The 47,264-nt window shown below is 61.0% G+C and carries 48 protein-coding genes, 1 tRNA gene and 1 pseudogene (1 of these 50 cut by a window edge); 16 read left to right on the plus strand and 34 right to left on the minus strand.

Features of this window, described 5'->3' with window-relative positions; translation table 11 throughout:
• The 3 genes from O0882_RS03870 to O0882_RS03880 all read left to right on the plus strand — a co-directional run.
• Positions 1-10, plus strand: partial view of a TonB-dependent receptor gene (locus O0882_RS03870; RefSeq protein WP_289945481.1) — the 3' portion only. Its footprint begins 2,438 nt before the window's first position; only the last 10 of its 2,448 coding nucleotides appear in the window; the start codon falls outside the window, past its left edge; the stop codon is at positions 8-10.
• Positions 11-153: 143 nt separating this feature from the next.
• Positions 154-765 carry a DUF2185 domain-containing protein gene (locus O0882_RS03875; protein WP_289945482.1) on the plus strand — a complete coding sequence of 204 codons (612 nt, stop codon included), beginning with the start codon at positions 154-156 and terminating at the stop codon, positions 763-765.
• Positions 762-1,115, plus strand: coding sequence for an MmcQ/YjbR family DNA-binding protein (locus O0882_RS03880; protein ID WP_289945483.1), 354 nt, complete (start codon positions 762-764; stop codon positions 1,113-1,115). Before O0882_RS03875 ends, O0882_RS03880 begins: the two co-directional genes overlap by 4 nt.
• On the opposite strand, the gene O0882_RS03885 is transcribed toward O0882_RS03880, so the two are convergent.
• From O0882_RS03885 to O0882_RS03920, 8 genes are all read right to left on the minus strand, one after another.
• Positions 1,112-2,044, minus strand: coding sequence for a CysB family HTH-type transcriptional regulator (locus tag O0882_RS03885; RefSeq protein WP_099762432.1), 933 nt, complete (start codon positions 2,042-2,044; stop codon positions 1,112-1,114). The genes O0882_RS03880 and O0882_RS03885 overlap by 4 nt on opposite strands.
• 13 nt (positions 2,045-2,057) lie before the next feature.
• Complete coding sequence (locus O0882_RS03890) at positions 2,058-3,128, minus strand: sulfate ABC transporter ATP-binding protein (RefSeq protein ID WP_289945486.1); 1,071 nt, start codon at positions 3,126-3,128, stop codon at positions 2,058-2,060.
• 1 nt (position 3,129) lies between these two features.
• The gene (gene cysW / locus O0882_RS03895) at positions 3,130-4,056 is read right to left on the minus strand and encodes a sulfate ABC transporter permease subunit CysW (RefSeq protein WP_257572251.1); all 927 of its coding nucleotides are present in this window, start codon (positions 4,054-4,056) and stop codon (positions 3,130-3,132) included.
• Positions 4,053-4,862 (minus strand): sulfate ABC transporter permease subunit CysT, encoded by an 810-nt coding sequence (gene cysT, locus O0882_RS03900; RefSeq protein ID WP_099408869.1) that lies wholly within the window; start codon positions 4,860-4,862, stop codon positions 4,053-4,055. The genes cysW and cysT overlap by 4 nt, the downstream gene beginning before the upstream one ends.
• A 313-nt stretch (positions 4,863-5,175) precedes the next feature.
• Positions 5,176-5,814 carry a peroxiredoxin gene (locus O0882_RS03905; protein ID WP_219135941.1) on the minus strand — a complete coding sequence of 213 codons (639 nt, stop codon included), beginning with the start codon at positions 5,812-5,814 and terminating at the stop codon, positions 5,176-5,178.
• 42 nt (positions 5,815-5,856) lie between these two features.
• Positions 5,857-6,423, minus strand: coding sequence for an alpha/beta hydrolase (locus O0882_RS03910; RefSeq protein WP_289945492.1), 567 nt, complete (start codon positions 6,421-6,423; stop codon positions 5,857-5,859).
• A gap of 53 nt (positions 6,424-6,476) precedes the next feature.
• Positions 6,477-7,481 (minus strand): sulfate ABC transporter substrate-binding protein, encoded by a 1,005-nt coding sequence (locus tag O0882_RS03915; protein ID WP_289945493.1) that lies wholly within the window; start codon positions 7,479-7,481, stop codon positions 6,477-6,479.
• A 130-nt stretch (positions 7,482-7,611) separates the two neighbouring features.
• The gene (locus O0882_RS03920; RefSeq protein WP_289945494.1) at positions 7,612-7,995 is read right to left on the minus strand and encodes a diacylglycerol kinase; all 384 of its coding nucleotides are present in this window, start codon (positions 7,993-7,995) and stop codon (positions 7,612-7,614) included.
• A 153-nt stretch (positions 7,996-8,148) separates the two neighbouring features.
• Between O0882_RS03920 and O0882_RS03925 the strand changes: the two genes are divergently transcribed.
• Entirely contained in the window at positions 8,149-8,928 is a 780-nt protein-coding gene (locus O0882_RS03925) for an IclR family transcriptional regulator (RefSeq protein ID WP_092795825.1), read from the plus strand.
• A 102-nt stretch (positions 8,929-9,030) separates the two neighbouring features.
• Here O0882_RS03925 and pbpG read toward each other — a convergent pair whose 3' ends face one another.
• The 3 genes from pbpG to O0882_RS03940 all read right to left on the minus strand — a co-directional run bounded on the left by pbpG (position 9,031) and on the right by O0882_RS03940 (position 11,954).
• Positions 9,031-10,104 (minus strand): D-alanyl-D-alanine endopeptidase, encoded by a 1,074-nt coding sequence (gene pbpG / locus O0882_RS03930; RefSeq protein ID WP_289945499.1) that lies wholly within the window; start codon positions 10,102-10,104, stop codon positions 9,031-9,033.
• A gap of 176 nt (positions 10,105-10,280) precedes the next feature.
• On the minus strand, positions 10,281-10,943 hold the full coding sequence (locus O0882_RS03935) for a nitroreductase (protein WP_289946818.1): 663 nt from the start codon (positions 10,941-10,943) through the stop codon (positions 10,281-10,283).
• 84 nt (positions 10,944-11,027) lie between these two features.
• The gene (locus tag O0882_RS03940) at positions 11,028-11,954 is read right to left on the minus strand and encodes a DMT family transporter (protein ID WP_289945501.1); all 927 of its coding nucleotides are present in this window, start codon (positions 11,952-11,954) and stop codon (positions 11,028-11,030) included.
• 349 nt (positions 11,955-12,303) lie between these two features.
• On the opposite strand from O0882_RS03940, the gene O0882_RS03945 reads away from it, so the two are divergent.
• Positions 12,304-12,870, plus strand: a complete 567-nt coding sequence (locus O0882_RS03945; protein ID WP_071075781.1) for a phasin family protein — start codon at positions 12,304-12,306, stop codon at positions 12,868-12,870.
• Positions 12,871-13,016: 146 nt separating this feature from the next.
• Here the strand turns inward: O0882_RS03945 and O0882_RS03950 are convergent, their stop codons facing one another.
• The 6 genes from O0882_RS03950 to O0882_RS03975 all read right to left on the minus strand — a co-directional run bounded on the left by O0882_RS03950 (position 13,017) and on the right by O0882_RS03975 (position 18,415).
• Positions 13,017-13,739, minus strand: coding sequence for an ABC transporter ATP-binding protein (locus O0882_RS03950; RefSeq protein WP_289946819.1), 723 nt, complete (start codon positions 13,737-13,739; stop codon positions 13,017-13,019).
• Positions 13,740-13,750: 11 nt separating this feature from the next.
• A complete protein-coding gene (locus O0882_RS03955) occupies positions 13,751-14,524 on the minus strand; it encodes an ABC transporter ATP-binding protein (protein ID WP_034785170.1) in 774 nt (257 codons plus the stop codon).
• Between the two features lie 12 nt (positions 14,525-14,536).
• Positions 14,537-15,754: an ABC transporter ATP-binding protein gene (locus O0882_RS03960; RefSeq protein WP_289945505.1), complete on the minus strand. Its 1,218-nt coding sequence runs from the start codon at positions 15,752-15,754 to the stop codon at positions 14,537-14,539.
• A gap of 22 nt (positions 15,755-15,776) precedes the next feature.
• Positions 15,777-16,706 (minus strand): branched-chain amino acid ABC transporter permease, encoded by a 930-nt coding sequence (locus tag O0882_RS03965; RefSeq protein ID WP_034785168.1) that lies wholly within the window; start codon positions 16,704-16,706, stop codon positions 15,777-15,779.
• A gap of 295 nt (positions 16,707-17,001) precedes the next feature.
• A complete protein-coding gene (ispH, locus tag O0882_RS03970) occupies positions 17,002-17,949 on the minus strand; it encodes a 4-hydroxy-3-methylbut-2-enyl diphosphate reductase (RefSeq protein ID WP_096237572.1) in 948 nt (315 codons plus the stop codon).
• Between the two features lie 10 nt (positions 17,950-17,959).
• Complete coding sequence (locus O0882_RS03975) at positions 17,960-18,415, minus strand: FKBP-type peptidyl-prolyl cis-trans isomerase (protein WP_070224501.1); 456 nt, start codon at positions 18,413-18,415, stop codon at positions 17,960-17,962.
• A gap of 121 nt (positions 18,416-18,536) precedes the next feature.
• Between O0882_RS03975 and radC the strand changes: the two genes are divergently transcribed.
• The 3 genes from radC to rpmG all read left to right on the plus strand — a co-directional run bounded on the left by radC (position 18,537) and on the right by rpmG (position 19,886).
• On the plus strand, positions 18,537-19,211 hold the full coding sequence (gene radC / locus O0882_RS03980; RefSeq protein WP_219135935.1) for a DNA repair protein RadC: 675 nt from the start codon (positions 18,537-18,539) through the stop codon (positions 19,209-19,211).
• Between the two features lie 248 nt (positions 19,212-19,459).
• Positions 19,460-19,696, plus strand: a complete 237-nt coding sequence (gene rpmB / locus O0882_RS03985; protein WP_010400928.1) for a 50S ribosomal protein L28 — start codon at positions 19,460-19,462, stop codon at positions 19,694-19,696.
• A 22-nt stretch (positions 19,697-19,718) separates the two neighbouring features.
• Positions 19,719-19,886 (plus strand): 50S ribosomal protein L33, encoded by a 168-nt coding sequence (gene rpmG / locus O0882_RS03990; RefSeq protein WP_010400929.1) that lies wholly within the window; start codon positions 19,719-19,721, stop codon positions 19,884-19,886.
• A gap of 138 nt (positions 19,887-20,024) precedes the next feature.
• On the opposite strand, the gene O0882_RS03995 is transcribed toward rpmG, so the two are convergent.
• From O0882_RS03995 to O0882_RS04015, 5 genes are all read right to left on the minus strand, one after another.
• A complete protein-coding gene (locus tag O0882_RS03995; protein ID WP_141170484.1) occupies positions 20,025-21,233 on the minus strand; it encodes a fatty acid desaturase in 1,209 nt (402 codons plus the stop codon).
• A gap of 133 nt (positions 21,234-21,366) precedes the next feature.
• Entirely contained in the window at positions 21,367-22,806 is a 1,440-nt protein-coding gene (locus O0882_RS04000) for a mechanosensitive ion channel domain-containing protein (protein ID WP_289945514.1), read from the minus strand.
• Between the two features lie 30 nt (positions 22,807-22,836).
• Positions 22,837-24,156, minus strand: coding sequence for an RsmB/NOP family class I SAM-dependent RNA methyltransferase (locus O0882_RS04005; RefSeq protein ID WP_289945516.1), 1,320 nt, complete (start codon positions 24,154-24,156; stop codon positions 22,837-22,839).
• Between the two features lie 21 nt (positions 24,157-24,177).
• Positions 24,178-24,786 (minus strand): phosphoribosylglycinamide formyltransferase, encoded by a 609-nt coding sequence (gene purN / locus O0882_RS04010; RefSeq protein WP_099666788.1) that lies wholly within the window; start codon positions 24,784-24,786, stop codon positions 24,178-24,180.
• A 156-nt stretch (positions 24,787-24,942) separates the two neighbouring features.
• Positions 24,943-25,341 carry a barstar family protein gene (locus tag O0882_RS04015; protein ID WP_071075771.1) on the minus strand — a complete coding sequence of 133 codons (399 nt, stop codon included), beginning with the start codon at positions 25,339-25,341 and terminating at the stop codon, positions 24,943-24,945.
• A gap of 401 nt (positions 25,342-25,742) precedes the next feature.
• Here O0882_RS04015 and O0882_RS04020 point away from each other — a divergent pair, with 401 nt between their 5' ends.
• From O0882_RS04020 to O0882_RS04040, 5 genes are all read left to right on the plus strand, one after another.
• Positions 25,743-26,255 carry a glycine zipper 2TM domain-containing protein gene (locus tag O0882_RS04020; RefSeq protein WP_071075770.1) on the plus strand — a complete coding sequence of 171 codons (513 nt, stop codon included), beginning with the start codon at positions 25,743-25,745 and terminating at the stop codon, positions 26,253-26,255.
• Positions 26,256-26,352: 97 nt separating this feature from the next.
• Entirely contained in the window at positions 26,353-27,141 is a 789-nt protein-coding gene (locus O0882_RS04025; protein WP_289945519.1) for a spermidine synthase, read from the plus strand.
• 49 nt (positions 27,142-27,190) lie between these two features.
• Positions 27,191-28,957, plus strand: coding sequence for a GspE/PulE family protein (locus tag O0882_RS04030; protein ID WP_289945521.1), 1,767 nt, complete (start codon positions 27,191-27,193; stop codon positions 28,955-28,957).
• Positions 28,958-29,025: 68 nt separating this feature from the next.
• Positions 29,026-29,101: transfer RNA gene (locus O0882_RS04035), tRNA-Lys, on the plus strand.
• Positions 29,102-29,205: 104 nt separating this feature from the next.
• Positions 29,206-29,613 (plus strand): hypothetical protein, encoded by a 408-nt coding sequence (locus tag O0882_RS04040; RefSeq protein WP_289945523.1) that lies wholly within the window; start codon positions 29,206-29,208, stop codon positions 29,611-29,613.
• Positions 29,614-29,627: 14 nt separating this feature from the next.
• On the opposite strand, the gene O0882_RS04045 is transcribed toward O0882_RS04040, so the two are convergent.
• Both O0882_RS04045 and O0882_RS04050 read right to left on the minus strand, forming a co-directional pair.
• Positions 29,628-30,131 carry a hypothetical protein gene (locus O0882_RS04045; protein WP_289945526.1) on the minus strand — a complete coding sequence of 168 codons (504 nt, stop codon included), beginning with the start codon at positions 30,129-30,131 and terminating at the stop codon, positions 29,628-29,630.
• Positions 30,132-30,134: 3 nt separating this feature from the next.
• The gene (locus O0882_RS04050; protein WP_289945528.1) at positions 30,135-31,181 is read right to left on the minus strand and encodes a lysozyme inhibitor LprI family protein; all 1,047 of its coding nucleotides are present in this window, start codon (positions 31,179-31,181) and stop codon (positions 30,135-30,137) included.
• A gap of 174 nt (positions 31,182-31,355) precedes the next feature.
• Between O0882_RS04050 and O0882_RS04055 the strand changes: the two genes are divergently transcribed.
• Positions 31,356-33,512: a S9 family peptidase gene (locus O0882_RS04055; RefSeq protein ID WP_289945530.1), complete on the plus strand. Its 2,157-nt coding sequence runs from the start codon at positions 31,356-31,358 to the stop codon at positions 33,510-33,512.
• A 61-nt stretch (positions 33,513-33,573) separates the two neighbouring features.
• On the opposite strand, the gene O0882_RS04060 is transcribed toward O0882_RS04055, so the two are convergent.
• The 5 genes from O0882_RS04060 to O0882_RS04080 form a co-directional block, all read right to left on the minus strand.
• The gene (locus O0882_RS04060) at positions 33,574-34,866 is read right to left on the minus strand and encodes an MFS transporter (RefSeq protein ID WP_289945531.1); all 1,293 of its coding nucleotides are present in this window, start codon (positions 34,864-34,866) and stop codon (positions 33,574-33,576) included.
• 155 nt (positions 34,867-35,021) lie between these two features.
• Positions 35,022-35,753 carry a BON domain-containing protein gene (locus O0882_RS04065; RefSeq protein WP_289945533.1) on the minus strand — a complete coding sequence of 244 codons (732 nt, stop codon included), beginning with the start codon at positions 35,751-35,753 and terminating at the stop codon, positions 35,022-35,024.
• A gap of 104 nt (positions 35,754-35,857) precedes the next feature.
• Positions 35,858-36,583: a hypothetical protein gene (locus O0882_RS04070; RefSeq protein ID WP_289945535.1), complete on the minus strand. Its 726-nt coding sequence runs from the start codon at positions 36,581-36,583 to the stop codon at positions 35,858-35,860.
• A 158-nt stretch (positions 36,584-36,741) separates the two neighbouring features.
• Complete coding sequence (locus tag O0882_RS04075; protein ID WP_289945537.1) at positions 36,742-38,481, minus strand: hypothetical protein; 1,740 nt, start codon at positions 38,479-38,481, stop codon at positions 36,742-36,744.
• Between the two features lie 107 nt (positions 38,482-38,588).
• The gene (locus tag O0882_RS04080; RefSeq protein ID WP_289945539.1) at positions 38,589-39,188 is read right to left on the minus strand and encodes a short chain dehydrogenase; all 600 of its coding nucleotides are present in this window, start codon (positions 39,186-39,188) and stop codon (positions 38,589-38,591) included.
• A gap of 115 nt (positions 39,189-39,303) precedes the next feature.
• On the opposite strand from O0882_RS04080, the gene O0882_RS04085 reads away from it, so the two are divergent.
• Positions 39,304-40,221, plus strand: a complete 918-nt coding sequence (locus tag O0882_RS04085; RefSeq protein ID WP_289945541.1) for a LysR family transcriptional regulator — start codon at positions 39,304-39,306, stop codon at positions 40,219-40,221.
• Between the two features lie 9 nt (positions 40,222-40,230).
• Here the strand turns inward: O0882_RS04085 and O0882_RS04090 are convergent, their stop codons facing one another.
• The 3 genes from O0882_RS04090 to O0882_RS04100 are packed head-to-tail and all read right to left on the minus strand — an operon-like array spanning position 40,231 to position 44,573.
• On the minus strand, positions 40,231-41,709 hold the full coding sequence (locus O0882_RS04090) for an efflux transporter outer membrane subunit (RefSeq protein WP_289945542.1): 1,479 nt from the start codon (positions 41,707-41,709) through the stop codon (positions 40,231-40,233).
• 50 nt (positions 41,710-41,759) lie between these two features.
• A complete protein-coding gene (locus O0882_RS04095; RefSeq protein ID WP_289945544.1) occupies positions 41,760-43,358 on the minus strand; it encodes a DHA2 family efflux MFS transporter permease subunit in 1,599 nt (532 codons plus the stop codon).
• 6 nt (positions 43,359-43,364) lie between these two features.
• On the minus strand, positions 43,365-44,573 hold the full coding sequence (locus tag O0882_RS04100; protein WP_289945545.1) for an HlyD family secretion protein: 1,209 nt from the start codon (positions 44,571-44,573) through the stop codon (positions 43,365-43,367).
• Between the two features lie 144 nt (positions 44,574-44,717).
• Between O0882_RS04100 and O0882_RS04105 the strand changes: the two genes are divergently transcribed.
• On the plus strand, positions 44,718-45,434 hold the full coding sequence (locus O0882_RS04105) for a TetR/AcrR family transcriptional regulator (RefSeq protein WP_289945547.1): 717 nt from the start codon (positions 44,718-44,720) through the stop codon (positions 45,432-45,434).
• A 23-nt stretch (positions 45,435-45,457) separates the two neighbouring features.
• On the opposite strand, the gene O0882_RS04110 is transcribed toward O0882_RS04105, so the two are convergent.
• Positions 45,458-46,627, minus strand: a complete 1,170-nt coding sequence (locus O0882_RS04110; protein ID WP_289945549.1) for a hypothetical protein — start codon at positions 46,625-46,627, stop codon at positions 45,458-45,460.
• A 360-nt stretch (positions 46,628-46,987) separates the two neighbouring features.
• Positions 46,988-47,264, minus strand: a pseudogene (locus O0882_RS04115) (hypothetical protein); the annotation flags it as partial.

A 47,264-nucleotide genomic window follows, 5' to 3' on the forward strand; every position in this document is an offset into this window, starting at 1 on the left:
TAGCTGGTAAGCGCAACCGCAGCACATGAAAAGGGAGGCCGCGCGCCTCCCTTTCTTATTTGTCGCGCAGCATTGATTCAGGGCCGCGCGCGGCGTGCTTTCAGGCCAGCAATCGGCTACCATGGGTTTTACGCTTCCTGATGACGGATCCCCATGCCCAGCTGGCACCTGACCGACGCCGCCGATCTGGCGGCGCGCCACCCCTACACTTTCTACAAATCGCCGCCCGAGGCCATTGCCCAGGTGCGTCCCGGCGAGGTGGTCAAGCTGATCTTCGCCTTCCACAGCGACGATCCGCAAGCACCGGGCGCCGAGCGCATGTGGGTGCTGGTCGAGACGGTGGACGCCAACGGCCACTTCACGGGCAAGCTCGACAACATGCCCGGCTACATCACCGATCTGCACGCCAAGGACGCCATCGCCTTCGAAGCGCGCCACATCATCAATACACAGCACGACGATGACGATAACCTCGTCAACCGCTATGCGGGCCTGTGCTTCGTCACAAAACGCGTGCTGGAAGACGGCGCGCCCGTCGGCTATCTGTACCGCGAGGAGCCGGACAACGACGACGACAGCGGCTGGCGCTTCACGGCCAACGACGAGAGCGACGACTACATCAACGACGGCGCCAACGTGGCCCTCGTCTCGCTCGGTGCCGTGCTCAGCGTGGACGACCGCTTCATCCGCCTGCTGGACTCGCCGGCCGGGTCAGCCTATGCTTTCGACCACAACACGCAACAATTCAAGGCGGTTGAGGAATGACAAGCGATGAACTGAAGGAATTTTGTGCGGTCCTGCCCGGCGCGCAAGCCGTGCTGTACGGTGCGCCGTCGAACATCCTCGTGCTTGAAGTGAGCGGCAAGAAATTTGCCTACTTTAAGACCAGCGCACCGGAGCAGTGGCGCTTCAGCCTGAGGGTCAGCGCGGAGCGCTTTATCGAGCTGACGGACATGCCGGGCGTGAAACCGGCCCGCTACATGGGCCGCTTTCACTGGGTCACCATCGTCGATGTGACACGCTTCCCGGCCGATTACCTGGCGGAACTGGTGCAGGATAGCTACGCGCGCGCCGTGGCCAGCCTGACGCGCGCGCAAAGGGCGGCCATCGCCTAGAGCGCTTCCTCGCCCGCCATGGCGCGGTCGATGTCTGCGCGCGTCAGGTCCGGCGCCAGTTGCAGGATGAACTCGTAGGCGTAGGCGCGCAGGTAGGCGCCGCGGCGCACGGCCAGGCGCGTCGTGTTGCTGGCGAACAGATGCGACGCTTCCACCGCCCGTAGTCCCTTGTCGCGGCCATGGTCGAAGGCCATCGAGGCAACGATGCCCACGCCCAGGCCCAGCGCCACGTATTGCTTGATGACGTCGGAATCCATGGCCGTCAAAATAATATCGGTGGCCACGCCCGCCTTGGCGAACGCATCGTCGATATGACCGCGTCCCGTGAAACCCTTGTCGTAGGTAATCAAGGGATACTTGGCCAGGTCTTCCAGGCGGATGGGCGAGTGTTCGAGCAGCGGGTGGCCGTCCGGCACGACGATCAGATGGCTCCAGCGGTAGCACGGGAACGATACGAGGTCGGGGAACTGGCTCAGGCCTTCCGTGGCGATGCCGATATCGGTCTTGCCCGATAGCACCCATTCCGCGATGTGCTCGGGCGCGCTTTGTTGTAGCGCAATGCGCACGTCGGGATAGGCGGCGCGGAAGCCCTGCACCACTTTCGGCAGCGCATAGCGCGCCTGCGTGTGGGTGGCCGCCACGGATAAGGTTCCGCTGGTCTGGCCGCTGTATTCCAGGCTGGCCTGTTGCAGGTTTTCCGCCTCGATCAAGAGGCGGTCGACGATTTTCAAAATGCCCTTGCCCGGTTCCGTCAAGCCCGTCAAGCGCTTGCCGTTGCGCTCGAAAATCACCACGCCCAGCTCGTCCTCGAGTTCGCGGATTTGCCGGCTCACGCCCGGCTGCGACGTGAACAGGGCGTTCGCCACTTCCGTCAGGTTATAGCCGCGGCGGGCCGCTTCGCGGATCGAGCGCAGTTGTTGAAAGTTCATATATGTCCAGCCTTTAGGTTCTTGTTGGTTCGACGAACACGTGCAGGCGTTTCGGGCGGACAACCAGCGTCTCGCCCTCCTTCAACTGCAGATGCGTGAAGCGCTCGTTCGACATCACCGCTTCGATCAGTTCGCTGTTATCGATGCGCTGCAAGTCCAGCTGGGCCAGCGGGCCGATCGCATGCGCGCGGCTCAGTTTCACGACGATGCCTTCGGCACCCTGCGTGTAGCGGTCGATTTCCAGGTCGTGCGGACGCACATAGGCCGTGCCCTTGCTGTCGCTCACGCCCGCATAGTCGGGCACGTCGAAGCTGGCGTCACCGGTAGCCATCACGCCGTCATGCACGCGGCCATGGAACAGGTTGACGTTGCCGAGGAAGCCGTACACAAACGGCGAAGCCGGGTGGTTGTAGACTTGCTCCGGAGAACCCAGTTGCTCGACCGTGCCCTTGTTCATCAGCACCACCTGGTCGGCCACTTCCAGCGCCTCTTCCTGGTCATGCGTGACAAAAATGCTGGTTACGTGCAAGTCGTCATGCAGGCGGCGCAGCCAGCGGCGCAATTCCTTGCGCACCTTGGCATCGAGCGCGCCGAACGGCTCGTCGAGCAGCAACACGCGCGGTTCGACAGCCAAGGCGCGCGCCAGGGCGATGCGCTGGCGTTGTCCGCCCGACAGTTGCGGCGGATAGCGGTCGGCCAGCCAGTCCAGCTGCACCAGCTCCAGCAAATCTTTGACTTTACGGCGGATCTGGTCTTCCGACGGGCGCTCGCTGCGCGACTTCACGCGCAAGCCGAAGGCCACGTTCTCGAATACCGTCATGTGCTTGAACAGCGCATAGTGTTGAAAGACGAAACCCACTTGCCGCTCGCGCACATGGCGGTTCGATGCGTCCTCCGCATCGAGCAGCACCTGGCCGCTGTCCGGGTGTTCCAGACCGGCAATAATGCGCAGCAAGGTCGTCTTGCCGCAACCGGACGGGCCCAGCAAGGCCGTCAATTCACCGGCGGGAAAGTCCAGCGAGATATTGTCGAGGGCGACGAAATCGCCGAAGCGCTTGTGGATGTTTTTAACTGCGATGGTCATATCAGTGCTCCGTAGAACGTAAGGCGGAATCGTCGGCGTCGCTCTCGTTCAAACGCCACTCAATGAAAGCTTTCAAGGCCAGGGTCACCAGCGCCAGCAAGGCCAGCAGGGAGGCGACGGCAAACGCGGCGGCAAAGTTGTACTCGTTGTACAAAATCTCCACCTGCAGCGGCATGGTGTTGGTTTCTCCACGGATATGGCCGGAGACCACGGACACGGCGCCGAACTCGCCCATGGCGCGGGCGTTACACAGGATCACGCCATACAGCAAGCCCCACTTGATGTTGGGCAAAGTCACGCGGCGGAAGGTGTTCCAGCCCGACGCGCCCAGCACGAGTGCCGCCTCTTCCTCTTCGCTACCTTGCGACTGCATCAGCGGGATCAGTTCGCGCGCGACGAAGGGGAAGGTAATGAAGATGGTGGCCAGCACGATGCCGGGCACGGCAAACAGGATCTTGATATCGTGTTCCTGCAGCCACGGACCGAACCAGCCCTGGGCGCCGAACATCAGTACATAGATCAGGCCGGAAATCACGGGCGAAACGGAAAACGGCAAGTCGATCAGGGTCAGCAGGATGCTCTTGCCACGAAACTCGAACTTGGCGATGCACCAGGACGCGGCCACGCCGAACACCAGGTTCAGCGGCACGGCGATGGCGGCCGTGATCAGGGTCAGCTTGATGGCGGAAATCGCGTCCGGATCGATGATGGCGGCGATATACGCTTCCCAGCCCTTCTTGAACGCTTCGGCAAACACGGCCACCAGGGGCACGATCAGGAACGCCGTCAAAAACAGCAGGGCGATAGTGATCAATACCGTGCGCACCCACAATGGTTCCAGCACGACGGGGCCGACATTCGGTTCGAAACGGCGCGCTTTGGGCAGCGCATCTTCCACATTCGCCACGGCAGTGATATTCGTACTCATGATTTCTTCGCCTTTCCGCGCGTCCATGCTTGCAGCAGGTTAATCGTCAACAACAGCAGGAAGGACACCACCAGCATCACCACGGCAATGGCCGTGGCGCCCGCGTAATCGTATTGCTCCAGCTTGGTAATAATGAACAGCGGCGTGATTTCCGATACCATCGGCATGTTGCCGGCGATAAAGATCACGGAACCGTACTCGCCCGTGGCGCGGGCAAAGGCCAGCGCAAAGCCCGTCAGCAAGGATGGCAAAATCGTGGGGAAGATGACGCGGATAAACGTTTGCAGGGAATTGGCGCCCAAGCTGGCGGCCGCTTCTTCCAGTTCCTTTTCCGCGTCTTCCAGCACCGGTTGCACGGTGCGCACGACAAACGGCAAGCCGATGAAGGTCAGCGCCACCACCACGCCCAGCGGCGTGAACGCCACCTTGATGCCCAGCACACCTTCGATGAACTGGCCAAACCAGCCGTTCGACGAGTACAGGGCCGTCAGGGTGATGCCGGCCACGGCCGTTGGCAAGGCGAAAGGCAAGTCGACCAGCGCATCGATGATGCGCTTGCCGGGGAATTTATAGCGCACCAGCACCCAGGCCAGGATGCCACCAAACACCACGTTCAGCAGGGCGGCGATCAGCGAGGCGCCAAATGTCAGCCGGTACGACGCCATCACGCGGTCGGACGTGACGGCACTGAAGAAGGCGTCCCACGTCATGGTGAAGGTTTTCAGGAACACCGACGAGAGCGGGATGAGAACGATCAAGGCCAGGTAAAAGAGCGTGAAGCCCAGTGACAGCTTGAAACCCGGCATGACCCGAAACGGCGCGCCGCGCGCCTTGATCGGTGCTGCTGATGCTGCAGACATAGAAACCCCTTCTTATTACATTTTTGAGTTATAGAGCGCAATAATCACATGCAATCGTTATAAAAAGAACTAACCATTTCTCATTTGCTTAGATGGATTTTGCATACTTGCCAGCAGAATCGGCGGGCGAAAAAAAACGCACCGGCGAGGTGCGTTTTTTAAGTGTCACTTGAGAAACCCCTGCGAAATGCCGGGGTCGGACCCTGAGGGTCCGACCCCAGAACTTGCTTTTGGGGTATATCAGCAACTGACCCCGTTCTTACTTGTTCGGCTGCGGCGTGAGGCGCAAGTACGGCTTGGCAGCCGTAAATCCCTTCGGATACTTCTGCTTGATCACATCCGGGTCTTGCACGGTCAATGGAATGATGACGTCGTCGCCATCTTGCCAGTTGCCGGGCGTGGCCACGGTGTAGCCATCCGTCAGCTGCAGGGCATCGAGGACGCGCAGGATTTCATTGAAGTTGCGGCCGGTACTGAGCGGATACGTGAGGATCAGGCGTACCTTTTTGTTCGGGTCGATGATGAAGACGGAGCGCACGGTGGCCGTCACGGATTGCTCCGGGTGGATCATGTCGTACAGCACCGACACTTTCTTGTCGACGTCGGCGATGATGGGAAAGCCCACCACCGTGTTTTGCGTCTCTTCGATATCCTTGATCCAGCTCTTGTGCGACTCGGCCGCGTCCACCGACAGGGCGATGGCCTTCACGTTGCGCTTGTCGAATTCCGGCTTGAGCTTGGCCGTCAGGCCCAGTTCCGTCGTGCACACGGGGGTAAAATCGGCCGGGTGGGAAAACAGCACCACCCAGGAATTGCCAGCCCACTCGTGGAACTTGAGCGTACCGATCGAGCTGTCTTGTTCAAAATCAGGGGCGACATCGCCCAGGCGTAAAGTCATCGTGATCTCCTTGTGAAGTTGTGTGACGGGATGTTCGTCGAATCAGGCTGCCTGACGGTGGCGTTTGTCGCTTTGCGCCAGATCAAACAGTGTTTGCAGCTGCGCCTGGCCGTAGACCCAGTCACCAAGGCGCGACTCGGCGTTGATATGGCCCAGCGCACCGCCATCAATATACTTGCAATTCCAGCGCCGTGCCCACTGCGCCGCGTGTTCGGCCGTCATCCACGGGTCCGTCTGGCTGGCGATCAGGATGCCGGGGCAAGGCAGGCGCTTTTGCGGCAGGGCCTTCGCCACACCAAACTTGTCCGGGTCGGCCGGCCCTACCAGCAGCACGCCTGCCACGCCCTGCGGGTCGCGCGCCAGGCTGTGCGCCGTTGCCAGGCAGCCGAAGCTGTGGGCGACGATCAGGGTCGGGCGCGCATCTTGCCGCCGCACCTGGTCCAGGCGCGCCGACCAGGTGGCCAGCTCGGGTTCGTTCCAGTCATCCTGCTCGACCCGCTCGAATTGCGGATACAGGCGCTGCCAGCGGCTCTGCCAGTGCTCGGGACCGCTGTTATGCAAGCCCGGCACGATCAGTACCCGGTAATCGGAAAAGCTGCGCAGCGCCATGATGGATCCCTTTTAGTAGCAGTCGGGCAACCGTTCCCGATTGCCATCCGATATTACTTGGGTTGGTAGATCTGGTCGAAGATGCCGCCGTCGGCAAAGTGTGCCTTCTGGGCCGCCGTCCAGCCGCCGGCCACTTGCTCGATGGTGAACAGATTGACCTTGGCAAAATGCGACGCGTATTTCTTTGCCGCCTTGTCCGTTGCCGGACGGTAGTAATTCTTGGCGATGATGTCTTGCGCTTCGTCCGTGTACAGATAATTCAGGTAAGCCTCGGCCACCTTGCGCGTGCCGTGCTTGTCGGCAAACTTGTCGACGACGGCGACGGGCGGCTCGGCCAGGATGCTGACGGACGGCGTGATGATGTCGAACTTGGTCGGACCCAGTTCCTTGACGGCCAGGTAAGCCTCGTTTTCCCAGGCGATCAGCACGTCGCCGATGCCCCGTTCAACGAAGGTGGTGGTGGCGCCGCGTGCGCCGGAATCGAGCACGGGCACGTTTTTATACAGTTTGCCGAGGAAATCCTTGGCCTTGGCTTCATTGCCGCCCGGCTGGCGCAGCGCATAGCCCCACGCTGCCAAATGATTCCAGCGGGCGCCGCCCGAGGTTTTCGGATTCGGCGTGATGACGGACACGCCCGGCTTGATCAGGTCGTTCCAATCCTTGATGCCTTTCGGGTTGCCCTTGCGCACCAGGAACACGATGGTCGAGGTGTACGGCGCACTGTTGTGCGTCAGGCGCTTTTGCCAGTCGGCGGCCAGCAACTTGTGCTCGGCCAGCGCATCGATGTCATAGGCCAGGGCCAACGTGACCACGTCCGCTTCCAGGCCGTCGATGACGGCGCGCGCCTGCTTGCCGGAACCGCCGTGCGATTGCTTGATCTTGACGTTGTCACCCGTCTTGCCTTTCCACTCCTTGGCAAATGCCGTGTTCACATCCTGGTACAGCTCGCGCGTCGGGTCATACGACACGTTGAGCAGGGTGATATCGGCAGCCTGCGCCGTTTGCAGAATGGCAAACGCGCTGAGGGCGGCGGCAATGATGATTTTTTTCGACAGCATCTAAGATCCCCGTGTGGTTGAACTTTCAGAGCCACCAGATTACGGCGCAACGGCCGCAAAGAGAACGAAGCGTTTCGCCGTTTGATATGCGATTTTCGCATATGGACGGCGCGCAAAGGGGATAAAGCGGTTAATAAAAACGGTTGAACAGCACCACGGCCCAGGTGGAGAAGGCCAGGATGCAGGTCAGCAGCACGGCGGCGCTGCCGAAGTCCTTGGCGTTTTTCGACAGCGGATGAAGCTCGAGCGAGATGCGGTCGACCACGGCTTCCAGCGCGGAATTGATCAATTCGACGATCAGGACCAGCAGCAGCACGCCGATCAGCACCAGTTTCTCAAAGGCGGAGATGCGCAGCAGCAAGGCGATCAACGTGCCGACGACGAACAAGCCCAGCTCCTGGCGGAACGCATGTTCATGACGCCAGGCCGCCTTCAAGCCGTCGAGCGAGTAGAAAAAGGCGGAAAAGATCCGTTTCAAGCCGCTCTTGCTCTTGAATTCATTGACAGGTTGCATAGTTTTCCATGGTTCAAAGTACGTCCAGCCATCAATTATGACGGCCAACATGAGAATTGTGACAATTTATTCGCTGAATATCTCGGAACATTTCACTATTTTTTCACATCATGGTATAAAGAAGAATGAATACTGCATTGCACCAAATCCATCATGAAAATTGAACCGGTCGCTGCCCCGAAGACGACGATCCAGGTGATCGAACGCATGGTCGCCCTGCTCGATGCCCTGGCCAAATATTCCGACCCGGTCAGCCTGAAGGAATTGTCCAAGGTTTCCGGCCTGCACCCCTCGACGGCGCACCGCATCCTCAACGACATGGTGCTGACGCGCTTTGTCGACCGCATCGAACCGGGCACGTACCGCCTGGGCATGCGCCTGCTGGAACTGGGCAATGTCGTGAAAAGCCGCCTCAGCGTGCGCGAAGCGGCGCTGGACTTCATGCGCCAGCTGCACAAGAAAACCCAGCAAACCATCAACCTGTCCGTGCGCCAGGGCGACGAGATCGTCTACATCGACCGCGCCTTTTCCGAGCGCTCGGGCATGCAGGTGGTGCGCGCCATCGGTGGCCGCGGCCCGCTGCACCTGACTTCGACAGGTAAATTATTCCTCTCCGTCGACGAGCCGAAAGCCATCCGCGCGTACGCCACGCGCACGGGCTTGGCCGGGCACAACAAGAATTCCATCACGGATCTGCTGAAACTGGAACGCGAACTGAGCCTGGTGCGCGAACGCGGCTATGCGCGCGACAATGAAGAACTGGAACTGGGCGTGCGCTGCATGGCCGCCGGCATCCGCGACGATTCCGGCAAGCTGATCGCCGGCCTGTCGATCTCGGCCCCCGCCGACCGCCTGCAGGATGAGTGGCTGGTCGACCTGGTCGAAACGGCGAATCAGATTTCCGTCACCTTGGGATTTATACCACAGGATTAAAGCTGGGGTCTGTCTTGCAAGATCGGAATTTCCTCTGTTGAGGAAATTCCCCCGACGGGTCAGACCCCAGTCGACGGGGCAGCAACGCCACCCTGTACATTCTTAACCACCAGGCAGGCTCATGTTGGCAGGCTTGAGAGCCTCCAGCCACTTGCGCATGCGTCCCGCGTCGGCCGTGCGCGACTGTTTCCCTTTGGAATCGAGGAAGACCATGATCACGGCCCGTCCTTCGATGACGGCCTGCATCATCAGGCAGCGTCCCGCCTCGTTGATGAAACCCGTTTTCTGCAAGCCGATTTCCCAGCCGGGATTGGCCACCAGGTGATTCGTATTGCCAAACTGCATGGGCTGGCCGCTGGCTTCGACGATGGCTTTCGGGTCCGTCGAGTATTGGCGCAGCAGCGGATGGCGGAAGGCGGCCATGGCCAGCTTGCCCAGGTCGCGCGCGCTGGCCACGTTCATTTTCGACAAGCCGCTGGAATCGACGTAATGCGTATCCATCATGCCCAGCTGGCGCGCCTTGCTGTTCATGGCGTCGACAAAGGCGGGCAAGCCGCCCGGATAATTGCGGCCCAGCGCCGAGGCGGCGCGGTTTTCCGAGCTCATCAGGGCGATATGCAGCATATTCGCGCGCGTCAATTGCGCGCCCACTTTCAGGCGTGAGCTGCTGAACTTGGCGCGGTCGACGTCCTCGTCCGTGATACTCAGCACTTCATCCATGTCCTGGCGCGCTTCGACCACCACCAGACCCGTCATCATCTTGGTGATGGAGGCGATGGGCAGGGCGACATTGGAATTCTTTTCAAACAGCACTTCCGAATTGGCCTGGTCCAGCACCAGCGCCACGCTCGATTTGAGGTCGAGCGGATCGCGCGTGAGGTTCAAACCCGCCAGATCGCCCATGGTGGGCATCGGTGCGGCCATGGGTACGGCCACGCTGCTGACTTTTTGATAGATGACCTTGCGTTTGCCGCGCACCATGACGACCCGGCGCACGGTCTTTTCGCGCGGCGCGGCCGTCGTGCCCTTGCGCAGCACGACTTTGACTTTCTTGGTGTTGTGTTTCTTGGAGGCTGAGGATTTGCCGTTCGCTTCCTTGGCGTGCACGGCCGCAGCCGGCGCCAGCGCAAACAGCAGGGAAGCCAGGATACCCAGCGCAAGTTTAAACTTAGCCATTCGATAATTCCCCGTGAAGCTGTTGCCTTATTGCAGTGTAGCGAAATGCAGAGTAATCGCAAGCCTATTTAACAGTTGGGACAGTATTTATTGCAGCAACGAAATACAAATCGTTGGCGATCAGCAAACAAACTCATCCTTAATCAACTGATTGCTTGCGCAAATCACTAGCGTGTCTATTTATCCATGAATTTAACAAAGCCGGCCAGCGGCTCGCGTTCCGTGTTCAAGCGGTTCTCGATCTTGTCCGGGTCGGCATAGCCGAGGGCCATGCCGCACACCACCATTTCGCTGGCCGGCACGCCCAACTCCTCGCGGATGATGTCATGGTAATGGATGAAGGCCGCTTGCGGGCAGGTATCGAGCCCCCGCGCGCGCGCCGCCAGCATGATGTTTTGCAAGAACATGCCGTAGTCGAGCCAGGAACCCTGTTCCAGCACCCGTTCGATGGTAAAGATCAGACCCACGGGCGCATCGAAAAACTGGAAATTGCGTCCATGCTGGGCCGCCATGCCGGCCGTGTCGCCCCGCTCCAGGCCCAGCAGCTGATACAGATCCAGGCCGATCTTGCGGCGGCGTTCGATGAACGGCGCCGTCCACTGGCGCGGGTAATAGGTATAGGACGCCGTTCGGGCGGGGGCGTCCGGTGCCTTCGGTGCGACATAGGCGTCGAGGATGCGGCGCGACAGACGCAGGCGCGCTTCGCCCGACAGCACGTACACTTTCCACGGCTGCATGTTGGCGCCCGAGGGCGCCCGCGCGGCCACTTCCAGGATGCGCGCGATATCGTCCTGCGCCACCGGCGTGGGCAAAAAAGCACGGATCGAACGGCGCGACATAATGACGGCGTCCACGGCTTGCTGCGCCGACGGTGTTTCAGATGCTTGCTTGTTCACTGCCCTGTTCTCCCGCTATAGCTATATCTATTTCTTGACAACAAACACCACGCCGACCACGGCCACCAGCATGCCGACGATGCCCAGCATATTAAAGGCTTCACCAAACATCAGCCAGGCCATCACGGCCGTCGTGGGCGGTGTCAGGTACAGCAAGCCCGTCACTTTCGTGGCGTCGCTGCGGCGGATCAGGGCGAACAGCAGGAAAATGGCGCCGATGGACAGCACGAGTACCGACCACAGCAAGGCACCAATAAAATTGGCCGTCCATTGCACGTTGCTGAAATGCAGGTCCAGTCCCTCGTAATACAGGGCGAATGGCAACACGACCACGATGGAGGCGGCAAACTGCACCACCGTGCCGGTGCGCAAGTCGAATTGGGGGCAGTGGCGTTTTTGGTACATGGTGCCGGCCGTCATCGACAGCAAGGCAAACACGCACAGCAGCACGCTTTCCACGGTCAGGCCCACGAGATTGATCTTCGCGTACACGACCAGAGCCACGCCGAGCAAGCCAAAGAGCAAGCCCAGCCACTGACGCGGGCGCACGGATTCTCCGATCAGGGGCGCAGCGCAGGCCGTCAGCACGGGTTGCATGCCCACGATCAGGGCGGACAGGCCCGCCGGCATGCCCAGTTTGATGGCGCACCAGACGCCGGCCAGGTAGCCGGCCTGCATCAGGATGCCGGCCACGGCGATCTGGCGAAACTGTCCCACGGGCCACGGTGCGCGCAGGACCAGCACCAGCGGCAGCAAGATCACCAGCACGCCCAGGAAGCGCAGCAGCAAAAAGGTCAGTGGTGGCGCGTAGGGCAAGCCGAACTTGGCGACGATAAAACCTGTGCTCCATAACAACACAAAGAAGCCGGGCAAGGCCATCGGCGCCAGGGTCGTCAAGAAAGGAGCTTTGGGGGCTTTGCCGCTGGCGCCAGCCGCGGCGGGAAGATTGGACATGGTATCAACTCGGGAAACGGGGTCGGCACCGGGGCGCTGCGCCAGTGCGGGAGGCAAAGTCTAGCATGCTGCGCCGCACCCGTCCTGAAAGGCGGGGAAATAACAGTTTAGGGTTAAACCATTGACACACAGAAATTAAATATTTCTCTTTAGAAACAATGGTTTTTGATGCAAATCTATTCAATTGTTGCATCGCACAAGAAACGCTTGACTTCGTTTTTTTTCGCCGTAGAATAGGGTTTGTTGCGTTGCACAATTCTTGTTCAGCTTGAAAATTTAGATTCACCTGCTTTCCCAAACGGTACACGCAGCATCAAATTAACCAGATTTCGATTTTTTGGAGATTTATATGTTTTCAATTCCTGAGCAATTTTCGTCCGCTACCAAAACCAACCTGGAAGCCCAATTCGCCCTGTTCTCGTCGCTGACGAGCAAAGCCTTCGAAGGCATCGAAAAGATCGTCGAACTGAACCTGACCGCTGCCAAGGCAACGCTGGAAGAATCGACCGCCGCCGCCAAGCAATTGCTGTCGGCAAAAGATCCACAAGAATTCTTCTCGCTGAGCGCTGCTCAAGCCCAGCCTAGCGCCGAAAAAGCCATCGCTTACGGTCGTCACCTGGCTGCCATCACGTCGGGCACCCAAGCTGAATTCAGCAAAGCAGCTGAATCGCAAATCGCTGAAACCAACCGCAAAGTCCTGTCGCTGGTGGAAGAAGTCACCAAAAACGCGCCAGCCGGTTCGGAAAACGCTGTTGCCATGCTGAAAAGCGCCATCGGCAACGCCAATGCAGGCTACGAGCAGTTCTCGAAAACCAGCAAGCAAGCCGTCGAAGCCATCGAAGCGAACCTGACATCGGCCGTGAACCAGTTCACGCAAGCGGCTGAAAAAGTCGTGCCACGCACGGCTGCCAAGTAATTATTGCGCGACCGCTACGGCGGTCCGCTGTTCCAAGCTCCTCCAGGCATCCATCCCGCACTTCTCCGACGGATGCCATTATGCCCCAGCCCAGCTGGGGCATTTTTTATGCCTGAGCACTTCCTGAACGCGATTACTCCCCCCGATTACTCCCCCAGATACGCCGCCTTCACGCGCGGGTCGTCGAGCATGGCGGCCGCATTGCCGCCCATGGTGACCAGGCCGGAATCCATCACATAGCCGCGATGCGCCGCTTGCAGGGCCAGACGGGCATTCTGTTCGACCAGCAAGATCGTGATGCCTTCGGACGACACCTTGCGGATCACCTCGAAGATTTTCTCGACCATGATGGGCGACAAGCCCATCGATGGCTCATCGAGCAGCAGCAGCTTCGGATGACTCATCAGCGCGCGCGCCATGGCCAGCATCTGCTGCTCGCCGCCCGACAGGGTGCCGGCCATCTGCGCCGCCCGCTCTTTCAAGCGCGGAAACATGTCGAACCACTTGGCGATGTCATCCTCGACACCGGCCTTGTCCGTGCGCGTGTAGGCGCCCATCATGAGGTTTTCGCGGATCGACATGCGGGTAAATACGCCCCGCCCCTCCGGCACCATCGCCAGTTTCCTTTCCACCAGGTGAAACGATTTCGTGCCCTTGAGCGATTCGCCCAGGTAGCTGATCGTGCCTTCGATCTTGCAGGCCGGCAGGGTGCCCGTGATGGCTTTCAAGGTTGTCGTCTTGCCCGCGCCGTTCGCGCCGATCAGGGCGATCAGCTCGCCTTCGTTGACTTCCAGGTCGATACCCTTGACGGCCTTGATGCCGCCGTAGGCCACGTGCAGGCCCGCCACTTTCAATACAGTCTTGTTCAAGCCATTGTTACTCATGCGTGCGATCCCCCCAGGTAAGCCTCGATGACGGCCGGGTTTTGTTGTATTTCGGCCGGCAAGCCTTCGGCGATGCGCTTGCCATATTCGAGCACCGTGATGCGGTCGCACAGTCCCATCATCAGTTTCACGTCGTGCTCGATCAACAGCACGGTCTTGCCTTCCGCCTTGATTTTCACCAGCAACTCGCGCAAGGCCAGCTTTTCCGTCGCATTCATGCCTGCCGCCGGCTCGTCGAGGGCCAGCAGCGTGGGATCGGTGGCCAGCGCGCGGGCAATTTCCAGGCGCCGCTGGTCGCCATACGATAAAAAGCGCGCCGTGCGGCTGGCGAACTGGGCGATGCCGACGAAATCGAGCAGCTCCATGGCCCGCTTGCGGATGGACGCCTCTTCTTCGCGCGCCGCCTTGTGGCGGAAGATGGCGCCGAACACGCCCTGGTGCGAGCGCACATGGCGCCCCACCATGACGTTTTCCAGCGCCGTCATGTCGCCAAACAGGCGGATATTCTGGAAGGTGCGGGCGATGCCCGCTTTCGCCACCTTGTGCGGCGCGGACGGCGAATACGGCTTGCCGGCCAGCTCGAAGGTGCCCGTGTCGGGCTGGTACAGACCCGTAATGACGTTAAAGAATGTGGTCTTGCCGGCACCGTTCGGGCCGATCAAGCCGTAAATCTGGCCTTGCCGGATGGTGATGCCCACGTCGGTGAGCGCCTGCAAGCCGCCGAAACGCTTGTTTACGCCGGCGATATTGAGAATGATCTGTTCGCTCATGCTATCCCTCCCTTACGCGGACACGACGCCGGTGGATTTAGTCGGCTGGTCCACATCGTGGTCGGGCCGGTCTTCGTGCTTCGGCGATGGCCACAGGCCGGCGGGACGGTTGAGCATGATCAACACCATGGCCAGGCCGTACAGCAACTGGCGCAGCACTTCCGCCTCGATCACCACGTGGCCGAACAGCGCCTGCTGGGCCGGTTCCACCACGTGGCGCAGTACTTCCGGTATCGAGGCGAGGATCACGCCGCCGAGGATCACGCCAGGGATATGGCCGATGCCGCCCAGCACCACCATGGCCAGCACGGCGATCGATTCCGTCAGCGAAAACGATTCCGGCGAGACAAAGCCCTGGAACGAGGCAAACATGGCGCCGGCCACACCGCCGAACGAGGCGCCCATGGAAAAGGCCAGCAATTTCACGTTGCGCGTATTGATGCCCATGGCCTTGGCGGCGATCTCGTCTTCGCGGATGGCCACCCAGGCGCGGCCCAGGCGCGAATGCTGCAGTCGCTTGGTGACGAACACGACGGCGATGCACAGGAAGAGGAACAAAAAGTAATACGCATTCACGGAGGGCATGGAAAAGCCGCCCACCACGACGGTGCTGTTGGTGCCCGCCTCGCCCGCCAGGTTGACGCCGAAGATGCGGATGGGGTCGATCAAATTGATGCCTTGCGGCCCATTCGTGAAATTGATCGGGTCGTTCAAATTGTTCATGAAGATACGGATGATCTCGCCAAAGCCCAGGGTCACGATGGCCAGATAGTCGCCGCGCAGCTTCAAGGTCGGCGCGCCCAGCAAGGCGCCGCACAGGCCGGCAACGGCAGCGGCCAGCGGCACGATGAGCCAGATCGACAGATGGATGCCGTTTTCGCGGATTTCCGGCCCCATCAGCTGCACCAGGGTTTCGCCCAGCACGGGATATTGATTCACCACCGATTCGAGCAGGATGGCGAACTGGGGCGACGCCAGCAAGGCCGTCAGGTAGGCGCCCACGGCGTAGAAGGCGATGTAGCCGAGGTCGAGCAGGCCGGCGAAGCCGACGACGATGTTCAAGCCCAGGGCCAGCATGATGTACAGCAAGGCCATGTCGATGATGCGCACCCACGAGTTGCCGAACTGGGCGGCAAAGAACGGGAACACCATCAGCAGCGCGGCCAGGCCCAGCATGCCGGCGTAGGCCTTGGTCGGATTTTTCTTAGCGTCAAAATCGAGTAGTGCCATGATTTAATCTCCCAGTTTCACATCAGGCACGGTCGGCCACTCGTTCGCCCATGATGCCGGACGGGCGCAAGGTCAGCACGATGATCAGCACGACGAAGGCAAAGATATCCTGGTAGTGGCTGCCCAGGAAGCCGCCCGTGATGTCGCCGATATAGCCGGCGCCCAGGCTTTCGATAATACCCAGCAAGATACCGCCCAGCATGGCGCCATAGATATTGCCGATGCCGCCCAGCACGGCCGCACAAAAGGCCTTCAAGCCGGGGATGGCGCCCATGGAAAATTGAATGGAGGCATAGTTGGCACCCCACATCACGCCGGCCACGGCCGCCAACGCGGCGCCGATGGCAAAGGTGGCCACGATGACCTTGTCGGAATCGACGCCCATGAGGCCCGCCACGCGGGGGTTTTCCGCCGTGGCGCGCATGGCGCGGCCCATTTTCGTTTTTTCCACCAGCAATACCAAGCCGCCCATCGACAGCGCGGCCAGGGCCAGCAGCAGCACTTGTGTTTGCGAAATCACTGCGCCGCCTATGTTGATGGGGTCGGTCGACAGCAATTGCGGGAAGGGCAAGGGATTGCGCGTCCAGATCATCATGGCGAAGGTTTGCAGCAGGATGGAGACGCCGATGGCGGTAATCAGGGGGGCGAGGCGGGGGGCGTTGCGCAGGCGGCGGTAGGCGACTCGCTCGATGATGATGTTGACCAGAATACAGATGGGTATGGCGCCGAGGATGGCGGTGGCCAGTTTCAGATAGCCGGGCCAGTCCGGCACATAAATGCCCAGCAGCTTGAGGATGGTCAAGCCCACCATGGCGCCGATCATGAGCACGTCGCCGTGGGCGAAGTTGATCAGGTTCAACACGCCGTACACCATCGTGTAACCGAGGGCGACTAAGGCATACATGCTGCCCAACACCAAGCCGTTGATGATCTGCTGGATGAATGTATCCATGATTGCCCTATCAAATATGCATTTTTCGGGAACAACTTCCACCAGAATATGTGGCTGATACAAAAACGGCACCGGAGGAAGAATTCCTGCAGTGCCATCCCTGGACCGTTCTCACCAGCATGGTGCACGCACTCAAAACGTGCGTGACCTTGCTTAGTCATAACGACAACATATTCAAGCTTGAGGCAATCATAACGATCTTTTGCAAAAACTAAACTTGGAATAAATCAATCATTTCCGAATTAAATTTTGTTTTGAGGTGACTATTTCATCGATACTCAATTATCCTGCAGGCTCAGGCCACGTCGCGCTTGAGGCCATCGAGGCCTTTCGGCATCGGAAAGGTGACGGCTTCCTGCACGCCGTCGAGGGGGCGCACGCTCTTCACGCCACACTCTTTCAAGCGGTCGATGACGGCTTGCACCAGCACCTCGGGCGCCGACGCGCCAGCCGTCACCCCCACGCGCAGCTTGCCTTCCAGCCAGGCGGGATCGATCTGCGAGGCATTGTCGACCATGTAGGCTGGCGTGCCCATCTTCTCGGCCACTTCGCGCAAGCGGTTCGAATTCGAGCTGTTCGGACTGCCCACGACGATCACCACTTCCACTTGCGGCGCCATGAATTTCACGGCTTCCTGGCGGTTCGTGGTGGCGTAGCAGATGTCGCCTTTTTTCGGCTCGGCGATGTTCGGATATTTCAGCTTCAAGGCCTCGATAATGTCGCGAGTGTCGTCAACTGACAACGTTGTTTGCGAAACATAGGCCAGGCTCTCCGGATTGGCGACCTGCAATGCCGCCACATCATCGAGCGTTTCCACCAGATGCATGCCCATGTCGGCCTGCCCCATCGTGCCTTCCACCTCGGGATGGCCGTCGTGGCCGATCATGATGATCTCGCGGCCTTCGCGGCGCATCTTGCCCACTTCCATGTGCACCTTGGTGACCAGCGGGCAAGTCGCGTCAAAAATGCTCAGGCCGCGCGACTCCGCCTCGGCGCGCACGGCTTTCGACACGCCATGCGCGGAAAACACGAGCGTATTACCAGCAGGCACGTCATCGAGGTCGTCGATGAAGATGGCGCCCTTGTTGCGCAAGTCGGCCACCACATAGGCGTTGTGGACGATTTCATGGCGCACATAGATCGGCGCACCAAATTGCTGCAAGGCACGTTCGACGATTTCGATCGCCCGGTCGACGCCAGCGCAGAAACCGCGGGGCTGGGCCAGTAACAGTTCTTTATCCATCGCTATTCCTTCACAGCACCGAAATGAGCTTGACTTCAAAGCGCAGCGGCTGACCTGCCAGCGGATGATTGAAGTCGAACAGGGCCGAGTCCTCGCGCATTTCGCGCAACACGCCGGCAAAGCGGCCGCCGCCCGGCGCGGCGAAGTCGACCAGGTCGCCGATCTTGTAGTCGGCACCGGGCACCGAGTTCTCGTCCAGGGTCGCGCGCGAGACGGACTGCACCAGCTCGGGATTGCGCTCGCCAAAGCCTTCGCCGGCGGCCAGCTCGAATGTCTGGTGCGTGCCTTCAGGCAGGCCCAGCAAACGCTGCTCGAGGAATGGCGCCAGCTGGCCCTGTCCCAGCATCAAGGTAGCAGGATTTCCGCTAAAGGTAGTGACAATATCAGTACCGTCAACAGTAGCAAGACGATAATGCAGGGTGAGGTAAGCCGCTTCGGTGACGACTGCTGGTTGCTCGTTGGACATAGTGAGTTTTCAAGTAGCTGATGCAAAACGATATTGTAAGCCACACTGGCCGCGCCTGCCCCATGGCTTCGTCAAAGAAGACCATGCCGGGGCAAGCGCCGGTGACAAACAGGAGAACAGCATGGGCATCAAGGACTGGCCGGCCAGCGAACGGCCACGCGAACGCCTGATCGAGGATGGCGCACACTCACTGTCGGATGCGGAATTGCTGGCCGTGTTCCTGCGCACGGGCGTGCGCGGCAAAAGCGCGGTGGAACTGGCGCGCGACACGGTCGAGCACTTCGGTTCCCTGCGGGGCCTGTTTGGCGCCAGCCTCGTGAGTTTTTCCGCCGTGCATGGCATGGGCAGCGCCAAATTTGCCCAGCTACAAGCAGTGTTGGAACTGGCGCGGCGCGCCATCATCGAGGATTTGCAGGCGGGCCAGGCCCTCAATTCGCCGCACGCCGTCAAAGACTATTTGCGCCTGACCCTGGGCAACCTGGCGCACGAAGCGTTTCACGTGTTGTTTTTGGACGTCAAGAACCGCCTGATCACGACCCAGGAAATGTTTCGCGGCACCCTCACCCACACCAGCGTGTATCCGCGCGAAGTGGTGAAACAAGCGCTGCTGCACAACGCGGCCAGCGTGATGCTGGCGCATAACCACCCATCCGGCACGCCGGAACCGAGCGAATCGGATTTATTGCTCACGCGCGCGCTGGTGCAAGCCTTGTCGCTGGTGGACGTGCGCATCCTCGACCATTTCGTCGTGGCCGGTCGGCAAGTGCATTCGTTTGCGGAACATGGCCAGATCTAGGCCGGGGCCCGCCCTGGTCACAGTTAACCATGTGTAAACAAGGACATACGTGACAGCAGCAGAACGCTTATCTAACAGTAAACAGTCCTGTTTACCAGTGCTTCCCCCTATGAAGAAGGGTAAAAGTCAAATTGTTAAATTATTTCAATACAACATGACACAATTGTTTTTCGCAAGTCATTGATAAATCTGCTTATTTTGGATATACTCTCGTTTTTCCAATTTGGAATATCTTTAAGGAGTGCGCCATGGCACGTGTTTGCCAAGTCACTGGGAAGAAGCCGATGGTCGGCAACAATGTTTCCCATGCAAACAACAAAACCAAACGTCGTTTTTTGCCTAACTTGCAGAATCGTCGTATTTTTGTTGAATCTGAAAACCGCTGGGTCTCCCTGCGTTTGTCCAACGCCGGTCTGCGCGTCATCGATAAAGTCGGCATCGACGCCGTATTGGTCGATATGCGCGCTCGTGGCGAAAAAGTCTAATTAGCAGAATAAGGGAGCTATCATGGCAAAATCAGGCCGCGACAAAATCAAGTTAGAATCGACCGCCGGTACGGGTCACTTCTACACGACTACCAAAAACAAGCGTACGACGCCTGCGAAAATGGAGATCATGAAATTTGATCCTAAAGCACGCAAGCACGTAACGTACAAAGAAACCAAAATCAAGTAATTGATATTGTGTTCTGTAAAAAGAGCCGCTCCGATGAGCGGTTTTTTTTCGTCCTGATTTTTTTACGCCCCCTCCCCTTGTGCCGGGGCGAAAAAAAGGCCCTGGAATACAGGGCCTTGATATGGAGCAACAGGCTAATCAGGCATAGCTGCGCAGGCGCAGTGAAAAATCCTGCAGCGACTGGATGCCCGACGCTTCGGCGCGCGTGCACCAGTCTTGCAGCTTCTGCAGCAATTGCTCGCGCGTAAAGTGCGAACGCTCCCAGATGGCACCCAGCTCCACGCGCATGTGGTGCATGGTTTCCAGCGCCTTGCTGTGCTGGAACAGTTCCGACAGCTGCTCGTGATGCGCATCGGCCAGCTTGCCCGGTTCGCGCTGCATCAGCTTGCGCGACGATTTCAGGAAACGTTTTTCCAGCTCGGCCTTGTGCTTCAGGTGTTCCAGCTCTTCCTTCCAGGCATGCTTGATCGATTTCGCATACTTGGCCATCACGTCATAGCGGTTGGCGATGACCGACTGCAAGGTCTCGAAGTCCGCTTCCAGCTTGCCGTGCGAGAACTTCGGTTCCGGCGCCAGTTTTTTCACCTTGGCCAGGCCCAGCATTTCCAGCGCGCGGATATACGCCCAGCCGATATCGATTTCATACCATTTCGACGACAGCTTGGCCGACGTCGCATACGTATGATGGTTGTTATGCAACTCTTCGCCGCCGATCAGGATGCCGAAGGGAATGATGTTGGTGGCCGCGTCGGCGCAATCGTAGTTGCGGTAACCCCAGTAGTGGCCGATGCCGTTGATGATGCCGGCCGCCGTGATGGGTATCCACATCATTTGCACGGCCCACACGGAAATGCCGATCACGCCGAACAACACGAAATTGATGACGAACAGCGACACCACGCCCAGCCAGCTGTACTTGGTGTACAGGTTACGCTCGATCCAGTCCGTCGGCGTGCCGTGGCCGTACTTGGCCATGGTTTCCATGTTCTTCGATTCAGCGCGGTACAGCTCGGCGCCTTCCCAGAACACTTTCTTGATGCCGCGCGTCACGGGGCTGTGCGGATCTTCTTCCGTATCGCACTTGGCATGGTGCTTGCGATGGATGGCCGCCCACTCTTTGGTCACCTGGCCGGTCGTCAGCCACAGCCAGAAACGGAAGAAATGGCTGGGGATGGCGTGCAATTCCAGCGCCCGGTGGGCCTGGTGGCGATGCAGATAAATCGTGACGCTGGCGATCGTGATATGCGTGACCACCATGGTGTACAGGAAAACTTGCCATGCGGACAGATCGGTAATGCCAGTGGCCATGAACTGCAAAACGTCGTGTAAAACGGAACTCAATGTCATTACTGCTACTCCAAGTGGACAGGGCATGCGCACGGTCGCTCCAGTGACTCTGGAGGTCCGGCAGAGTTAATTTTAGGCGTGATTGTACGCCCTAATGGGTGCTATCAGGCAAAATCGGAGGCAGGCAGCGAGGTTAAGGCTGGGTGCCGGATGGCGCGGACTCACCCTCTGCCGCGCCCGCGAGCGGGGCAGGAGGCGTACCAACAATACGCAATTCACGTTGCGGAAACGGTACAGTGACCTTATGTTCCTGCAAGGTGCGCCAGATGGCGCGGTTCACATTCGACTTCACGCCGCCGGTGCCGTTTTCCGGGTCAGCGATCCAGAAGCCGATCTGCACATCGAGGCCGTCGGCGCCGAAACGCACAAGGGTGGCCGATGGCGGATTGCTTTGCGACACACGCGGCACCTTGGCCGTCGCCGCTTCCAGCAAGGGGAAGATGACATCGATATCCGTTTCATAACCCACCGACACGGCCGTCGACAGCCACACCATGCGGTTGCTCAGCGACATATTCTGCACGCCGCCGGAAATCAGCATCTCATTTGGCACGATGGATTCAACGCCATCGCCACCCAATAATACAGTATAGCGCGTATTGATCTGCGTGACCTTGCCCGTAAATTGACCCACCGTGATCATGTCGCCGATGGTCAGGCTGCGGTCGAGCAGGATGATGAAACCGGAGACGAAGTTCGCGGCGATCTTTTGCAAGCCAAAGCCCAGCGCCACGCCGAAGGCGCCGCCAAACACGGACAGCACCGTCAGGTCGATGCCCACCAGCGACAGGCTGACCAGCACGGAAACGAGGATCAGCACGGCGCGACCCATGCGCGACAGCACCACGCGCAAGGAGGTGTGCAGACCCTGCATTTTCATCAGGCGCTCGTCGAGCGAAGTGCCGGCCCACATGGCCAGCACCAGCAGCACGGCCACGGAAATAGCGGCTTGCAAGATGGCAGCCACGGAGACCTTGTTGCGGCCCAGCGGCACGACGATGCCTTCCAGGAATGCATGCAAATCCGGCCACAGGCCGGTGATATACAGGGCCATGCCGGCCCACACCACCACCGTGAATATTTTCTCCAGCAACAACATGGTGGGGCTGATGTCGCCATGGCGGGCAAAAATACGGCGCAGCACATAAAAACCAAAGCGTACCAGCGCCATCGAGGTGCATAGGGGGATGGCGATACTGAGCAGGCTCACCGACTGGAATTTGACCAGGAAATGTTGCGCAATGCCCAGCAGCATGGCCGCCAGAACGGGCGTCAGGATGCGGATGAAACTGTCCGTGCGCTGCAAGGTTTCCGGCGTGGCCGGCGTTGTCGCCGCTTCCGCCCGCTGGTGCAGGAATGCGCGCAACTGCCGCACCAGCAGCCAGCTCAGTGCCAGGCAGGCGACGATGACCAATGCCTGCCACAGGATGGCCGGTTGACGGAAATCGTCGACAAAGTCAGTGATCAGGTTGAGCAGCGGGGTTTCATTCATGGCGGATGGGGGCTGGAAGGTGGGACGGATGGGCGGTGTGCCCATGCCGCCAGGCAGGCTGGCGGCATTGAAAGCCGCCACTGCAGGGTGCAGCGGCGGCCCGTGACAAGCTTACTCGGCTGGTTCAACGTCAACGTCGTCGGCCGGTTTTTCATCGGCGTAGACTTTTTTCGGCATGACCTTGCGCTCGAACACGGCGGCGAAGAAGCCGTCGGTATGGTGCAGGTGCGGCAGCAATTTCAGGTAATCGCCCATTTCCAGCTCGATCTTCTGTTCGGCCAGCACCTTGCTCATCGGCACCAGGGTGAAGTCCGGATGCGCGGCCAGGAATTGCTCGGCGATAAAATCGTTTTCTTCATTCAGGAAGCTGCAGGTGGCGTACACCAGGCGGCCGCCGCCCTTGACCAGGCGCGCCGCGCCGGCCAGGATGGCTGCCTGCTTGGCTTGCAGCTCGACGATGGAGTTCGGCTGCTGGCGCCATTTCACGTCCGGATTGCGACGCAGGGTGCCCAGGCCGCTGCACGGGGCATCGACCAGCACGCGGTCGATCTTGCCGGCCAGGCGCTTGATCTTGGCATCGCGCTCATGCGCGATCTGCACCGGATGCACGTTCGACAGGCCGCTGCGGGCCATGCGTGGCTTCAGCTTGGCCAGGCGCTTTTCCGACACGTCAAACGCATACAAACGGCCCGTGTTGCGCATCAGCGCGCCCAATGCGAGCGTCTTGCCGCCCGCGCCGGCACAGAAATCGACGACCATCTCGCCGCGCTTGGCGCCGACGATCTGCGACAGGATCTGGCTGCCCTCATCTTGCACTTCGATGGCACCGCTCTGGAACAAAGGCATGTTTTGCAGCGATGGCTTCTTGATCACGCGCAGCCCCAGCGGCGCATAGGGCGTCGGGGTGCTGAGGATAGGTGCTTCGGCCAGGGCCAGCATCACGTCTTCACGCGTGGCCTTGAGCGAATTGACGCGCAAGTCCAGCGGCGCAGGCGCGTTCAGCGCATCGGCCAGCTTCATGGTTTCCGCTTCGCCGAACTGGGCGATCAGCTTGTCGAACAGCCAGGTCGGCATGTTGGCGCGCATGTTCGACGGCATCAGGCTGCGGTCGATCTGCGTGATGCGTTCCAGCCATTCCACTTCTTCTTCCGTCAGGCCGCCCAGTGAGTCGGCACCAACGGCTTCGGCCAGGCCGAGGATGGTCAAACGGCGCATGGTCGGGCCACTGCCCGCTTCGGCGAAATCGGTAAAGAAGGATTTGTTGCGCAGCACGGCATAAATGCCTTCGGCGATGGCGCCGCGTTCGCGCGAACCGAGGCGCGGATGGTCGCGGAAATAGCGCGACAGGGTGGTGTCGGCCGGGGCCGTGAAACGTAAAATTTCGCGCAATACTTCTTCAGCATTGGCAAGTATCGCTGGTGGCAATCTCATTGTTATTCTTCCTGTAATATTTTATTGAGGGTCCACGCGGACCTGGCCATGCTCGACTGACAGTTTATCGTCAATGAACAGGCGGATGGCGCGCGGGTAAAGCAGATGTTCCTGTACCAGCACGCGCGCCGATAAGCTGTCTTCTGTGTCGCCTGGCAAGACTGGCACCACCGCACTCGCCACGGCCGGGCCATGATCGAGCTCGGCAGTTACGAAATGCACGGTCGCGCCGTGTTCCGTCACACCCGCCTCGAGCGCCTGGCGGTGCGTCGCCATGCCCGGGAACAGCGGCAGCAGCGACGGGTGGATATTGAGCATGCGCCCGGCGTAATGTTCGACGAAGGGCGGCGTCAGGATGCGCATGAAACCGGCCAGCACGACCAGGTCGGGGGCGAAGCCGTCGATCACGGCTTGCAGCGCCGCATCAAACTGCTCGCGGCTGGCATAATCCTTGTTGGCAACGACTGCCGTCGCTATCCCATGTTCCGCAGCAAAAACCAGTCCCTGGGCGTCGGCCCGGTTACTGATGACGGCGGCAATCCGGGCTGGCCATTGCTCGGCTTGCGCCGCGCGGACGACCGCTTCCATGTTGCTGCCGCGTCCGGAAATGAGGATAACGATATTTTTCATAGCGCGCATTGTACCCGCTATGGCGATGCGAATCTAGAAAGGCCGGTATTATTGTTGCGGCGCAACATAAGCGCCAGAGCGCCGCAGCCGCCCGGCGATGCCGATTGCCATCTGCACGGGAAGCCGGTTTCAGGGCATCGCGGCAAGAGTAAGTATTTACTCGAACGAGTAGAAGACGCGGAACGGCACTTTCTTCTCGGCCCAGTAGTCGGCCGCATCGCGGAACACGTCGAGCAGGATCTCGCGCGCTTCCTTGTCGAATTTTTGCGTATTTGGCAATTGCTCGAGCACCACCAGGAAGCCCGTTTGCGTACCGGCCTTGTGCATGGTATCCGTCAGGCACAGGCGCAAGGCATCGAAATTCTTTGCCAGGTTTTTCGGGAACAGGAATGCTTCTGCAATAATGCCGATGACTTGTTGTTTGGTCTGTCCAGCGTTGCAATGCGCATATAAAAAGTGCTGCCCGAGACGGATCGCCTCGTCTTGTAACTCGGTCACGCGAAAGGCACGGATGGACTGGACAAGGTTGGGCGGCACGGTTAGTAACAAACTCATTTTTCCCTCAAATCGACCTGTTATGTATGGATTTGTTGTAGCTGCTCTTCTTATTGCATCCCCGCACGCGGGTCAATGCGCACGCGGTGATTCGATCTGTATCAACTTTTATGCGATTCAGTGCGATTTTATATAAGCCATACGCGTATTAGGGTAACGTGTTGTCCTGTATGAATCAACCCGAATGTGATGTCAAACGCAAGATTTGTTACAAACCGCTGGTTTCAAGTCACTTCAACATCTTGTATCGATTGAAAGTGCATGTTACAGACTGTGGGGCAAGGGGCTTGGGCTGTTACATTTTGTTGCCATGCGAAACACTTGCCTCGGGCTGGCGGGATTACTATAGTCCCAAGTTGTAAAAAATACCCTGAAAGATTCTCTACATAATGAGGTTAGAAATGAACTTGCAAGCCAAATTGATGATGTCAGCCCTCTGTATCGGCACATTGCCACTCGCTCAGGCTGCCGACTTTGAAGATTTCGGCAAAGTCGTGCGCGTCGTGCCGCAAGTGGAACAGATCAATCGTCCACGCCAGGAATGCCGCACGGAATACGTGCAAGTGCAAGCGCCGCCGCAACAGCGCAGCGCTGGCGGCTCCATCGTCGGCGGTATCGCCGGCGCCCTGCTCGGTAGCCAGGTCGGTGGCGGCAATGGCCGCACGGCCGCCGCCGCAGCCGGCGCGATTGCCGGCGCTGTCGTCGGCGACCGTGTCGACAACCAGAACAACTACCAGGGCGGCATGCAGGAACAAGCCGTCAAGCAATGCCGTCAGGTCGACCACTGGGAATCGCGCAACAACGGCTACCAGGTCACCTACGACTACCGCGGCCGCAACTACACGAGCATCATGTCCTACGATCCGGGCGAGCGCATCCGCCTGCGCGTCTCGATCGAGCCAGCTCAACAGTAAGCGCAGCAACCAGCCCGTACCATGCCAGCCCCCGCGGCTGGCATTTTTTATGGCGCCCCGCCACGGGCTATAATGCGGCACACTTTCAGGCCGCCTTATGCTTATCAAACGAAAATCCATCGAACAAGTCGAATCCTCGCGCCCCGCGCGCAAGCCCCGCTACGCCCCTGTCACCCTGTCGGAAATGGATGGCGTGCGCTATCTGCATTTCGGCACGGAATGGGTGCAGGGCGCCATGCGCATCCGCAAGCCGGACTGGCCGGAGCTCGAATACGCGCAGCAGATGATGGCGTGGATGCTGTGGATCAAGCAACCGCAGCGCCTCGCCCAGTTGGGCCTGGGCACGGGAGCGCTGACCAAGTTCTGCTACCGCCAGTTCCCGCAGGCGCAAGTCGAAGCCATCGAACTGAACCCGTCCGTCATCACCATCTGCGCCTCGATGTTCAAGCTGCCTCCCAACGACGAGCGCTTGCACGTGCGCGAGATGGATGCGCTCGACTACGTCAACGATGACGCCAACCATGGCACCCTGGACGCCCTGCAGGTGGACCTGTACGACGCCACGGCGCGCGGTCCCGTGCTCGACAGCGCGGACTTCTATTCCGCCTGCTGCGCCTGCCTGGCGCCGCACGGCATCATGACGGTCAACCTGTTCGGCGACCACCCCAGCTACGCGAAGAACATCAAGGCGATGAAGTTTGCGTTTGCACAGGTGATCTGCCTGCCGGAAGTCCATGATGGGAATGTGGTGGCGATCGCGTTCAAGTCGAAAGTGGCGCTCGATGCCGAAGCGCAAACGGCCCTGCTGGAGTGCGCCAAGCAGATCGTCGCCGAGACCAAGCTGCCCGCCAAGACCTGGGTCAAGGGCATCGTCAGCACCCTGTAAGCGCCGGCACACCCATGCGCAAGGCCGGCAGCCCTGAAAGGCGCCGGCCATGCCCGCTTCCCCTCCTCCCGCTCCCATTTCACCCAACACGCCGCTGCAACTGCCGCAACTGCTGGCCTGGCTGCAGGAAGACGGCTTGCTCGACGCGGCGCAAGCGGCGGCCATCGACGCCCAGGCCGCCCTGCTGCCGGCGCCGGCCTTGCATCCGCTATGCAGCATCGCCCATGGCGCACTCACGCTCGACACCCTGTGCGCCTGGCTGGCGCAACGCGCAAGCCTGCCGTATGTGCGCATCGATCCTCTGCACATCGATTTCAGCCAGGTGGCCGACGTCATGACGGCCGGCTATGCGGCCCGTTTCAACATCCTGCCCGTGGAAAGCACGCTTGACCGCATCGTCATCGCCACGGCCCAGCCCTACGCGCTCGCTTGGCAGGCGCAGCTGGGAAAGCTGGCGCCACGCAAGCTGAGCCTGGTCATCGCCAATCCGCTGCACATCGCCGACGCCATCGCGCAATTTTTCAGCCTGGCCACTTCCGTCAAGGTGGCAAAACTGGCGTCCACGCAAGACATGGCGCTGCGCCAGAATGTCGAGCAGCTGGTGGAGCTGGGGCGCAACAAGGGCAACCTCGACGCCAACGACCAGCACGTGGTGCGCATCGTCGACTGGCTGTGGCAATACGCGTTTGCCCAGCGCGCGTCCGACATCCACCTGGAACCGAAGCGCGACGCGGGCCTCGTGCGCCTGCGCATCGATGGCCGCCTGCACCAGGCGTATCAATTGCCGCCTGTGGTCTTGCTGGCCATGACGGCGCGCATCAAGTTGCTCGGGCGCATGGACGTCGTGGAAAAGCGCCGCCCCCAGGATGGCCGCATCAAGACGCGCAATGCACAGGGCCAGGAAATCGAGCTACGCCTGTCGACCTTGCCCACGGCCTTCGGCGAAAAGCTCGTCATGCGCATCTTCGACCCGGAAGTGGCCGTCAAAAGCCTGTTTGAGCTGGGCTTTCCGCCCGCGGACGCCGAACGCTGGCGCCAGCTGACGGCGCGTACGCACGGCATCGTGCTGGTGACGGGCCCCACCGGCTCGGGCAAGACCAGCACCCTGTACAGCACCCTGAAGGCGCTGGCCAGCAGCGAAGTCAATGTCTGCACGGTGGAAGACCCCATCGAAATGGTCGAACCGGCCTTCAACCAGATGCAGGTGCAAACCCAGGCCGGCATCGAACTGTCGTTTGCCGATGGCGTGCGGGCGCTGATGCGGCAAGACCCCGACATCATCATGGTGGGAGAAATCCGCGACCTGGCCACGGCCGAGATGGCCATGCAGGCGGCGCTGACGGGCCATTTGGTGCTGTCGACCCTGCACACCAACGACGCGCCCTCGGCCGTCATGCGCCTGCTGGAACTGGGCTTGCCCGCCTATTTGCTGGAAGCGTGCCTGGCCGGCGTGCTGGCGCAGCGCCTGCTGCGCTGCTTGTGCCCGGGCTGCAAGCAGCCAGACGATACGCCGGACGCCGCCGCATGGCAGCGCCTGACGGGCGGCCAGCTGGAACGGCCGCAGACCACATACCGCCCCATCGGCTGCGCCCTGTGCCGGCACAGCGGCTACCTGGGGCGTGCCGGCATTTATGAACTGCTGAGCGTGACGGAAACCTTCGGCCAGCTGGTCAAGGCGGGCGCCGACCTGCACGCGCTGCGCCGCCAGAGTCTGCTCGACGGCATGACGCCGCTGCGCATCGCAGGTGCGCGCAAAATCATCGATGGCACGACCAGCATCGACGAAGTGCTGAAGCTCACGGCAGCCCTGCCTTGACTGGCCTGCACTTTCTCGCAGGAATGCTTTGCATTCTTTTTCAACTGATATATAATGCGGCCTCTTTCGGGTCGTTAGCTCAGCTGGTAGAGCAGCGGACTTTTAATCCGTTGGTCGCAGGTTCGAATCCCGCACGGCCTACCACGAATGCGCAGTACTAAAAAGCCCATCCTCACGGATGGGCTTTTTTCGTTTCAGGCTCCCAAGGTTATACTGGTTCTTTGTCTTGCCAGCCCTGAAAGAAACGCATGAAACTTGCCGTCCTCCTCCTGGCCACCGCCTGCCTGTCCGCCCAAGCGCAGGCACAAGTACAGCCGCCCATCGTGCTCGATGGCCAGTACAGCGCGCGCACGGACGAGATGAGCTTGCAGATCATCGGCAACCGCGTCTGCTTCGCGCCCGACAAGGCGCAGTGGGGCCGTTTGCCCCGCCCTGCTGCCGCGCACGCTGCGTGGTTTTGTTTCAGCAACGATGGCGAGGCGCGCCGACAGCTGCGCGTGCCCGCGCGCCAGACCGACAATTGCGGCTGGCAAGCGCGTGCGCGCATCGTCATCGACACCTATCAACCGTACGTCGAGCAAGGCGACGGCAACGACATGGCGCGCCTGGCATCGGTCATCAAGGTGGCGCAACCGAACGCCATCGCCTGCGAATAATCAGTTCAGTTCGATCAGTCCAGTTCATACTCCTGCAGATAGCGGGCGAACAAGTCGCCATCGGCCAGCGGACACGCAAACCCGGCACCCCAGTCGGCCAGCAGCAACTGCGCTTTCAAGGGCAGCAGCAACAGCTCTGGCATGGCATCACTGCACCATAAATCCACCACGATGCCGTCGTCACCCAGGCCGGCAAACAGGGTTTCCGTCTTGTCGCCACCAAAGGCCAGCACATTCTTGCATTCCACCCGATAACTGCTGTAGCCCGTGTAGACGGCGTCATACGGCGGCAAGGCATCGGCCAGCGCCAGCCGCAGCTGCTCCATCGTGAGGCCCAGCGCGCGCATCTGCGACGGCGGCGCCTCGGGCACGTACATCTGCGTCCAGCCGGCGCCGCTGCGGTGCGCATCGGCGAACACCTGCTGCTCGCCCATCTGCGTCAAACAGTGCTGCAAGTTATCCAGCGGCAGCAGTTCGATCATGCAAAAATCATCTTCGTGGTAATAGGCTTCGCGCATGCTTCAATTCTCCAGCAGATCTTGTAATTGGGCATTGCGCCGCGCCGTCAGCCGGCCAGCCCAGGTCTCGCTAGTGACGGACGGATAGCGCACGGCGCCAAAGTTCATCCAGGCATCGCGGTACGCCAGCCACAGACGCTGGGTGGCGCGGATGCCATCCTTGCCCACGGCGCCCGCGTATGTCTCGGCCGGCTTCTTCATCAGCTTGCCGTAGATGGCGTTGAGCTCCTTGTCGAGCGCCGCCACCTGCTCTTTGGACATGCTGGCCGGCAGCTTGCCCGCTTCGTACTCGCGCACATCGTGCGCCAGCAAATCGAGCTCGGCCGTGCGGGCGGCGATGCTCAGGGCGGCGCGCGCCGTCCCGCTCAAATCCGTTTCATTCGCTGCGCGCGCATCGGCAAACTTGCTTGCCGCCGTCTGCAGCTTTTGCAGCGACGCTTGCGCCACGGCAGGCATGCTTGCGCTGACTTTGCCTGTCGCCTGCGCGCGCACGCGCTGCTTTTGCCGCGCATCGATGGCGCTGCACACGCCCATCATGTAGCCGCTGGTGATGTCGTCGCACCAGTCCATCATGCCGCGTCCGCTGGCATTGATCTGCTGCAAGTGTTCGATGCGGCCCTGCATCTCGGCCGGCGCCGCGTCGATGCTGCACGCATACTTAAGCGCCAGCAACGGGTCTTTCTGCACGCCCTGCCCATTCTGGTACAACATCATCAAGACGGCGCTGTTGTGCGTGGCCATCGCGCAATGGCGCGCGGGACGCCAGTCGGCGGGCTTGGGCGAGGACATACTCTTGGTATCGTAATACAGCTCGCTCGCCTGGCACTGCTGCAAGGATGCCACGGCGGACGGCGCCGGCAGGTCGGCGGGCGGCGGCGCCGCATCCTTGACCTTCAGGCAAGTCGCATACCAGGCCGTGCTTTCCGCGTGGCCCACGCCCATGGCGCTGGTATTCGGGTACGGTGCGGCGGCAGCGGCAAAACCCGGGGCGGCAAGCAGCGCGCCCGCGCCCAGCAATAGCGTTTTCAATAAGGGTAGACAAATTTTCATGTTCAGGCAGCGCCAGCGCGAGTAAAGCGGCAAGTTTAACTGATCAGCCAAGCTGCACCCGCCCGTTACACGCCCATCCCGCCTGGTAAGTAACGGTACTCAGCCTTGGCAGTGCAGGAAACGATGGGCAATAATGTTGCCCGCTGTACTTTTTTCACTTCCCGGACCACGCCCATGACCTTACCCCGTCTTCGCCGTTCCCTCGGCTCCCTGCTGATCGCAGCGGCCTGCGCCTCGCTGGCAACGACCATCCACGCCGCCGATACCACGCCGGCTATACCAGTTGCCGCCCCACAAACGCAAGCCAGACACGCCATCACGCATGAAGATGTGTGGCTGATGAAACGCGTGGGCGCGCCCGTCGCCAGCCCGGATGGAAAGTGGGCCGTGTTTTCCGTCGTCGACAGCGCCTACGACAGCAAGGACCAATGGTCCGACCTGTGGATCAAGTCCTTGCTTGACGACATCGCCCCGCGCCGCCTGACCTCTTCCAAGGGCGGCGAAAGCGCCGTGGCCTGGTCGCCGGACAGCCGCCAGCTGGTCTTCGTCGCCAAGCGCGATGGCGACGAGGCAGGACAGATTTACCGCCTCGACGTGGCCGCTGGCGGCGAAGCGCAACGGCTGACGAGCTTGACCCTGGGCGCGCGCATGCCGAAATGGAGCCCGGATGGCAAGCAATTGCTGTTCATCAGCGACATCTATCCAGGCAACAAGACGGAAGCCGACGTCAAGCAAAGCGCCAAAGAGCGCAAGGACCGCAAAGTCAGCGCCCGTTCGTATGAAACGACGGCGCCCCGTTACTTCGACAAATGGCTGACCGACAAACAGGTACGCCTGTTCATCGTCGATGCGCAGCCTGAGTCGACACCGCGCGACATCCTGTCGGGCACGCAACTGGTCACCCTGCCGGGCTTTGGCGGCGGCCAGGGCGACGAGGGACAATCCTTGGATGCCGTCTGGACGCCGGATGGCAAGGCCGTCGTCTTCAATGCGGCCACCAACCGCGACGCGGCCCAGCGCGAAGCCGTGGTCTCGCAACTGTATCTGCTGCCAGTAACCGGCGGCGAAGCGCAGCGCCTGACACAGGACAAGCATAGCTATGGCAGTCTGAAATTCGCGGCCGACGGCAAGACCCTGTTCGCCCTCAGCGACGCGCAAACACCCGGCAAAGTGTATGACGTGAAACGCCTGGCCAGCTTCGCCTGGCCGATGAGCAACCCTGCGCCAACGATATTGACAGCCAAGCTGGACCGTTCGATTTCCCGCTTCGTGCTGCCCGAAGGCGGCAAGCGCGTCATTTTCAGCTATGAACATGCGGGCCTGGAAAAGCTGTACTCGATCGACGCCAAAGGCGGCGACGTGCGCGAGGAACCATCCTTGCCAACGGGCAGCATCAATTCGCTGAGCAGCGGCGGCAAGGCTTTGGTCGGCGTGTGGGAGTCAAGCATCAACCCGCCGGAAATCTATGCGTTCAATGGCAAGCAGCCGAAACGGCTGACGGCCTTCAACACGGAGAAAGCGAGCAAGATCGACTGGCAGGCACCCGAGCACTTCTGGTTCACCACGGCCGACGGCCGCCAGATCCACAACATGCTCGTCAAGCCCGCCAACTTTGATCCGAACAAGAAATACCCGCTGTTGACCGTCATCCACGGCGGTGCCGCCAGCATGTGGCGCGACCAGTTCGTGCTGCGCTGGAACTATCACTTGCTGGCCAAGCCAGGCTATGTTGTCTTGCTGACCGACTACAAGGGTTCCACCGGCTATGGCGAGGAATTCTCGCGCTCTATCCAGTTCGACCCCTTGAAAGGTCCGGGCGATGAAGTCAACCAGGGCGTCGATGAAGCTATCAAGAAATATCCATTTATCGACGGCACGAAACTGGCCGCCGGCGGCGCCAGCTATGGCGGCCACCTGGCCAACTGGCTGCAAGCGACCACCACACGCTACAAGGCCATCGTCTCGCACGCGGGCGAAATGGACCTGATCATGCAGTGGGGCACCAGCGACGGCGGCTTCGGCCGTGAAACGAATGCAGGCGGCCCCGTCTGGTCGAACCTGCCCGTGTGGCGCGACCAAAGCCCGGTCATGCAAGCGGGCAACCACGAAAAAGGCACGGGTTTCACGACACCCATCCTGATCACCGTGGGCGAGCTCGACTACCGCGTGCCGGCCAACAATGCCTTGATGAACTTTGCCGTGCAACAACGCCTGAACGTGCCGGCGAAACTGCTCGTGTTCCCGGACGAAAACCACTGGATCTTGAAGGGCGAGAACAGCCGTTTCTTCTACAGCGAACTGGAAGGCTGGCTGGCCAAGTACCTCAAATAAGTCCTGAAACGTTCTTGAAAAATGAAAAAGCCAGGCTCCGCTCACGCGGGCCTGGCTTTTTTCATGCTGGCTGGACAGCGGCCACGGCCGCCTTCTGGCGGGCGATTGCCAGCACCATCAACGCGGCGACGAGGCAGGCGGCGCCGGCGGCAAACAGGGCCGGGTTGTAGGTGAGCATCAGGGTGCGGATGCGGCCCGCACCATACGCGGCCACGGCGGCGCCCAGCTGGTGGCCGGCGAAGATCCAGCCGAACACCATGCCCGCCCGCTCCCGGCCGAACGTGGCACCCACCAGTTTCACGGTGGGCGGCACGGTGGCGATCCAGTCCAGGCCGTAGAACATGGCGAACAGCGACAGGCCGTACAGGGTAAATTCCGAATACGGCAGCCAGAACAGAGACAGCCCCCGCAAGCCGTAATACCAGAACAGCAGTTTGCGGTTGTCATAGCGGTCCGACAGCCAGCCGGACAAGATCGTGCCGAACAGGTCGAAGGCGCCCATCATGGCCAGCACGGACGCGGCCGGCACGGCGGACAAGCCCGAGTCGCCGCACAGCGAGATGAAATGCGTCTGGATCAGGCCGTTGGTGCTGAGGCCGCAGATGAAGAAGGTGCCGAACAGGATCCAGAAGGTGCGGTGCGCCGCCACGCTGCGCAGGATTACGAACGGCGTGGCAAACGTCATCTTTGCCGCAGGCGGCGCCACCAGCGGCGTGGCCGAGTCGGCGCCATACGGACGCAAGGCCACGTCCTGCGGGCGGTTGCGCATGCACAGGAAGGCCAGCACGGCGACGATGGCGCAGCTGGCAAACACGGGCAGGACGGCAGTGCGCCAGCCGAAGTGCTCGATCAGCCAGGCGCCCACGGGCAGGAACAGCAACTGGCCCGTGGCCGAACTGGCCGTCAGCACGCCCACCACCAGGCCCCGGTGCGTCTCGAACCAGCGGTTCGCCACCACCGCGCTCAAGACCAGCGCCGTCATGCCCGAGCCCAGCCCCAGCAGGATGCCCCACAGGGCCACCAGGTGCCAGAACTGCGTCATGTGCGTCGCCAGCAGCATGCCGGCAGCGATCAGGCCCAGGGCCACGCAAATGACATTGCGCAAGCCGAACCGCTCCATCAGGATGGCGGCAAACGGCCCCATCAGGCCAAACAGCACGAAGCGCACGGCCAGGGCCGAGGAAATCTGCTCGGCATCCCAGCCGAATTCGCGGCTCAGGGGCTGCATCAGCGCGCCCGGCAAGCCCAGCGCAGCCGACGAGGTCAAGGCGGTAAGGAAGGTAATGGCGACGATGACCCAGGCGAAGTGGATGCCGCGCCGCGCCAGCCATTGCGAAACAGAATAGGAAAGCATGCAGTCCTCATGAGAAAAAGTGGATACCGATCCACACCAGCGGGCGGGATTTTTCTCATGTTATATTACGATCATAATTTATACAATCAAAAAAACTGGAGCCACGTCGCGGTGCGCGGCTCCAGTCCTGGCTGCAAGACTTGTGAAAATGCCGCTTACTTCACCTTCAAGCCATTCTTCACATCCGTCACACCTTCCACGCCACGGGCCAGGTCGGCGGCTTTTTTCACTTGCGCCTGGGAAGGCACGAAGCCGCTGAGCATGACGACGCCGTTCACCGTTTCCACGTGCACATCGAGCGCTTTCAAGTCATTGTCCTTGACGAGGTCTGCCTTGATCTTGGTGGTGATGACGGAGTCTTCCACTGCCACCTTGGTGCTGCCGGCCGCATTGCGCGTCATGCAGGCGGCCTTGGCCGTCGCATCCATGGCGTCGCAGTTTTCCTTCATCGTGCCGGGGGGATTTTGCGCCACGTTGGTGCCGGCCCTGGCGCCCGTGTTGGCGTCAGCCAGCGCGGCCGTTTTCGCCGCCTTGGCTTCGTTCATGCACGTGGTTTTATCGGTGCCCGTGCGGTCGCCGCACTTGGCCTTGGCCATGTCATACTCGGCATTGGCAACATCCTTGCGAGCCTTGCCCAGTTCGCGCGGCGTGTTGCGGTATTGCGCCACGGCGTCCGATTCGGCCTTGGCGCGCGCCACCTTGGCTTCTTCCACGCAGACTTTTTTCGCATTGCCACTCTGGCTGTCGCAGGCGGCTTTGGCCTGCTTGTAGTCGGCCGTTGCCTTGTCCGTCAAACTCTTGTACGAGGCATCCTGCGCATACGCTGGCGTGGCGGCAAGCATGGCGCTGGCACTGGCGGCCAGCATGAGTGCGATCATTTTATTCATGATGATTCCTCTCTGGTTAGTTGATGCCCAGATTAGACCCCTGCCGCACGCAAAGCTCCGTGCGACAGCACACGCTGACAAGCCATCCGCGTAAAAATCAGCGTTTATTTGTCGCCGCTCAAGCCCTTTCGCCACAATACTTGCGCCTGTTCAAATGGTGAAGCGGCCCCATCGGCAACATTAAATGCGCCTTCACCATCCGCCAGCGCCAGCCATGCCTGCGTGGCGTGCGAACCGCCTGCATCTCTGCCTGCACCGCCACCCGCGCCATCGCCGCCGGCGCGCACGCCGCGCATCCAGGCCAGCACATCAGGGTATTGCCCAAGGTGGCGTTCATGCATCCAGGCAAGCGCCACCAGATCCGCATAGGCCTCTTCGCGGCGCGTCTCGCGCAGTTCCTGCGCCAGCGGCGTCAACTTGCCGCGCTGCCTGCCGGGCGGTTCGACAAAGCCGCGCGGCACGGCGTGCCAGTCGCCCTGCGCATAGCGCTGGCAATGGCCGATTTCATGCGCCATCATTGCTTCCATCATCAGGCCTTGGCGCGCAGCCGGCACGCCCTGCAAGACACTGTCTGCCTGCGCATTGCCGCGCAGCGACAGCACCAGCTTGCAGCGCCCCCCTTCGTAGCCCAGCGCCAGCGGCACGGCGCCTGGCGCATCTTGCGGCTGCACGATGATATCGATGGGCAAACCTTGCGCGCGCGCAAACGCGATGACGGGCTGGCCCGCCTGCAGCCAGCGGCTTTCCAGATCAGTGAGCTGGGCGGCAGCCACGGCGGGCACAGGGGATAAAGCGATGAGCAAACTCATCAGCAAGAGCGGATTTGGCATGGGATAGACGGGACGGAAGAGAAGCAACTACTGCAGAGTAAGCGGTGAAAATATTTCCACAAGGAAAAACTGGCAACTTTTCATAAATAAAGACGAAAAAAAACCGGTGCAGTGCACCGGCTTTTCAGACTGACAATAGTCAAGGGGCAAGGTCGGGTTTATTTCTTCGCAGTCATTGCTTTGTCCAGCGCACGGGCCGTGACGAATTCCGGGCGAATATCGTTGGGCACGGCCTTCATCTTGTCGAGCGCTACCTGCACTTCAGGACGGATCACCACGTACTTGCTCATCAATGCTTGCGCGCGCGCATAGTCGCCCGTCGCCTCGATGGTCAGAAATTCGCGGTCGAGGTCGATCACGGCCTGCTTGATCTTGCCAAAATCGACGCCGAACTTGCCGTCGCCCAGGGAAACAAAGCCGCCCTTGTCGAGGATGTAATTCATCTGGATGGCCATGCCGCGCGCGTGCGAATCCGTCAGGCCGAAATGCAGGGTACGGAAACCGGAAGCGAGGAAAGTGTTGTACAGCTTGCGCTCGGCCGCCTCGCCCTGGCCCAGGGTATCGTTGAGCTGCCCCTTGTCCATCATGTAGCGCAGCGCAAACAGGCCCGTGATGTCGGCCTTGGCTTCTTCGATGGTCGAGTATGCTTCCTTCAAATCCTGGCGTGGCGTCGATGGCTTGCCGTCGACGACGGTGGCGTGCGGGCCGAGGCCGTGCATGATTTCATGCGCGAGGATGTGCGTGAAGAAGGAATTGAAATCCACGTCCTGCTGCGCTTCTGGCGTCAGCACCAGTTTCGAGATCGGTGTCAGGGTGGCCTTGAACTTGGCTTCCTGCACATTCTTCAACATGACGCGCTTCGAGCCGCGCGCACTGATGATGCGCTCGTCATTGGGCAAGTTGTAGGCGGCCGTCTGCACGGCCATATTGCCGTCACCGGCGCCATACACCTGGTTGACCACCACCATCGGCGCCAGCGCGCCCACTTTCGGGTTGCGGTACTGGGCGTCCAGCGGCAGGTTGTCTTCCAGCTCCTGCATGTGTTTGGCGAAGAAGTTCAGCTTTTGCGTTTCCGCCTGGTCGCGGATGTTCACGTAGGCTTCGAACGCGGCCTTGTAGCCGAACAACTCATCGTTATACGTTTCATACGGGCCGATGGTGATGTCGACGGGCGAATCGAGGTCCATCCAGGCGAAGTCGGATGGCAAGTAATCGTTGTCGAGGAAAGCCTTGGCGCGCAGGGTCAAAAATTTCTTCAGCGATGCGTTGTCCGTGGCGGCAGCCGCCTCGTCGAGCAGCCTGGCCAGCTGCTTCAGTTCCACCTTGTACTCGTCCGAATATTTGACGGTCTGGTATTTGCCATCCTTGCCCGCGCGAATCGTCGTGAAGAACCATTGCGCCTGCTGCTTGTCGTCCGCCGACAAGCCATTCATCCACGCTTCCAGGCTGGCCTTGGTGGCGCCCTGCGGATAGAAATTGCCCGCTTCCGGCTTGTGCGCGGGAATGGCGATGCCCGCATAGCTGGCCGGCATGAACGAGGCGTGCGCGTCGAGCACCGACCATGGGCCCTTGTTGATCCAGAAATAGTTCAGACGGGCCTGGCCCAGCTTTGATTTGTCCTTCTTCAGTGCCGCCCACAGCGCTTCATTGCCGGACCAGCGCTGGCGCAGTTGCAGCACGTCGACCAGCTTGGCCGCTTCGACCAGCTTGGCGATGGCCTGGCGGTCGCCCGCGGACAGGTGGGACGTATCAGCAGTCAGCGCAACGGGTGCATAACGGGCGCTCATGGCCGTCAGTTGTTGCGCCGTTGCCGGGGCTGCTGCTGCGGCGGCTGGCGTTGCGGCGCAGGCGCTGCCGACGGCGGCGGCCATCAGCAGGGGAATCAGGAGTTTTTTCATGGGGGTCTCGGTAAGATTTTTCTCAGAAGCGGATGGCGCGGATGGCGCGCTACCGCTTTTTGCTCAGACTGCGATTGTCCCACCTGCCCCATGGCATGGCAAGCCGCTTACCAGACCCGGTACACCTGCCCCGTCTGCGCCCCTTCCACGCTGCGGCTATAGGCCAGGGCCACGCGGCTGGCGGCGGCCGGTTCGAAGCCGTAGAAGAAGGGGCCATACGCATCCAGCGATTCGGCCAGCACCGTGGGGCTGACGACATTGATGCGCACGCCGCGCTGCAACTCGATGGCGGCGCCCCGCACAAAGCCTTCCACGGCCGCGTTCGTCATGCTGGCGGCCGTGCCGAAACGAATCGGCTGCTCGGCCACGATGCCGCTGGTGAGGGTGATCGAGCCGCCGTCGTTCAGGTATTCCTGCGCCACCAGCGCCACGTTGACCTGGCCCATCAGCTTGCTGTCCAGGCCCAGCTGGAATTGCTCGGGAGTAAATTCAGCCAGGGGGCCGAAATGCAGCTTGCCAGCCGTCACGACGACGGCATCGACCTTGCCGATGCGCTTGAACAGGGCGCGCACTTGCGCGATGTCGCCCATGTCGGCCTGGTGCGTGCCGCTGCGGCTGCCCACTTCGATGATTTCATGGCGTTGCGCCAGCTGGGCGGCGACGGCCGTGCCGATGGTGCCGCTGGCGCCGATAATGACGATTTTCATGATGCTGTCCTTGTCTGGGGTTGAACGATGGAGCCAGTATGCGCCGCTTCCAAAAAGGAATAAATACGCTAGAATTTACAAGATTACCAACCTACAGTTTGCAATCAAGATAGCCATGGATAAATTGCGCAGCATGGAGATTTTTGTCGCCGTCGTCGATGCGGGCAGTTTCACGGCCGCCGCCGAGGCGTTCCAGATATCGCCCGTGATGGTGGGCAAGCACATCAAATACCTGGAAGAACGGCTGGGTGCGCGGCTGCTGGCGCGCACCACGCGGCGGCAAAGCCTGACGGAAATCGGCCAGCAGTATGTGGAACAATGCCGCCAGATCCTGGCCAGCATCCATGCGGCCGAACGGGGCGCGGAAGCCATGCGCACGGCACCGCGCGGCAAGCTGAAGATCACGGCGCCCGTGTCGTTCGGCAGCGAGTGCATCGCGCCGCTGATGGCCGACTACCTCGATGCATATCCGGAAGTGAGCCTGGAATTGAACCTGAATGACAGGACGGTGGACCTGGTGGAAGAAGGGTTCGATGCGGCCATCCGCATCGGCAAGCTGGAAGATTCCGCCATGGTGGCGCGCGTGCTGCGGCCGTATGCGATGGTGATCTGCGCCGCGCCCGCCTATCTGGCCAAGCACGGCACGCCGCGCACGCCAGCCGACCTGGCGCGCCACGAATGTCTGGACTTCATGCAATGGACGCGCCATGTGCGCTGGCGCCTGGCCAGGAGCGGCGACGACGACGGCAGCCCCGTGCGCGAAAGCCGCTTCCGCTCGAACAATGGTCAGGCGCTACGCGTGGCGGCCCTGCACGGCTTCGGCATCGTCATGCAGGCGGAGATCCTGATGGCCGGCGATATCGCCGCCGGCAGGCTGGTGCCGCTGCTGGCCGACTACGTGCCGGCGCCGCGCCCCATGCACCTCGTGTATGCGCGCGACCGCCAGCCTACGCCGAAGCTGACGACCTTCATCGACTTTCTGCTGGAACGCTACGGGCCGGCGGCGACACCGCCACCGGCCACGCTCACGTAATCGTCGTGCTTAGTTCACCTTCGCGGCGGGCGCCGATGCCAGCTTGGCCAGCTCGCCATCCGGCTGCCAGCCTGCGCCCAACGATCGGGCCACGGCAACGGTGGCCAGCAAGCGCTGGGTCTTGATCTGCGCGGCGGCGCGGTCCGCCGTCAGCGAACTGCGCTGGGCATCGGTGACGTCCAGATAGGTCGAGATACCGCGCTCGTAGCGCGTGCGCGCCACCAGATAGGCGCGCGCGGCGGCTGCCTGCGACAGGGCCTGGGCGTCGCCCTGCAACTGGCGCTGCTCCACGTCGGACAGCGCATCTTCCACTTCGCGCAAGGCCGTCAGCAGCTTCGTTTCGTGGTTCGCCACGGCTTCCGCATAGCGCGCCTTGGACAAATCCAGGTTGGCCTGGTTGCGGCCACCGTCGAAGATCGGCAGGGACAACGCCAGCGGACCAAAACTGAACTGGCGCGAACCGCCCTGCGCCAGGTCGCGCAGTTTTTCCGAGGCGTAGCCGAAATTGCCCGTCAATTGCAGCGACGGGTAAAACGCGCCTTCGGCCACGCCCACTTGCGCGTTCGCCGCGCGCAGGCCCGCCACGCTGGAAACCAGATCCGGGCGGTGCGCCAGCAGGCTGGCCGGCAGGCCGACGGGAATGGCGGGCGGCAGCGGCAAGCTGGAAGGCTCGGCTGCCACCGGTAATTGCAGCGCCGACGGCGGCTTGCCCGTCAGGGTGGCCAGGCTGTTTTCCAGCTGGTTGCGCTGGCGCTTGACTTCATGCAGGTCGGCCTGGGCGTTCGACAATTCGACTTTCGCGCGCGCCAGGTCCAGCTCATTCGTCAGACCCGCGTTGAAGCGCGCCTCGACCAGCTGCGCCGATTCGCGACGCGTGCCCAAGGCGCCATTCAAAATCGCCATTTCCGCATCGAGTCCGCGCAGCTGCCAGTAATTGCTGGCCACTTGCGCCGACAGCATCAGCAGCACGCCGTCGCGGTCGGCCTGCGCCGCCAGCGCCTGCGAATCAGCCGCTTCGACCATGCGTTTTACACGCCCCAGCAGGTCGACTTCGTACGACAGCGAACCGCCCACGGAAAAATTATTCCCGCTGATGGAGCGGTTGCCCAGGGCCAGGCCCTGCGAGGTGTTGGCCGAGGTGCGCGAGTTCGAAATACCCGTGCTGACGTTCACGCTCGGGCCCTGATTGGCGCGCGCAGTGCCGCTTTGCGCCAGCGCCTGCAGCAATCGCTCGCCGGCCGCCTTCACGCCGGGATTGTCCTGCAGCGCGCTATGCTCCAGGCGGTTCAAGGTCGCATCGCCGTAGATGCTCCACCACTCTTTGGGCAGCTGCGCGGCATCCGCTGCGGCAGCACCGTGGTGGAAAACGCCGTTGTCGATACCGGCCACATTCGCCGGGGCGGTGAAATCCTGGCCCACGGTGCCGCAGGCGGACAGCGCCACGGCAAGGGAAGCGGCCAGCGCGATTTTCGTCAATACTGTTTGCATGATGTGTACCTTCTTGTTCTTGAGGTGCTGCACGTGCGGCCTGTGCGCGGTCAATGACCGCCGCCACCGCCACCGGGAGCTTTGAGTTTGTCGGCCAGCCACAGGGGCACGATGCAGGCCAGCAGGATGGCGCCGATCAGGAAGAAGCCATCGTTGTAGGCCATCACAAACGCTTCGCGGCGCACGATGCCGTCGATCGCCTGCAAGGCCTGGTTACCGGCCGTGACGGCGTCATAGCCCTTGGCCATGAACGAGGACGTCAGCTGGTCGATGCGCAGCTGCGTGGCGCTGGAACACGCATTGATCGCTTCGCCCAGGCGCTGCGAATGAAAATGCTCGCGGGTGCTCAGGGCCGTGGCCAGCAGGGCGATGCCGATCGAGCCGCCCAGGTTGCGCGTCATGTTGAACAGGCTCGATGCGGACGGCATGTCCTTCGGCGCAATGCCCTTCATGGCGAAGTTCGACAGGGTCAGCATGACGAAGGGCTGGCCCAGCGCGCGCACCACCTGCGACCACAGCAGCTGGTCGTAGCCGGTGGACGCGTCCATGTAGGCATTCATCATGCACGAGCCGCCGAACAGCAAGAGGCCAAACGAGCACAGGATGCGGTTGTCCACCACCGACGACAGCTTGGCGACGAAGGGCATGATGAACAGCTGCGGCAAGCCCACCCACATGATGACTTCACCGATCTGCATCGGCGAATAGCCGGCGATCTGGCCCAGGAACAGGGGCAGCAAGAAGGCCGAACCGTACAGGCCCATGCCCGTCACGGCCGACAGCACGGTGGCGACCAGAAAATTGCGCTGGCCGTACAGGGCCAGGTTGACGAACGGCTCGGCGCGCGTGGCACTGGTGACGACCCAGCCCAGGATGCCCGTCAGGGCCAGCGCGGCAAAGGCGATGATGAAACCCGAGTCGAACCAGTCCTTCGAATTGCCCTCTTCCAGGAAGATGGTCAGGCAGCCCAGGCCCAGGGCCATGAAAAAGATGCCCAGCCAGTCGGCTTTCCAGAACATCGCCAGCTTCATCGGCTCCTTGTCCAGGCCATAGATCATGCCGGCGATCAGCAGCACACCGGGCACCCAGTTGATGTAGAAGATCGAGGGCCAGCCGTACAGCTCGGAGAGATAGCCGCCCAGGGTCGGGCCCATGGCCGGCGCCAGGGTGGCCGTCAGGCCGAAGATGGCCATGCCGACGGCGCGCTTCGACGGCGGCAGCTTGAGCATCACCAGCGTGAACGCCATCGGGATCAGTGCGCCGCCCGTAAAACCCTGCAGCATGCGGAAGACGATCATGCTTTCCAGGTTCCAGGCCGCCCCGCACAGGGTGGAGAACAGCAGGAAGAAGGCGGTGGTACCTATCATGTAGGTGCGCAAGCCGAACACGCGCGCCAGCAGCGCGGTGAGCGGGATGACGATAATTTCAGCCACCAGGTAGGCCGTGGAAATCCACGAACCCTCTTCCTGGGTGGCCGACAGCGAGCCAAGGATATCCTTGAGCGAGGAGTTGGTGATCTGAATGTCGAGCACCGCCATGAAGGCGCCCAGCATGCCGGCGGCGACCGCCAGCCAGGTGCGCCCGGAGACTTTCTCGTCAATCACGGGAAACGCTGGCGGCTTCGCCAGCGTGGTGGAGGGGCTGCTCATGGAAGCTTAGCGGGTGGTGGTCTGGGCTGCAGGAGCGGCAGGAGCTGCGGCGTGGCGCGCATCCTTCTCCTGATCCGCATTGGGCTGGTTCACTTCCACTTCGGCGATCACCGACATGCCCGGCACCAGGCGACCATTCATGGCCTTGATGTCTTGCGGCTGGAAGACGATTTTCACGGGCACGCGCTGGACGATCTTGGTGAAGTTACCTGTGGCGTTATCGGCCGGCAGCAGCGCGAATTGCGCGCCAGAGGCAGGCGCGAAGCTATCCACGGTACCCACCAGTTTCTTGCCCGGCATGGCGTCGATGCTCACGTGCACGCTCTGGCCGCGGTGCAGGTCGGCCAATTGGGTTTCCTTGAAGTTGGCGGTAACCCAAACGTTATCCTGAACGATGGCCGTCAGTTGCTGGCCAGGCTGCACGCGCATGCCCGTTTCCACGTTGCGCTTGCCGATGCGGCCGGCGACAGGAGCCAGGATGCGGTTGTATTGCAGCTGCTGTTCCGCGTCTTTCAATTGCACGCGCAGCACGGCCACTTGTGCCTTGGCCACATCGCGCGCAGCTTGCGCCGCACCGATCTGCGCCTTGGCGGCGGAAGCGCTGTCGCGGCGGGCGGCCAGGTCGGCCACGGCGCTCGAGCGGGCCGCGTTGGCCCCGTCCAGTTCCGCTTTCGAGACGGCTTTCATCTGGCTCGTGTACAGCTGGCCATAACGCTCCGCATCCTGTTTCGCGCGCAGCAGTTGCGCATCGGCTTGCGCCACTTGCGCCTGGGCGGCGCTGGCTTGCGCCTGCACTTGCGCGATCTGCGCGTCCGCTTGCAACACTTGCTGCTCGGCGCTGGCGATCTGCGCGGCGATCTGCTCGGTTTTCACGCGCTGGTCGAATGGATCGAGTTCAGCGATCACGTCGCCCTCTTTTACCATTTGATTGTCGTCGATGAAGACCTTGGTGACGACGCCGGAAATGCGTGCCGAGACAGGGTGCACGTGGCCGGACACATAGGCGTTTTCCGTTTCCACGAAATAGTGGCTGCGGTACCACATGCGCGCGCCGGCGCCCAGCGCGACGAGGACGATCAGGCCGGCGACGATTTTTACGCGGTTATTCGGTGGTGCGGAGCTGGCGGAAGCGGCGGGCGTGGAAGGTGCGGCAGGGGCCGCGGGTGGGACGGCGCTCAGCACCTTGTGCTCTGCTTGGCCTGGCTGGTTGGACATACTCGCTCCGAAAATGAAATGATATAGGTTCATTATTGGGCAAAGAAAAACCAAAGTCAAGAAATGAAACGATTGCATTTCATTTTAATTTGCACTACAGTGTGAGCCATCACTTACCTTCCAACTTATAAAGAGACCCAGACCATGTCCGATCCCGGCCTCAGCGATACCTTGCCCACCACTACAGAGTCCGACGCCACACAGGAGCTTTCCTGCTGCGGCAAGCCGGCCGGCCGCCCGCGCGCGGCCGACATGGAGGCGCGCATGGAAAACCTGCTGCACACGGCCGGCTGCCTGTTTCTGGAAAAAGGGTATGGGAAGGTGAGCCTGGAAATGATCGCCCGCGAAGCCCATGTGGCCGTGCGCACGATTTATGTGAAGTTTGGCGGCAAGGCTGGCTTGTTCAATGCCGTGGTGGAATTGCGCCGTGCCGCCTATTTTTCGACCATGCCGGCGCTGGAAACGGATATGCGGCCCCTGCCCACCATCCTGGGCGAATTCGGCCTGCTGTTCGTGCAGCTCGTTACCATGCCGGCGGCGATCCGCCTGAATCGCATGGTGGTGGCCGAAGCGGCCACGCACCCGGAACTGGCGGAAACGTTTTACAAGGTGGGACCGGGGCAGACGCGCGAGATGCTGACCAGGTTTTTCAGCCGCCCCGACATCGCGCCGCTGTTCCGCGCGGAATTGACGCCATCGATCCTGACGCTGCACCTGCTCAATTGCCTGTTGGGAGATCAGATGTCGCGCCTGCTGTTTCCGCCGCAAGCCCAACCCGATGTGGCGCAACTACGCACCAAAGTGGCGGTCAGCCTGGACCTGTTCCTGCGCGGCACCTTGCGCCAGCCGCTGGCGGCCTGACGCGGAAGGGATGGCCGCGGAAGTCAGCCAGGGCCGCTGCCCTCTTCCTGCATCGCCGCTGCGGCACACGCATCGTTCAAGCCCAGCGCGCGCAGGAAAGGCTGAGCTGCCGACGTGGCATCCAAGCCAAGTGAAGACTCACTTCCATCATGGCGTTCCGGGCCATAACGCATCAGATCGAACGAGGTTTCAAAGCGCTGCGCCAGGAAGTAGGTGCGGAAGTAATCGAAGGCAAACGCCACCTGGCCATCGGCCAGCAACAAGAGGCCATGCGCATACAGCGGCGCCAGCCAGTCCCTTGCCGCCATGCTCCAGCCCTTCACAGCGCAATAGTCGCTGGCAAAACGCTGCAGCTGCGCTTCGCCGAGGAACAGGGTCTGGGCTTCGAACATCACGAATGCCAGTTCGATCAGGAATTCGCGCGCATCGGCCGCCACGTCGGCGTCCTCACGCTGCTGCCCGCCCGCATGGCCCAGCAAGCCATCGAGATAAGCGTGTTCGCCTGCCAGCTGCGGCAGCAAGGTGGCAAACACATGCTCGGCATCCATCTGCCCCGTTTCCTGGCCATTCGGCGTGTACAGCACCGACAGCGCGAAGCTCTTGCTCACGTCGTCGAACTCGCGCAACGACACCGTCCACTGCGTGCCTGGCGCGTCGCCATCTGCCCCGCCCGTACCGAACTCGAGCACGGAAAACGCCGCCATCTGGCCATGCGCACCATACAGGCTGCCAGGATTGCTCTTGAACAGGATGCCCAACGACTTCATCAGTGAACTGGCATCGCCCGTATGCTGGTGGCCGTGGAACACGGCGTGGATATTCTTGTAGTGCGCGCGCTGCTCGGCACTGGCGTGCTCGTCGGCGGAGAAAAAACTGAAGCCCGCATTGCCCAGCGCCGCCGCGGCGACGCCCTGCTGGCGGCTGCCCGGTACCAGGTAGTAACGCGCACCGGGCAAGCTGGCCGCCTGCAGCAGGGGGCGCAGGAAGTATTCGTAGACATACACGGGTGTCGTGCCGGCACAGGCGTCGGGCGCCACCAGCTGGCCCGTGAAGAAAATCGCATCGATCTGCTTGCCCGCCGCCAGGATAGCGGCCACATCCTGGCACAAGGCATGCAGCATCACGGCTTGCTCTTGCTCATCAGCCCGACGCAAACGGACATCGGCGATATGAAGGGCGGTAAACTTTTTCATTGTTGCAAAACTTTCTTAGAGCCTATCCCAGTAGGGAGCGTCTTCTGCTGGTAGTTCATCAGGAGCGCGGACAAGGCAGGGGATGTATTCATCTACCGGGACAGGCTCTCAGTACAGCGGAACTTGACCGACCCACACGCTGGCAACATTCCGGGAAAAATCACGCGCTGCTATTGAAGCAAAAGCAAAACATGGTGACAGACCCTCATTCTGCCACTTTTTCCATACGGCAATACTCACCAATTTTCACATCGGGCGGATTCGCCACAGCCCGTCTGCGGTTTACGCTGCCAGGATCAATAGATATAAAAAAAACCCGGGAAAACGTCCCGGGTTTTTGTACTGAAAGTTAATTCTTTATCAGCGTTTTCGCGGTGGCGGCAAGTCCGTGCACACGCCTTCGCACACTTCGGCGCGCTTTTGCCAACCTACCGATCGATTCACCCGGCGTCGGGTGCGGGTGGATGGTCTTGCCGATGTCGGTGCCGTCGCAGCCCATTTCGATGGCCAGCGCGATTTCACCGCTTCATCGTTCACCTGTCACCCGCATGCGTGCCGACGATGGTGCTGCCGATGAGGTGTTTAATCGTCGTTGGATAATAAAAAACCCCGCAATCGCTTGCGGGGTTTTTAGTGT

This window comes from Janthinobacterium sp. SUN073, assembly GCF_030397665.1.
Taxonomy (GTDB): domain Bacteria; phylum Pseudomonadota; class Gammaproteobacteria; order Burkholderiales; family Burkholderiaceae_D; genus Janthinobacterium.

Bases quoted from the DNA above. Each gene is read 5' to 3' on its own strand.
- O0882_RS03885 (WP_099762432.1), bottom strand. From the start codon at position 2,044: ATGAACTTTCAACAACTGCGCTCGATCCGCGAAGCGGCCCGCCGCGGC.
- O0882_RS03910 (WP_289945492.1), bottom strand. From the start codon at position 6,423: ATGGCGCTGCGCAGCTTTTCCGATTACCGGGTACTGATCGTGCCGGGC.
- O0882_RS03875 (WP_289945482.1), top strand. From the start codon at position 154: ATGCCCAGCTGGCACCTGACCGACGCCGCCGATCTGGCGGCGCGCCAC.
- rpmB (WP_010400928.1), top strand. From the start codon at position 19,460: ATGGCACGTGTTTGCCAAGTCACTGGGAAGAAGCCGATGGTCGGCAAC.
- rpmG (WP_010400929.1), top strand. From the start codon at position 19,719: ATGGCAAAATCAGGCCGCGACAAAATCAAGTTAGAATCGACCGCCGGT.
- O0882_RS04075 (WP_289945537.1), bottom strand. From the start codon at position 38,481: ATGAAAAAACTCCTGATTCCCCTGCTGATGGCCGCCGCCGTCGGCAGC.
- O0882_RS03925 (WP_092795825.1), top strand. From the start codon at position 8,149: ATGAAAATTGAACCGGTCGCTGCCCCGAAGACGACGATCCAGGTGATC.
- O0882_RS04060 (WP_289945531.1), bottom strand. From the start codon at position 34,866: ATGCTTTCCTATTCTGTTTCGCAATGGCTGGCGCGGCGCGGCATCCAC.
- cysT (WP_099408869.1), bottom strand. From the start codon at position 4,862: ATGCCGGGTTTCAAGCTGTCACTGGGCTTCACGCTCTTTTACCTGGCC.
- O0882_RS03935 (WP_289946818.1), bottom strand. From the start codon at position 10,943: ATGTCGCGCCGTTCGATCCGTGCTTTTTTGCCCACGCCGGTGGCGCAG.
- O0882_RS03960 (WP_289945505.1), bottom strand. From the start codon at position 15,754: ATGGCACTACTCGATTTTGACGCTAAGAAAAATCCGACCAAGGCCTAC.
- O0882_RS04100 (WP_289945545.1), bottom strand. From the start codon at position 44,573: ATGTCCAACCAGCCAGGCCAAGCAGAGCACAAGGTGCTGAGCGCCGTC.
- O0882_RS03965 (WP_034785168.1), bottom strand. From the start codon at position 16,706: ATGGATACATTCATCCAGCAGATCATCAACGGCTTGGTGTTGGGCAGC.
- O0882_RS03940 (WP_289945501.1), bottom strand. From the start codon at position 11,954: ATGTCCAATCTTCCCGCCGCGGCTGGCGCCAGCGGCAAAGCCCCCAAA.
- O0882_RS04020 (WP_071075770.1), top strand. From the start codon at position 25,743: ATGAACTTGCAAGCCAAATTGATGATGTCAGCCCTCTGTATCGGCACA.
- O0882_RS04040 (WP_289945523.1), top strand. From the start codon at position 29,206: ATGAAACTTGCCGTCCTCCTCCTGGCCACCGCCTGCCTGTCCGCCCAA.
- O0882_RS04110 (WP_289945549.1), bottom strand. From the start codon at position 46,627: ATGAAAAAGTTTACCGCCCTTCATATCGCCGATGTCCGTTTGCGTCGG.
- O0882_RS04080 (WP_289945539.1), bottom strand. From the start codon at position 39,188: ATGAAAATCGTCATTATCGGCGCCAGCGGCACCATCGGCACGGCCGTC.
- O0882_RS03915 (WP_289945493.1), bottom strand. From the start codon at position 7,481: ATGCTGTCGAAAAAAATCATCATTGCCGCCGCCCTCAGCGCGTTTGCC.
- O0882_RS04050 (WP_289945528.1), bottom strand. From the start codon at position 31,181: ATGAAAATTTGTCTACCCTTATTGAAAACGCTATTGCTGGGCGCGGGC.
- radC (WP_219135935.1), top strand. From the start codon at position 18,537: ATGGGCATCAAGGACTGGCCGGCCAGCGAACGGCCACGCGAACGCCTG.
- pbpG (WP_289945499.1), bottom strand. From the start codon at position 10,104: ATGGCTAAGTTTAAACTTGCGCTGGGTATCCTGGCTTCCCTGCTGTTT.
- O0882_RS04015 (WP_071075771.1), bottom strand. From the start codon at position 25,341: ATGAGTTTGTTACTAACCGTGCCGCCCAACCTTGTCCAGTCCATCCGT.
- O0882_RS03890 (WP_289945486.1), bottom strand. From the start codon at position 3,128: ATGACCATCGCAGTTAAAAACATCCACAAGCGCTTCGGCGATTTCGTC.
- O0882_RS03880 (WP_289945483.1), top strand. From the start codon at position 762: ATGACAAGCGATGAACTGAAGGAATTTTGTGCGGTCCTGCCCGGCGCG.
- O0882_RS04090 (WP_289945542.1), bottom strand. From the start codon at position 41,709: ATGCAAACAGTATTGACGAAAATCGCGCTGGCCGCTTCCCTTGCCGTG.
- O0882_RS03905 (WP_219135941.1), bottom strand. From the start codon at position 5,814: ATGACTTTACGCCTGGGCGATGTCGCCCCTGATTTTGAACAAGACAGC.
- O0882_RS04070 (WP_289945535.1), bottom strand. From the start codon at position 36,583: ATGCCAAATCCGCTCTTGCTGATGAGTTTGCTCATCGCTTTATCCCCT.
- O0882_RS04065 (WP_289945533.1), bottom strand. From the start codon at position 35,753: ATGAATAAAATGATCGCACTCATGCTGGCCGCCAGTGCCAGCGCCATG.
- O0882_RS03995 (WP_141170484.1), bottom strand. From the start codon at position 21,233: ATGACATTGAGTTCCGTTTTACACGACGTTTTGCAGTTCATGGCCACT.
- O0882_RS04025 (WP_289945519.1), top strand. From the start codon at position 26,353: ATGCTTATCAAACGAAAATCCATCGAACAAGTCGAATCCTCGCGCCCC.
- O0882_RS04105 (WP_289945547.1), top strand. From the start codon at position 44,718: ATGTCCGATCCCGGCCTCAGCGATACCTTGCCCACCACTACAGAGTCC.
- O0882_RS03955 (WP_034785170.1), bottom strand. From the start codon at position 14,524: ATGAGCGAACAGATCATTCTCAATATCGCCGGCGTAAACAAGCGTTTC.
- O0882_RS04030 (WP_289945521.1), top strand. From the start codon at position 27,191: ATGCCCGCTTCCCCTCCTCCCGCTCCCATTTCACCCAACACGCCGCTG.
- O0882_RS04095 (WP_289945544.1), bottom strand. From the start codon at position 43,358: ATGAGCAGCCCCTCCACCACGCTGGCGAAGCCGCCAGCGTTTCCCGTG.
- O0882_RS03945 (WP_071075781.1), top strand. From the start codon at position 12,304: ATGTTTTCAATTCCTGAGCAATTTTCGTCCGCTACCAAAACCAACCTG.
- O0882_RS04005 (WP_289945516.1), bottom strand. From the start codon at position 24,156: ATGAGATTGCCACCAGCGATACTTGCCAATGCTGAAGAAGTATTGCGC.
- purN (WP_099666788.1), bottom strand. From the start codon at position 24,786: ATGAAAAATATCGTTATCCTCATTTCCGGACGCGGCAGCAACATGGAA.
- cysW (WP_257572251.1), bottom strand. From the start codon at position 4,056: ATGAGTACGAATATCACTGCCGTGGCGAATGTGGAAGATGCGCTGCCC.
- O0882_RS04085 (WP_289945541.1), top strand. From the start codon at position 39,304: ATGGATAAATTGCGCAGCATGGAGATTTTTGTCGCCGTCGTCGATGCG.
- ispH (WP_096237572.1), bottom strand. From the start codon at position 17,949: ATGGATAAAGAACTGTTACTGGCCCAGCCCCGCGGTTTCTGCGCTGGC.
- O0882_RS03975 (WP_070224501.1), bottom strand. From the start codon at position 18,415: ATGTCCAACGAGCAACCAGCAGTCGTCACCGAAGCGGCTTACCTCACC.
- O0882_RS04045 (WP_289945526.1), bottom strand. From the start codon at position 30,131: ATGCGCGAAGCCTATTACCACGAAGATGATTTTTGCATGATCGAACTG.
- O0882_RS03920 (WP_289945494.1), bottom strand. From the start codon at position 7,995: ATGCAACCTGTCAATGAATTCAAGAGCAAGAGCGGCTTGAAACGGATC.
- O0882_RS04055 (WP_289945530.1), top strand. From the start codon at position 31,356: ATGACCTTACCCCGTCTTCGCCGTTCCCTCGGCTCCCTGCTGATCGCA.